The 40661-nt window shown below is 64.3% G+C and carries 37 protein-coding genes, 1 tRNA gene and 1 pseudogene (1 of these 39 running past the window's edge); 12 read left to right on the top strand and 27 right to left on the bottom strand.

The genetic code is table 11. From position 1 onward, the window contains the following. The 8 genes from nuoF to LU671_RS23345 all read right to left on the bottom strand — a co-directional run. Positions 1–629, bottom strand: partial view of an NADH-quinone oxidoreductase subunit NuoF gene (gene nuoF / locus LU671_RS23310; RefSeq protein ID WP_203652033.1) — the beginning only. The gene continues 739 nt to the left of window position 1, outside the view; 629 of the gene's 1368 nt are visible here — the first part of the coding sequence; its start codon is at positions 627–629; the stop codon falls past the left edge of the window. Next, entirely contained in the window at positions 626–1123 is a 498-nt protein-coding gene (gene nuoE, locus LU671_RS23315) for an NADH-quinone oxidoreductase subunit NuoE (protein WP_012313767.1), read from the bottom strand. Before nuoE ends, nuoF begins: the two co-directional genes overlap by 4 nt. Positions 1124–1125: 2 nt before the next feature. Beyond that, positions 1126–2907 (bottom strand): NADH-quinone oxidoreductase subunit C/D, encoded by a 1782-nt coding sequence (nuoC, locus tag LU671_RS23320; RefSeq protein WP_110733467.1) that lies wholly within the window; start codon positions 2905–2907, stop codon positions 1126–1128. A gap of 79 nt (positions 2908–2986) precedes the next feature. Further along, a complete protein-coding gene (locus tag LU671_RS23325; protein ID WP_008096180.1) occupies positions 2987–3664 on the bottom strand; it encodes a NuoB/complex I 20 kDa subunit family protein in 678 nt (225 codons plus the stop codon). Between the two features lie 9 nt (positions 3665–3673). Next, the gene (locus tag LU671_RS23330; protein WP_028692461.1) at positions 3674–4087 is read right to left on the bottom strand and encodes an NADH-quinone oxidoreductase subunit A; all 414 of its coding nucleotides are present in this window, start codon (positions 4085–4087) and stop codon (positions 3674–3676) included. 381 nt (positions 4088–4468) lie between these two features. Further along, positions 4469–5131 (bottom strand): lysoplasmalogenase, encoded by a 663-nt coding sequence (locus tag LU671_RS23335; protein WP_232857027.1) that lies wholly within the window; start codon positions 5129–5131, stop codon positions 4469–4471. A gap of 264 nt (positions 5132–5395) precedes the next feature. Beyond that, positions 5396–6721, bottom strand: a complete 1326-nt coding sequence (gene aceA / locus LU671_RS23340; protein ID WP_203652037.1) for an isocitrate lyase — start codon at positions 6719–6721, stop codon at positions 5396–5398. Between the two features lie 494 nt (positions 6722–7215). Further along, a complete protein-coding gene (locus tag LU671_RS23345; RefSeq protein WP_177330852.1) occupies positions 7216–7980 on the bottom strand; it encodes a secretin N-terminal domain-containing protein in 765 nt (254 codons plus the stop codon). A gap of 227 nt (positions 7981–8207) precedes the next feature. On the opposite strand from LU671_RS23345, the gene LU671_RS23350 reads away from it, so the two are divergent. Next, positions 8208–9650: a SulP family inorganic anion transporter gene (locus LU671_RS23350; RefSeq protein WP_232857028.1), complete on the top strand. Its 1443-nt coding sequence runs from the start codon at positions 8208–8210 to the stop codon at positions 9648–9650. A gap of 141 nt (positions 9651–9791) precedes the next feature. Here LU671_RS23350 and fusA read toward each other — a convergent pair whose 3' ends face one another. Together fusA and LU671_RS23360 are read right to left on the bottom strand one after the other, a co-directional pair. After that, positions 9792–11906, bottom strand: coding sequence for an elongation factor G (gene fusA, locus LU671_RS23355; RefSeq protein ID WP_232857029.1), 2115 nt, complete (start codon positions 11904–11906; stop codon positions 9792–9794). Between the two features lie 68 nt (positions 11907–11974). Further along, positions 11975–12403, bottom strand: a complete 429-nt coding sequence (locus LU671_RS23360) for a hypothetical protein (RefSeq protein WP_232857030.1) — start codon at positions 12401–12403, stop codon at positions 11975–11977. Positions 12404–12633: 230 nt separating this feature from the next. On the opposite strand from LU671_RS23360, the gene LU671_RS23365 reads away from it, so the two are divergent. Next, positions 12634–12936, top strand: a complete 303-nt coding sequence (locus tag LU671_RS23365; RefSeq protein ID WP_110738050.1) for a hypothetical protein — start codon at positions 12634–12636, stop codon at positions 12934–12936. A 3-nt stretch (positions 12937–12939) separates the two neighbouring features. Here LU671_RS23365 and LU671_RS23370 read toward each other — a convergent pair whose 3' ends face one another. Beyond that, the gene (locus LU671_RS23370) at positions 12940–14190 is read right to left on the bottom strand and encodes a 2-aminoadipate transaminase (protein WP_232857032.1); all 1251 of its coding nucleotides are present in this window, start codon (positions 14188–14190) and stop codon (positions 12940–12942) included. Between the two features lie 214 nt (positions 14191–14404). Here LU671_RS23370 and LU671_RS23375 point away from each other — a divergent pair, with 214 nt between their 5' ends. The 3 genes from LU671_RS23375 (at position 14405) to LU671_RS23385 (ending at position 16210) form a co-directional block, all read left to right on the top strand. Further along, positions 14405–14902: a PaaI family thioesterase gene (locus LU671_RS23375; RefSeq protein WP_203652045.1), complete on the top strand. Its 498-nt coding sequence runs from the start codon at positions 14405–14407 to the stop codon at positions 14900–14902. A gap of 66 nt (positions 14903–14968) precedes the next feature. Beyond that, positions 14969–15484, top strand: a complete 516-nt coding sequence (locus tag LU671_RS23380) for a GNAT family N-acetyltransferase (RefSeq protein ID WP_203652046.1) — start codon at positions 14969–14971, stop codon at positions 15482–15484. Between the two features lie 30 nt (positions 15485–15514). Further along, the gene (locus LU671_RS23385) at positions 15515–16210 is read left to right on the top strand and encodes a glutathione S-transferase N-terminal domain-containing protein (protein ID WP_232857033.1); all 696 of its coding nucleotides are present in this window, start codon (positions 15515–15517) and stop codon (positions 16208–16210) included. 122 nt (positions 16211–16332) lie between these two features. On the opposite strand, the gene LU671_RS23390 is transcribed toward LU671_RS23385, so the two are convergent. Beyond that, positions 16333–17949 carry an inorganic phosphate transporter gene (locus LU671_RS23390; protein ID WP_232857034.1) on the bottom strand — a complete coding sequence of 539 codons (1617 nt, stop codon included), beginning with the start codon at positions 17947–17949 and terminating at the stop codon, positions 16333–16335. 130 nt (positions 17950–18079) lie between these two features. Between LU671_RS23390 and LU671_RS23395 the strand changes: the two genes are divergently transcribed. Beyond that, complete coding sequence (locus tag LU671_RS23395) at positions 18080–18466, top strand: DUF488 domain-containing protein (RefSeq protein WP_186714710.1); 387 nt, start codon at positions 18080–18082, stop codon at positions 18464–18466. Further along, positions 18456–18887: a GNAT family N-acetyltransferase gene (locus LU671_RS23400; RefSeq protein ID WP_203652052.1), complete on the top strand. Its 432-nt coding sequence runs from the start codon at positions 18456–18458 to the stop codon at positions 18885–18887. Before LU671_RS23395 ends, LU671_RS23400 begins: the two co-directional genes overlap by 11 nt. A gap of 141 nt (positions 18888–19028) precedes the next feature. On the opposite strand, the gene LU671_RS23405 is transcribed toward LU671_RS23400, so the two are convergent. From LU671_RS23405 to LU671_RS23455, 11 genes are all read right to left on the bottom strand, one after another. Next, a complete protein-coding gene (locus tag LU671_RS23405) occupies positions 19029–20462 on the bottom strand; it encodes a right-handed parallel beta-helix repeat-containing protein (protein ID WP_232857035.1) in 1434 nt (477 codons plus the stop codon). Positions 20463–20476: 14 nt separating this feature from the next. Continuing rightward, positions 20477–21601, bottom strand: coding sequence for a polysaccharide lyase (locus LU671_RS23410; RefSeq protein ID WP_232857036.1), 1125 nt, complete (start codon positions 21599–21601; stop codon positions 20477–20479). A gap of 32 nt (positions 21602–21633) precedes the next feature. After that, entirely contained in the window at positions 21634–23028 is a 1395-nt protein-coding gene (locus LU671_RS23415) for an alginate O-acetyltransferase AlgX-related protein (protein WP_232857037.1), read from the bottom strand. 30 nt (positions 23029–23058) lie between these two features. Continuing rightward, positions 23059–23688 carry an alginate O-acetyltransferase AlgF gene (locus tag LU671_RS23420; RefSeq protein WP_203652062.1) on the bottom strand — a complete coding sequence of 210 codons (630 nt, stop codon included), beginning with the start codon at positions 23686–23688 and terminating at the stop codon, positions 23059–23061. Positions 23689–23706: 18 nt separating this feature from the next. Then, positions 23707–24801 carry an alginate O-acetyltransferase gene (locus tag LU671_RS23425; RefSeq protein WP_232857038.1) on the bottom strand — a complete coding sequence of 365 codons (1095 nt, stop codon included), beginning with the start codon at positions 24799–24801 and terminating at the stop codon, positions 23707–23709. 156 nt (positions 24802–24957) lie between these two features. Then, entirely contained in the window at positions 24958–26385 is a 1428-nt protein-coding gene (locus tag LU671_RS23430; RefSeq protein ID WP_232857039.1) for an MBOAT family O-acyltransferase, read from the bottom strand. A gap of 12 nt (positions 26386–26397) precedes the next feature. After that, positions 26398–27843, bottom strand: coding sequence for an alginate export family protein (locus LU671_RS23435; protein ID WP_232857040.1), 1446 nt, complete (start codon positions 27841–27843; stop codon positions 26398–26400). Then, complete coding sequence (locus LU671_RS23440; protein WP_232857042.1) at positions 27840–29288, bottom strand: SEL1-like repeat protein; 1449 nt, start codon at positions 29286–29288, stop codon at positions 27840–27842. The genes LU671_RS23435 and LU671_RS23440 overlap by 4 nt, the downstream gene beginning before the upstream one ends. Positions 29289–29297: 9 nt before the next feature. Beyond that, complete coding sequence (locus LU671_RS23445) at positions 29298–30461, bottom strand: PilZ domain-containing protein (RefSeq protein WP_203652072.1); 1164 nt, start codon at positions 30459–30461, stop codon at positions 29298–29300. Between the two features lie 16 nt (positions 30462–30477). Beyond that, on the bottom strand, positions 30478–31968 hold the full coding sequence (locus tag LU671_RS23450) for a glycosyltransferase (RefSeq protein WP_442964144.1): 1491 nt from the start codon (positions 31966–31968) through the stop codon (positions 30478–30480). A 96-nt stretch (positions 31969–32064) separates the two neighbouring features. Continuing rightward, positions 32065–33372, bottom strand: a complete 1308-nt coding sequence (locus tag LU671_RS23455; protein ID WP_203652077.1) for a nucleotide sugar dehydrogenase — start codon at positions 33370–33372, stop codon at positions 32065–32067. Positions 33373–33940: 568 nt separating this feature from the next. Here LU671_RS23455 and LU671_RS23460 point away from each other — a divergent pair. From LU671_RS23460 to LU671_RS23480, 5 genes are all read left to right on the top strand, one after another. Further along, complete coding sequence (locus LU671_RS23460) at positions 33941–34330, top strand: helix-turn-helix domain-containing protein (protein ID WP_028692527.1); 390 nt, start codon at positions 33941–33943, stop codon at positions 34328–34330. Between the two features lie 63 nt (positions 34331–34393). Then, a complete protein-coding gene (gacA, locus tag LU671_RS23465) occupies positions 34394–35032 on the top strand; it encodes a response regulator transcription factor GacA (protein WP_232857045.1) in 639 nt (212 codons plus the stop codon). 9 nt (positions 35033–35041) lie between these two features. Continuing rightward, positions 35042–36865 (top strand): excinuclease ABC subunit UvrC, encoded by a 1824-nt coding sequence (gene uvrC / locus LU671_RS23470; protein ID WP_198745421.1) that lies wholly within the window; start codon positions 35042–35044, stop codon positions 36863–36865. Between the two features lie 33 nt (positions 36866–36898). Then, a complete protein-coding gene (gene pgsA, locus LU671_RS23475; RefSeq protein ID WP_028692524.1) occupies positions 36899–37459 on the top strand; it encodes a CDP-diacylglycerol--glycerol-3-phosphate 3-phosphatidyltransferase in 561 nt (186 codons plus the stop codon). Between the two features lie 64 nt (positions 37460–37523). Next, positions 37524–37599 (top strand) — tRNA-Gly (locus LU671_RS23480). Positions 37600–37720: 121 nt separating this feature from the next. Here LU671_RS23480 and LU671_RS23485 read toward each other — a convergent pair. The 4 genes and pseudogenes from LU671_RS23485 to LU671_RS23500 all read right to left on the bottom strand — a co-directional run. After that, the gene (locus tag LU671_RS23485; RefSeq protein ID WP_186734712.1) at positions 37721–37978 is read right to left on the bottom strand and encodes a PAAR domain-containing protein; all 258 of its coding nucleotides are present in this window, start codon (positions 37976–37978) and stop codon (positions 37721–37723) included. Then, a complete protein-coding gene (locus LU671_RS23490; protein WP_232857046.1) occupies positions 37975–38790 on the bottom strand; it encodes a DUF6708 domain-containing protein in 816 nt (271 codons plus the stop codon). Before LU671_RS23490 ends, LU671_RS23485 begins: the two co-directional genes overlap by 4 nt. Positions 38791–38836: 46 nt before the next feature. Further along, positions 38837–39652, bottom strand: coding sequence for a DUF6708 domain-containing protein (locus LU671_RS29475; RefSeq protein ID WP_269806799.1), 816 nt, complete (start codon positions 39650–39652; stop codon positions 38837–38839). Then, positions 39649–40661: pseudogene (locus tag LU671_RS23500) on the bottom strand (hypothetical protein); the annotation flags it as partial. The pseudogene LU671_RS23500 and the gene LU671_RS29475, both read right to left, overlap by 4 nt.

The raw sequence follows: 40661 nt of genomic DNA on the forward strand, positions 1-40661 counted from the left end.
GGCGGCTTGGAGCGCGGGTTGGCGCGGCGGCCTTCGAGCGAGTTGATCAGCGCGGTTTCTTCACCGCAGATGTAGCGCCCGGCACCGGTGTGCACGAACAGCTCGAAATCAAAGCCCGAGCCGAGGATGTTCTTGCCCAGCAGGCCTGCGGCCTTGGCTTCGTCGATGGCGCGGTTGAGGTTCTTCGCCGCGGTGGTGTATTCGCCACGCAGGAAGATGTAGCCACGGTAGGCCTTCAGGGCGCGGGCGCTGATCAGCATGCCCTCGACCAGCAGATGGGGCTGTTGCTCCATCAGCATGCGGTCCTTCCAGGTGTTCGGCTCCATTTCATCCGCGTTGCACAGCAGGTAGCGGATGTTCATGGATTCGTCTTTGGGCATCAGGCCCCACTTCACGCCGGTGGGGAAGCCCGCGCCGCCACGGCCCTTGAGGCCGGAGTCCTTGACGGACTGGACGATATCGTCCTGGGACATCTCGGCCAGCGCCTTGCGGGCGGCGGCATAGCCGTTCTTGGCCTGGTACTCGGCCAGCCATACAGGCTCGCCGTCGTCGCGCAGGCGCCAGGTCAGCGGGTGGGTTTCGGCCGAACGCGCGATGCGGTTGGCCGGGCCGAAGGAAGTGATGGTCATACGTAACCCTCCAGCAGCTTGGAGACGCCGGCAGGCTGCACGTCGCCAAAGGTGTCGTCGTCGATCATCAGCGCCGGGGCTTTGTCGCAGTTGCCCAGGCAGCACACCGGCAGCAGGGTGAAACGCCCGTCCGCGGTGGTCTGGCCGAGACCGATGCCCAGCTCGCTCTGGATCTGGCTGACCACCGACTCGTGGCCGCCGATGTAGCAGACCATGCTGTCGCACACGCGGATGATGTGGCGGCCGACCGGCTGGCGGAAGATCTGGCTGTAGAAGGTGGCCACGCCCTCGACGTCGCTGGCGGGGATACCCAGCACTTCGCCGATGGCGTAGATGGCGCCGTCCGGCACCCAGCCGCGTTCCTTCTGGACGATCTTCAGGGCTTCGATGGACGCCGCGCGCGGGTCCTCGTAGTGGTGCATCTCGTGCTCGATGGCCGAGCGCTCGGTTTCGCTCAGGGCGAAACGGTCGGTTTGGATAAGCGTGCTGTTCATGCTTAGCGGTCCACGTCAGCCATAACGAAGTCGATACTGCCCAGGTACGCGATGAGGTCCGCGACCATGCTGCCTTTGATCACCGAAGGGATCTGCTGCAGGTGCGGGTAGCTCGGGGTACGGATCCGGGTGCGGTAGCTCATGGTGCCGCCATCGCTCGTCAGGTAGTAACTGTTGATGCCCTTGGTCGCCTCGATCATCTGGAACGACTCGTTGGCCGGCATGACCGGGCCCCACGAGACTTGCAGGAAGTGGGTGATCAGGGTCTCGATGTGCTGCAGGGTGCGCTCTTTCGGCGGCGGCGTGGTCAGCGGGTGATCCGCCTTGTACGGGCCTTCCGGCATGTTGCGCAGGCACTGGTCGATGATGCGGATACTCTGGCGCATCTCCTCGACGCGGACCATGCAGCGATCGTAGGCATCGCCGTTGTGGGCCAGCGGCACTTCGAACTCGAAGTTCTCGTAGCCGGAGTAAGGGCGGGCCTTACGCAGGTCGAAGTCGCAACCGGTGGAACGCAGGCCGGCACCGGTGGTGCCCCACTCCAGCGCTTCCTTGGTGTTGTAGGCAGCGACGCCGATGGTCCGGCCCTTGAGGATGCTGTTCTGCAGGGCGGCCTTGGTGTACTCGTCGAGGCGCTTGGGCAGCCATTCGACGAAGTCCTTGACCAGCTTGTCCCAGCCGCGCGGCAGGTCGTGGGCGACACCACCGATGCGGTACCAGGCCGGGTGCAGGCGGAAACCGGTGATCGCCTCGATCACGGTGTAGGCGCGCTGGCGGTCGGTGAAGGTGAAGAACACCGGGGTCATGGCGCCGACGTCCTGGATGTAGGTGCCCAGGAACAGCAGGTGGCTGGTGATGCGGAAGAACTCGGCGAGCATGATGCGAATCACGTCGACTTTCTGCGGCACCTGGATGCCGGCCAGCTTTTCCACCGCCAGTACGTACGGCAGGTTGTTCATCACCCCGCCGAGGTAGTCGATACGGTCGGTGTAGGGAATGAAGCTGTGCCAGGACTGACGCTCGGCCATCTTCTCGGCGCCACGGTGGTGGTAGCCGATGTCCGGGACGCAGTCGACGATCTCTTCACCGTCCAGCTGCAGGACGATACGGAAGGCACCGTGGGCGGACGGGTGGTTCGGGCCCAGGTTGAGGAACATGTAGTCCTCGTTGGCGCCCTGGCGCTTCATGCCCCAGGCTTCCGGGTTGAAGCGCGCCGATTCCTCTTCAAGCTGTTGCTTGGCCAGGGTCAGGCTGTAGGGATCGAACTCGGTGGCACGGGCGGGGTAGTCCTTGCGCAGCGGGTGCCCTTCCCAGGTCGGCGGCATCATGATACGGCTCAGGTGCGGGTGGCCGGCAAAGTCGATGCCGAACATGTCCCAGACTTCGCGCTCGTACCAGTTGGCGTTCGGCCAGATACCGGTCACCGTCGGCAGGTTCAGGTCGCCTTCGCTGAGCGACACCTTGATCATCACGTCGCTGTTACGCTCGACCGACAGCAGGTGGTAGAACACGCTGAAATCGGCGGCCGGCAGGCCGCGGCGCTGGGTGCGCAGGCGCTCGTCGACGCCGTGCAGGTCGTACAGCATGCTGTACGGTTTGGCGACGCCGCGCAGGAAACTGAGCACTTCCTTGAGCTGGGCACGTTTTACCCACAGTACCGGCATGCCGGTGCGGGTTTCCTGGGCGACGAATGCGTCGGCGCCAAAACGGTTGTGCAGTTCGACGACCACATCCTGGTCGTCAGCCTTGTAGGGCGGAATATAAATAGCGTTGTCCGCTGTCATGGTCTCGGTCGCTTTGGGTCAGCGTTAAGAATGAAGCCAGGCCGCCGGCTCCTTCGGGAGCGGGCGGCAGGTCGCTGGATCAGACTTCGTCGGGGCTGCGCAGGTTGGTTACCGCAATGCGCTGTTCGCGACGCAGGTCTTTCTGGGCGGGCATCTCGGCACGGTAGATGCCTTGATCACCAACCACCCAGGAAAGCGGGCGTCGTTCTTGGCCGATCGACTCCTGCAGCAGCATCAGGCCTTGCAGGAATGCCTCGGGGCGCGGCGGGCAGCCAGGCACATAGACGTCCACGGGGAGGAACTTGTCGACCCCCTGAACGACCGAGTAGATGTCGTACATGCCGCCGGAGTTGGCGCACGAACCCATGGAGATGACCCACTTGGGCTCGAGCATCTGCTCGTACAGGCGCTGGATGATCGGCGCCATCTTGACGAAGCAGGTACCGGCGATGACCATGAAGTCGGCCTGGCGCGGCGAGGCCCGGATGACTTCGGCGCCGAAGCGGGCGATGTCGTGGGGCGCCGTGAAGGCCGTGGTCATTTCCACGTAGCAGCAGGAAAGGCCGAAGTTGTACGGCCAGAGGGAGTTCTTGCGACCCCAGTTGACCGCGCCACGCAGCACATCTTCGAGTTTCCCCATGTAGATGTTCTTGTGGACCTGGTCTTCCAGCAGTTGATCGGTGACGGTTTCCCGCTCACCGACCGGATACTGCTCGTTGGGTGCGTCCGGATCGATTCTGGTGAGATTGTATTGCATGCCAAAGCCTCATTGTTTCAGCTTCGCTTGCCGCTTGCGGCGACCTTCGGGAGCCCAATCGAGCGCCCCGACGCGCCATAGGTAGACAAGACCTGCCAACAGAATTGCTATGAAAATGAGAGCTTCGACGAATCCGGTCCAGCCGCTTTCGCGGACGGACACAGACCATGCATACAGGAAGAGGGCTTCGATATCGAAGATCACGAACAGCATCGCGACCAGATAGAATTTGGCGGACAGGCGCAGGCGGGCACTGCCGACGGGCAGCATGCCGGATTCGAAGGGTTCGTTCTTGGCGCGACCCCAGGCCTTGCTACCGAGCAGGCTGGACAGGCCGAGCATGAAGGCACACAGGCCGACGACACCCAGGAGGAAGATGGCAAAGCCCCAGTTGTGGGCGATGAGTCCTGCCGAATCGGACATGCTAGAAATCCTTATACAGAGACCCAGCTCTGCAGTCTGAAATAAGTAGAGCGGCGACGTGGTGTCGCAGACGCAGTGACCAAATGTCGCAGCTGAATCAATCGCGCTGATTTTATGGGTAAACCCAGTGCAAGTAAAATTTCCGTTGCAAATTTATTCGTAGGTTTAAGAACAAAAATCTTTCGTAACTGGCTGAAAGCCTTGAGTTTCGGGCATTGCACGCGGATTTGTTAATTATGTTTCTTACCCCGCGTAACGACAGGCTAGTTGCGTAATGATAATTAATATCATTTAACCTGAGCTGTAATGTTTTAGCTGTTTTGGACCTTGCAAAGTTCATCTGCCGAGCGCCCCCTCTTGCAAATGCGAAAAACTCTCATTCTAGCAGCTTCTGGCATTGCTCGCACCGCTCTGGATCAATACTTTGTCGCTTGTGTCGCGGCTTACCGACGCGGCGATCAGCCACTGGCCGAGCCAGTAGAAGAGAATGATCAGGTACTCGGCGGCGGCGAACGGGCTGACGAAGCGGTCGATGCCGATCAGGCTGTCGGAGAATACAAATGCACAGGCGCCCAGCGCGGCCAGGCCACCACAGGCCAGGGCGCGCCAGAGCATGGCGCCGATGGTCAGGGCGTAGAGCGCCACTGGAATCAGCAGTGGGCCCAGGCCATGGCCGGCGAGCAGGCCGAACAGCGAACCGCCGATCAGCACGGCGCAGGCCAGGGCCGGGTAGGCCGGGCGTCGCGTGAGGCTGCAGTAGCCGCGCAGGTAGGCCAGGTGCGCGCAGAGGAATGCCCCAAGGCCGAACACGAACAGGTCTCGGGGGATCGCCAGGAGTATGTCGCCGAGCACCGAGAAGGCCAGGCCGAGGATGATCCAGCGGCGATAGGGTGTGGCGGGGGTGGTGCTCAGCCAGGCAATCAGTGCGAGCACCGGAATGGGTTTGACCAGCAGGCCGAGCAGGGCGTTGTCGCTGGCCAGCGCGTATAGATAGAAGGCGGCGGCTGCGACGGCGAGGGTAAGCAGGTGGCCAGGGCGGGGCATGGGCAGTCCTTGCTGTGGAGTAGCCACAAGCTTAGACCTGATCCTGGGTTTTGCTGGTAATGCGGTCCCTGTAGGAGCGGCCTTGTGCCGCGAAAGGGGCGCGAAGCGGCCCCGCGATCTCTACATCATGCAAAATCGCCGGGGCTGCTGCGCAGCCCTTTCGCGGCACAAGGCCGCTCCTACAGAGGAGCTGGGCTTGGCCTGAAAATGAACAAGGCCCGGGATCCTCGCGAATCCCGGGCCTTGCTCAACAGCTCACCGCACTCAGTGGAACTGCTCTTCCTCGGTCGAACCGGTCAGTGCGGTCACCGACGATGCGCCACCCTGGATCACGGTGGTCATGTCGTCGAAGTAGCCAGTGCCCACTTCCTGCTGGTGCGCGACGAAGGTGTAGCCTTTGCTCGCGTCGGCGAATTCCTGCTCCTGCAGCTTCACGTAGGCGGTCATGTCGTTGCGGGCGTAGTCGTGCGCCAGGTTGAACATGCCGTGCCACATGTTGTGGATGCCGGCCAGGGTGATGAACTGGTGCTTGTAGCCCATGGCCGACAGCTCGCGCTGGAACTTGGCGATGGTGGCGTCGTCCAGGTTCTTCTTCCAGTTGAAGGAAGGCGAGCAGTTGTACGACAGGATCTGGTCCGGGTACTCCTTCTTGATCGCCTCGGCGAAGCGGCGGGCTTCATCCAGGTCCGGCTTGGCGGTTTCGCACCAGATCAGGTCGGCATACGGCGCGTAGGCCAGGCCGCGGGAGATGGCCTGGTCGAGGCCGGCACGGACTTTGTAGAAGCCTTCACGGGTACGCTCGCCGATCACGAACGGCTGGTCGTACGGGTCGCAGTCGCTGGTCAGCAGGTCGGCGGCGTTGGCGTCGGTGCGGGCCAGGATGATGGTCGGTACACCGGCAACGTCAGCGGCCAGGCGGGCAGCCACCAGCTTCTGTACGGCTTCCTGGGTCGGTACCAGTACCTTGCCGCCCATGTGGCCGCATTTCTTGACCGAGGCCAGCTGGTCTTCGAAGTGCACGCCGGCGGCGCCTGCTTCGATCATGTTCTTCATCAGCTCGTAGGCGTTCAGCACACCGCCGAAACCGGCTTCGGCGTCAGCCACGATCGGTGCGAAGTAGTCGATGTAGCCTTCGTCGCCCGGGTTCTTGCCGGCTTTCCACTGGATCTGGTCGGCGCGACGGAACGAGTTGTTGATGCGCTTGACCACGGTCGGTACCGAGTCGACCGGGTACAGCGACTGGTCGGGGTACATCGACTCGGCCGAGTTGTTGTCGGCGGCAACCTGCCAGCCGGACAGGTAGATGGCCTGGATGCCGGCTTTTACCTGCTGCACTGCCTGGCCACCGGTCAGGGCACCCATGCAGTTGACGAAATCTTTTTCTGGGCGGAAGGACGGGTGGGCACCTTGGGTGACCAGCTTCCACAGTTTTTCTGCGCCTTGGCGAGCAAAGGTGTGCTCTGGCTGCAGCGAGCCACGCAGGCGAACGACATCAGCGGCGGTGTAGGTACGGGTCACGCCTTTCCAGCGCGGGTTTTCGGCCCAGTCTTTCTCGAGGGCTGCAATTTGCTGTTCGCGTGTCAGTGCCATGGAAATAAACCTCGTCGCATCGATCTTGAGTGTAATTGTGCTGATGCTCGGATACGCGGATCAGAAGCCAGGCGGCTGTCCTGTCCGGGGGAGTGCGGCGGCGAACGCAGGAGGCTCGAAGGGGAAGGGTTGTGCAGGCCAGGCGAAGGTGTGCCCTGCAGGTCGGCTCGTGGTTGCCTTGCTGCGGTGCGACGCGATTGCCAGAACTGCGGTGATGCGCTTCCGTCCCTCGGGACAACTTCTTCGTTGCAGTCGCAATCCCGTCGAACCGCCTTGTGGGCCGTATGGACACGAGGTGCCTCCACGGTGGGAGGAGCGCACCTCGAAGACCCTTGCCAGGGCCTCTGATTAGCGGGAGCGAGGCCATCATGCCCTTGCCGAAAAGAGCCTGTCAAATGTTTTGTAGTGCTTTTTCCGGCTTACTACATCTTTGGTCTAATGCGACTTGGTGGTCAGTTTCAAGGCCTTTGGTCGAGGCCTTGAATTGCCTGGGTTCAGTCGAGAAGGTCGACTTTCACCCGCAAAGTCATGTTTTCACCGCGCTGGGTGCTGTAACTGAGGCTTGACGCGCTGCGTTCGGATTGGCTCTGCTGGTTGAACCCGGCCAGGGTGATCCACTCGCCGAGCTTGCCGGTGACGGTCGTGTCGGTGCTCTGCACTTTCACTACATCGGCACGTTCCTGGCTCATTCGATCATTATTGGTGCTGATTTGCAGGCGAACCGTGTCGCCGCTCAGGCGCGGGGTGACGTAGAAACCCTGGGTGACATTGCGGTATTCGGTGTTGCTCTGGATGCGCCCGTAACCGTCGGTGGCGGTGCTGGTGACGGGGATGCTCTGGCCCACCTGGATCAGTGCCGGCTGGCCGTCGCTGGCCTGCACCTGCTGCATGCCGCCTTCGCGGTTGGCGGTGCCGTAGCGGATCACGCGGGCGTTGCCGCGGTTGTCCTGGAAGTTGCTGTCGTTGTTGTCGACGCTGATCAGCAGGCGTTTGGGCGCGGTGTCGAGCTGCTGCAGCAGGGCGCGCAGGTCGTCGATGCGTTCCTGGCTGGCGTTGACGATCAGCTTGTCCTCGAAGGTGCTGACGCTGCCGTCCTTGCCCAGGAACGACTGGGCGGCGGGCAGCAGCTCGGCGCTGCTGCGGTGTTGCAGGGGGATGACCTCGGTGGCGGCCTGGGCGGTAAGGCTGGCGGCCAGCAGCAGGGAGGCGAGCAGGGGGCGTAGCGGCATGTCCATGATCTCCGCGGGTGGAATGGACATGATGGCAAATTTGCGTGCAACTTGCCGTGCGGATTGACGGTGGCTGCTGTCAGACAAATTCCGTACCATCGCGCCCCTCGATTTCCAGTCTCGCCCCCAAAAGGCAACGCATGTCTTGTGGGAGCGGGTTTACCCGCGAATGCGTCAGGGAATGCACCATCGCATTCGCGGGTAAACCCGCTCCCACAGGTAATGTGTGCTGCCATTGCTGTCTGTACAGGACCTCCATGAAACCCGCCCGACTTCGCGCCGACCTGCTCGCCGGCCTCACCACTTCCTTCGCCCTGGTGCCGGAGTGCATCGCCTTCGCCCTGGTGGCGCACCTCAACCCGTTGATGGGGCTGTACGGCGCCTTCATCATCTGCACCCTGACGGCCTTGTTCGGTGGCCGTCCCGGCATGATCTCCGGCGCCGCTGGCTCCATGGCGGTGGTGATCGTCGCCCTGGTGGTGCAGCACGGCGCCCAGTACTTGCTGGCCACGGTGCTGCTCGGCGGGGTAGTGATGATCCTGTTCGGCGCGTTGCGCCTGGGCAAGCTGGTGCGCCTGGTGCCTTACCCGGTGATGCTCGGCTTCGTCAACGGCCTGGCCATCGTCATCGCCCTGGCCCAGCTGGAGCACTTCAAGGACGGCGAGCACTGGCTTGGCGGGACGCCCCTGTACCTGATGATCGGCCTGGTGGCGCTGACCATGCTGGTGGTCTACCTCCTGCCGAAGCTGACCCGGGCCGTGCCGCCGGCGCTGGTGGCGATCCTCGGCGTCGGCCTGCTGGTCTACCTGCTCGACCTGCCGACCCGCACCCTTGGCGACATGGCCCATATCGCCGGCGGCCTGCCGCACCTGGCCCTGCCGGAGGTGCCCTGGAACCTCGAGACCCTGAAGATCATCGCGCCTTACGCATTCCTGATGGCCATGGTCGGTCTGCTGGAAACCCTGCTGACCCTCAACCTCACCGACGAGATCACCGAGAGCCGCGGCTATCCGGACCGCGAATGCGTGGCCCTGGGCGCGGCCAACATGGTCTCGGGCCTGTGCGGCGGCATGGGCGGTTGCGCGATGATCGGCCAGACCGTGATCAACCTCAGCTCCAATGGCCGTGGACGTCTGTCGGGCGTTGTGGCCGGGGTTATGATCCTGCTGTTCATCCTGTTCCTGTCGCCGCTGATCGAGCGCATTCCGCTGGCCGCGCTGGTGGGGGTGATGTTCGTGGTGGCCCAGCAGACCTTCGCCTGGGCCTCGCTGCGGGTGCTGCACAAGGTGCCGGTCAGCGATGTGCTGGCGATCATCGCGGTGACCGTGGTCACAGTGTTCACCGACCTGGCCATGGCGGTGATGTTCGGTATCGTCATCGCGGCGATCAACTTCGCCTGGCAGCATGCTCGGGAGCTGTACGCCAACAGCCATGTGGATGCTGAGGGGGCCAAGCATTACCAGGTGCATGGCACGCTGTTCTTCGCCTCGACCACGCCGTTTCTCAACCAGTTCGATCCCGCTGGTGACCCGGTCAAGGTCACGCTGGATTGCCAGCACCTGAGCTTTGTCGATTATTCGGCGATCGCTGCGTTGCAGACCTTACGCGAGCGGTATGCCAAGGCCGGCAAGCAGTTGCGGGTGGTGCACCTGTCGGAGCGCTGCAAGAAGCTGCTCAAGCGGGCGGGTGAGCAACACTGAAGGCACGATACCTGTAGGAGCGGCCTTGCGCCGCGAAAGGGCCGCAAGGCGGCCCCGGCGATCTTTGCCCAACACTGAAATCCTGGGGCCGCTTCGCGACCCTTTCGCGGCGCAAGGCCGCTCCTACAGAGGGCGTGCTCCCTACGACTCGCCGCGATTCTTCTTCACGATGGCATCGGCAATGCTCGCAGGTGCTTCGGCATAGCGGGTGAACTCCATCGAGAAACTGGCCCGACCCTGGGTCATCGAGCGCATCGAGGTGGCGTAGCCGAACATCTCGCCCAGCGGCACCTCGGCACGGATCACCTTGCCGGCCGGAGTCTCGTCGCCGTCCTGGATCATCCCCCGGCGGCGGCTCAGGTCGCCGAGGATATCGCCCTGGTACTCCTCGGGCGTCACCACCTCGACCTTCATCACCGGCTCCAGCAGCACCGCGCCGCCTTTCTGCGACAACTGCTTGGTGGCCATCGAAGCGGCAATTTTGTAGGCCATCTCGCTGGAGTCAACGTCATGAGACGAGCCATCGAACACTGCGGCCTTAAGATTGAGTAGCGGATAGCCGGCGAGCACGCCGTTCTTCATCTGCTCTTCAATGCCTTTCTGGATGGCTGGAATGTACTCCTTCGGTACAACACCTCCGACTACTTCGTTGGCGAACTCCAACCCTTCCTTGCCATCGGTACCGGGTTCGAAACGGATCCAGCAATGCCCATACTGGCCGCGACCGCCGGACTGGCGAACAAACTTGCCCTCGATTTCGCACTTGTTGCGGATCTTTTCGCGGTAAGCCACCTGTGGCTTGCCAATATTTGCCTCGACGCCAAACTCCCGCTTCATACGGTCGACGATGATGTCCAGATGCAGCTCGCCCATGCCCGAAATGATAGTCTGGCCGGTCTCTTCGTCGGTCTTGACCCGGAACGACGGGTCCTCCTGGGCCAGCTTGCCCAGGGCGATGCCCATCTTCTCCTGGTCGCCCTTGGTCTTGGGCTCCACCGCCACCGAGATCACCGGGTCGGGGAAGTCCATGCGCTCGAGGATGATCGGCTTGTCCATGTCGCACAGGGTGTCGCCGGTGGTGACGTCCTTCATGCCGATCAGCGCGGCGATGTCGCCGGCGCACACATCCTTGATCTCGGCGCGCTGGTTGGCGTGCATCTGCACCATGCGGCCGATGCGTTCCTTCTTGCCCTTGACCGAATTGAGCACGGCGTTGCCGGAGCTGAGCACGCCGGAATACACCCGGGCGAAGGTCAGGGTGCCGACGAACGGGTCGGTGGCGATCTTGAAGGCCAGGGCCGAGAAGGGTTCCTTGTCGTCGGCGTGGCGTTCCAGGTGCTTCTCTTCGTCGTCCGGATCGGTGCCCTTGATCGCCGGGATCTCGCTGGGGGCGGGCAGGTAGTCGATCACCGCGTCGAGCATCAGCGGCACGCCCTTGTTCTTGAACGACGAGCCGAGGATGGTCGGCACAATCTCGTTGGCGATGGTGCGTTGGCGCAGGGCGGCCTTGATTTCCTCGATGGTGAACTCCTCGCCGTCGAGGAATTTCAGGGTCAGCTCTTCACTGGCATCGGCCGCAGCCTCGATCATATGGGCACGCCATTCGTCGGCCAGGGCCTGCAGCTCGGCGGGGATCGCTTCTTCACGGTAGCTGGTGCCCTGGTCGGCGTCGTTCCAGTAGATGGCCTTCATCTTCACCAGGTCGATCTGGCCGATGAAGTGTTCCTCGCTGCCGATGGCCAGCTGGATCGGCACCGGATGGTGGCCCAGGCGCTGGTCGATCTGCTTCACCACCCGCAGGAAGTCAGCGCCCTGGCGGTCCATCTTGTTGATGTAGGCCAGGCGCGGCACATGGTACTTGTTGGCCTGGCGCCATACGGTCTCGGACTGCGGCTCGACGCCGTCGGCGCCGCTGAACACCACCACCGCGCCATCGAGCACGCGCAGCGAGCGCTCGACCTCGATGGTGAAGTCGACGTGGCCGGGGGTGTCGATGATGTTGAAGCGGTACTTGTGCTCGAACTGCTTGGTCGAGCCTTGCCAGAAGGCCGTGGTGGCCGCCGAGGTGATGGTGATGCCGCGCTCCTGCTCCTGGGCCATCCAGTCCATGGTCGCGGCGCCGTCGTGCACCTCGCCCATCTTGTGGTTGACCCCGGTGTAGAACAGGATCCGCTCGGTGGTGGTGGTCTTGCCGGCATCCACGTGGGCAACGATACCGATGTTGCGGTACAGCTCGATGGGGGTCGTGCGGGCCATGGTCGGATCACCTGTGGGTGAGGATTCTCCCAAGGTAGCAGAGCGGGAGAATCCTGCCGGGGCGACCGTCAGTCGGCGAGCACCTGCAACTGCCACTGGCCATCGCTTTCGCGGGCCAGGCCGCTGGCCGGCAGCAGGGCCAGCAGGCGCTCGTGCAGGGCGGCCTCGGTGAACGACTTGAGGGTGGCCATGTCCAGGGTGCCGACGGTGATCAGCTCGGCCTTGGTATACGACAGCCAGGCCTTCTTCAGCGCCATCAGCACGTCGCTGCCGGCGGTGCTGGCGAAGCGCCGGTGCAGGGTGCGGCCTTCCAGTTCGAAGCTGTGACGGTGCTCGTAGCCGCTCTCGTCGCCATTGCCCTCGACGCAGCGGTGGCAGCGGCAGGGGCCGTCGCCGAAAGCGTTGCGCAGGTAGGCGTTGAAGTCCACGACGGGCTTGAGGGTCAGGCGTTTGTCGACCTCGAACAGGTCGGCGATCAGGGGTTGTTCGGCGCTCACTCGGTATCCTCGCGTGGTGTGGCGTGCATCGCCGGGCACCCTAACAGATCGGGCCCTTCAGATCACCTTTTGCAGGCCTGGCCTCTTCGCGGGTAAACCCGCTCCCACAGGCAATGTGAAAATCCCTGTGGGAGCGGGTTTACCCGCGAAGAGGCCATTAGAGACAACAAGGGCCGCCTGCCGTACTCTACGCGCCCATACGCCTAATACACCTGTTGAGGTAACCCCGCTTGAGCACCAAGTACCCGTACACCGCCACCGTGACCATCAGCGCCGAAGACCGTGGGGGCGATACCGAGGCCTCGGAGAACACCAACATGCGCGTGGGCCTTGAGGCGGTGACCGAGGTGCTGAAGAAAGTGCATTTCGTCGGCACGCTCGCGGCCCCCGAAAAAGGCGCCACGCACATCTGCGTCACCCTGGAGAACGGCCTGACCTACTACGGCCTGATCGTCAACGGCCACGCTGAGCTCGAAGGCGGCTGGATCGCCTTCGAATGCGACATGCCCACCCCTGAAGAGCTGGGCCTGTAACCCTCAGCCCAGCTCCATGAGGCACTGCTCGAGGATATCCAGGCCTTCCTCGAGCACCTCAGGCTCGATGGTCAGCGGTGCCAACAGGCGGATGATGTGCCGCGCCTTGCCGCTGGGCATCAGCAACAACCCCTTGCTGCGCGCTGCCTCCAGCAGTTTGGCCAGTTGCGCCGGTGCCGGGCTGCCGTCCGGGTTGACGAATTCCAGCCCGCGCATGGCCCCGGTGCCGGTCAGGCGCCCGAGCGCTGCGCACATTCCCGACGCTTTCCAGCGCGCATGGCGCGCCACGATGGCCTGTTCCTGCCGTTCGCCCCAGGTGGCGATACTGGCGTCGGTCATCTGCGCCAGGCTTGCCAGCGCCGCCGCGCAGGCGATCGGATTGCCCGAATAGGTCCCGCCCAGCCCGCCCTTGGGCAGCGCGCCCATGATCGCCTGCCGCCCGACTACCGCGCCCAGCGGCATGCCGCCGGCAATGCTCTTGGCCAGCAGCAACAGGTCCGGCTCGATGCCCAGCCGGGGGAAGGCGAAGCGCTGGCCGGTGCGGCCGAAACCGGACTGGATCTCGTCGATGATGATCAGGATCCCGTGCTCGTCGCAGAAGCGGCGCAGGGTCTGGGCGAAGGCGGGGTCGAGGGCGAGAAAGCCGCCTTCGCCCTGCACCGGCTCGAAGATGAACGCCGCCACGTCCTCCACCGCCAGTTCCACGCCGAACAGGCGCTCCATGGCCTTGAGCGCCTGCTCGCAGCTCACCCCGGTGTCCGCGCTGGGGTAGGGCAGGTGGTAGACCGGACCGGGCAGTTCACCGACCCGCTGCTTGTACGGGGCGACCTTGCCGTTGAGGTTGAGGGTGGCCAGGGTACGGCCGTGGAAACCGCCGTCGAAGGCGACGATGGCGCGCTTGCCGGTGGCGCCGCGGGCGACCTTGAGGGCGTTCTCCGCCGCTTCCGCGCCGCTGTTGGTGAGCATGCCCGCCAGCGGGTAGCTGAACGGGACGAACTGGCGCAGGCGCTCCATCAGCTCCAGGTAGGGGCCGTGGGGCGCTGCGTTGAAGGCGTAATGGGTCAGACGCGCGGCCTGCTGCTGGATGGCCTCGACCACCGCCGGGTTGCAGTGGCCCAGGTTGAGCACGCCGATACCGCCGACGAAGTCGATGTAGCGCTTGCCGGCGGTGTCCCAGACTTCGGCGTTGCGGCCGTGGGAAAGAGTGATCGGGTGAACGATGGCGATGGACTGGCTGATACTTTCCTGATTCATCTGCACGCGGCCTGTTGTTCGAGTCAGGTCGTATCCAAGCGTGGCGGGGATATATCCCGCAAACGAATTATTCGATTGCCGTCATTCGTTTTCTTCCTGAACTTGATGGGTTGTCTTTGACGTTATCCCGGGACACGCTCATTGGCGTGGAACGGGCAGGGCGCTACCATCGGCAGCCAGCCTCCTTCCCAAATCCAACAAGCCAAGGACGCGTATGACCGAGCAAGCCCTTTCCCTGCAGCAACTCGCCGCCCCTGATGGCACCTGCTATGGCTGCGGTTGTTCCCACCCCAGCGGCCTGCACGTGCAGAGTCACTGGGATGACGACGGCGTCCACCTGCTGTGCCGTCATTCCCCTGATCCGACCTTCATCGGCTGGCCCGGCCTGGTCTACGGCGGCCTGCTGGCCATGCTGGTCGATTGCCATTCCAACTGGACCGCGATGGCCCACCACTATCGGGCCGAAGGCCGCGAGCCCGGCAGCCTGCCGCGTATCGACTGCGTTACCGGCCAGCTCAGCCTGACCTACCTCAAGCCCACGCCGATGGGCGTCGAGCTGCAGCTCAAGGCGCGGGTCGAGGGTGAGGTAGGGCGCAAGAGCCGGGTGATCTGCGAGGTCTGGGCCGGTGATGTGCTGACCGTCACCGCTGACTCGGTGTTTGTCCGGGTCGATACCGAGAAGCTCAAGCGCCAGGCTCACGGCGACGCCTGAACCTTGCGCCGGTTGGGAGGGGCTGGCATTGTCGAGGGTGATCCGGATGCCCGACAGGATGTTGCCATGCCCTACCAGATCCGCCCGGCCCGCAGGGACGATTGCGCAGTCCTGAGCCATATCGGCCAGGCCACCTTCGCCCTGGCCAGCCCGCCCGACAGTGCCCCGGCGGCGCAGCAGCATTACATCACCCACAACCTGCAGCCCGAGCATTTCCAGGCGCACCTGTGCCACCCGCACAAGCGCCTGCTGGTGGTCGAGCAGGACGGCCAGGTGCTGGGCTACAGCATGCTCGACCTGGCACCCGGTGAACTGGGGATCGCCGCGGCCGATCAGCTGGTGGAGATTTCCCGCTGCTATGTGCTGCCCGTCGCCCACGGCACAGGCGCCGCGCAGTCGCTGCTCGAGTCTATCTTGTCCCACACCTGTGGCCCGGTTCGCCTGACCGTCAACGAACTCAACGCCAAGGCCATCCGTTTCTACGAGCGCAATGGCTTTCGCAAGGTGGGCGAGGCGATCTTTCCCTGCGGTGACGAGCGGCACCGAGACTGGGTGATGGTCAGGACGCCCGACAGTCTTTAAATTGAATCCCCCAACCTTCAGGGCGCGAACATGACCGATCTTTGTGCATTCCCCATCACCCGCAAATGGCCGGCCCGGCATCCCGAGCGCCTGCAACTGTATTCGCTGGCCACGCCCAACGGCGTCAAGGTCTCGATCATGCTCGAGGAGATCGGCCTGCCCTACGAGGTGCACAAGGTCAGCTTCGACAACGACGACCAGCTGAGCCCCGAGTTCATCTCCCTGAGCGCCAACAACAAGATTCCGGCAATCCTCGACCCCGATGGCCCTGGTGGCCAGCCGCTGCCGTTGTTCGAGTCGGGGGCGATTCTGCAGTACCTGGCCGAGAAGAGCGGGCAGTTGCTCAGCCAGGATCCTGCCCAGCGCTACCAGACCCTGCAGTGGCTGATGTTCCAGATGGGCGGCATCGGGCCGATGTTCGGCCAGGTGGGGTTCTTCCACTTCTTCGCCGGCAAGGAGTACGAGGACAAGCGGCCCCGGGATCGCTACGTCAATGAGTCCAAGCGCCTGCTGGGCGTGCTCGACCGCCATCTGCAAGGGCGCGAGTGGATGGTCGATGCGTACAGCATCGCCGATATCGCCATCTTCCCCTGGGTGCGCAACCTGGTGGAGCGCTACAACGCGCGCGAGTTGGTGGGGTTCGATAATTTCAGGGAAGTGCAGCGGGTGCTGGCCAAGTTCCTCGAGCGCCCGGCGGTCCAGCGCGGTTTGAAGATCCCGGCCTGACAGGGGATCCGTGGGAGCGGGCTTGCCCCGCGATAGCGTCGGAAAATTCAGTATCGCTATCGCGGGGCAAGCCCGCTCCCACGCTGGTAATCCTGCGCGATCGCCTGCAGATTCAGCGACATTCAGAGAATCTGGTTCAGCAACCAGTACAAGCACCCCGCCAGCAACATCGCCGCCGGCAAGGTCAACACCCAGGCCATCAACAGGTTGACCAGCGTCTTGCGTTGAATTCCCGAGCCATTGGCCACCATGCTCCCGGCCACGCCCGAGCTCAGCACGTGGGTGGTCGACACCGGCAGGCCGAACATGTCCGCCGCGCCGATGGTGCACATCGCCACCACCTCGGCCGAAGCGCCCTGGGCGTAGCTCAGGTGGGTCTTGCCGATTTTCTCGCCCACCGTCACCACGATGCGCCGCCAGCCGACCATGGTGCCCAGGCCCAGGGCGATGGCCACCGCCACCTTGACCCACAGCGGGATATAGCGGGTGGCGTCGTCCAGCTGGCGCTTGAACAGTTGCACATGGCGCGTGGTGTCGGCGTCGTAGTGGGCCAATCGGTGCTTGTCGATCAGGCGGATGGCCTCGCTGGTCAGGTACATGTCGTTACGCACGTTGGCCATGGCCTCGGCCGGCACGCGCTTGAGCGAACCATAGCCTTTGACTTCCTCGCCGATCATGCCGGTCAGCGCGGCCAGCGCCGGGACCAGCTCGGCGCTGGCCTTGGGCTCGGAGATGAACGCGGTCAGCACCTGGCGCGGATCGGCCGGTGCGGGGGCCGGCGCGGCGCGCACCAGGGCCTGGCGGGTGACCTCGGCGACCGCCGAGAACTGCAGGGCCTGCTCGTTGGGCATGGTCTTGTTCAGCGCATAGGCCATCGGCAGGGTGCCGACCAGGATCAGCATGATCAGGCCCATGCCTTTCTGGCCATCGTTGGAGCCATGGGCGAACGACACGCCGGTGCAGGTGAGGATCAGCACGCCACGGATCCACCAGGGCGGCGGTGTCTGGCCTTCTGGCGCCTGGTACAGCTCGCGGCGCTTGACCAGCGCGCGCAGGGCGAGCAGCAGCAGGGCGGCGCAGGCGAAGCCGATCAGGGGCGAGAACAGCAGGGCATAACCGACCTTGCTGGCCTGGGTCCAGTCCACGCCGCTGGTGCCGTCGCGCCCGTGCATCAGCGCGTTGGCCACGCCCACGCCGATGATCGAGCCGATCAGGGTATGCGAGGACGACGCCGGCAGGCCCAGCCACCAGGTGCCGAGGTTCCAGATGATCGCCGCCAGCAGCAGGGCGAAGACCATGGCGAAGCCGGTCGACGAGCCGACCTGCAGGATCAGCTCCACCGGCAGCAGGGCGATGATGCCGAAGGCCACCGCGCCGCTGGAGAGCAGCACGCCGAGGAAGTTGCACAACCCCGACCAGACCACCGCCACCGGCGCCGGCAACGAATGGGTGTAGATCACCGTGGCCACCGCGTTGGCGGTGTCGTGGAAGCCGTTGACGAACTCGAAGCCCAGGGCGATCAGCAGGGCCAGGCCCAGCAGCAGGAAGGGGGTGACGGTGGTGACCACGGTGCCGCTGGCGCTGACATCCTGCTTGAGGCTCCAGAAGGTGTAGGCCAGGCCGGCCAGCAGCAGGCCGAAGAACAGGGTGAGGGTGGCGCGTCCGGGACGGTGGGACAGGTGGGGGCGGGAGTCGAGCTTGGGCAGCGCGTCCTGGCTGACCAGCAAGGGAGTTGTCATGATGGCTCCGGGGGCTTCGACGGAGAGGGGAAGGTTTCCTATCCTAGAAACAATCTGTTACTCCCGCGTGACCTCGGTCAACGGAACCTCTAGTCTAGAAGGCACCACGCAATTGCCAAGCGAGTTTCCGATGATCTGTTGCAAGCGGGTGTACGATCCCGTCATGGCGAGCGATGGCCAACGTGTGCTGGTCGACCGCCTGTGGCCGCGCAACACGCGCAAGGAAGACCTGCACGGGCAGTGGCTGCGCGAAGTGGCGCCGTCCGACGCATTGCGCAAGGCGTTTCACGCCGGCGAGTTCGACTTTGCCGGTTTTACCCAGCGCTACCAGCAGGAACTGGCCGCTCACCCCGAGCACTGGTACCCGCTGCTGGACCTGGCTGGCAAAGGCGACCTGACCTTGCTGTACGCCGGCAAGGACACCGAGCACAACAACGCCCAGGTCCTGGCCCGGTGGCTGGAGGACGAACTGGAACGCCGTGGCCCGGCCAGTTCGCCGGTGTGCTATGCCCCTTGAACTGATTCCTGCCAGCGACGAACACCTGACGTTTGCCCGTGACCTCACGCGCCGCGCCATGCTGCCGTATTACCGTGAATTCGATCTGTTGTGGATCGAGGAAGCCTTCGACGAAGCCTGGGGCTGGCGCGAACAGTGGCTGGTGGTCGAGGACGACCGGGTGCTGGGCTTTTGCAGCCTGAGCCAGGACCGTCAGGCGCTGTACATCCGCGAGCTGCACCTGTTGCCCGAGCAGCGCGGCCGGGGCGTGGGAGGTTGGGTGCTGGAGCAGTTGGCCGGCTGGACCGCGCAGCGCGGGTTGCCCTGGCTGCGGTTGATGGTGTTCAGCAGCAATCCGGCGCGGCGCCTGTACCAGCGCCGAGGGTTCGTCGAGGTCGGGATGGACGAGTGCTTTGTGCGGATGCAGCGCCCGGCACCTTGACGCGATCCTGTGTAGGAGCGGCCTTGCGCCGCGAAAGGGCCGCAACGCGGCCCCGGCGATCTTTGCTTTAACGCTCAAATCCTGGGGCCGCTCCGCGCCCCTTTCGCGGCACAAGGCCGCTCCTACAAGGGGCGGTGTATTTCAGTCCTGGCGCACCCTGACCATCCGCCCCTGAACCAGCATCGCCTCCAGCACCGGCCCCTGCAACGCCAGCAGGTCGCCGGCCAGCAGGTTCTGCAGCAGCGCCTTGCCATCGAAGCGATTGCCTCCCAGTTCGACCTCGCGCACGCCCTCGACCCGCACCACCGCCTTGCCCACCTGCCCCAGGCGGTTGCCGCTGATCACCAGCGGCCCGGGCTGCGGCGTGGCGTTGCGCAGGCTGACGGCGTACTCCGGGGTGTTGCCGATACGGTTGCCCACCAAGGTCAGGGCCGTGACCTCGCTGGCATCCACGGCGCTGCCCTGGCTGCTGGCCAGCAGGTTGTCGTCGATCAGCAGCGGGGCTTCGGTCGTCGGCGCGAGGTTGCGCAGCTGGATGCCATGGCCACGGCTGTCGCCGATGCGGTTGCCGGCCAGCAGCACGGCGCCGCGCTGGTCGCTGATCTCGATGGCGGCCTTGGCGGCGCCGAGGATCAGGTTGTTTTCGACCAAAGCCCGGGTCTGGCCACGCAGGCGCACGCCGCTGTTATTGTCGACGCCGCGCAGCTGGTTGCCACGCAGGCTCAACTGGCTGTCGCGGGCGTCGATGGCGTACTGCTGCGAGCCTTCGAAGCGGTTGTCGATGATGGTCGCCTGGCTGTGCTGCAGCTCCACCGCGCTGGACAGCTCGCTGAAATGACTGGTCTCCACCAGCAGCGTGGCCGGACGCGTGCTGGACGGCTGCTGGGTGCTGAGCGCGGTGCTCAGGCCGCGGGACAGGTTGGTGTTGTAGCCCAGGCGTTTGAGCGTCGAGCCGATCACCTGGGTATGGCTGCCAGCCCAGGCCACCACGAAGGGCCGCCAGGCGCGGTTGGTGTTGCCGGGCTTGTCGCCAGCGACGCTCTCCAGCGTCGATTGGTTCAGCCCCAGCCAGCCCTGGTTGATCAGCGCGGTGCCGGAGTAGCTGTACAGGTAGAGGCTCGTGCCCTCCAGCAGCAGCCCGGCATCGGCGCCGATCATCAACGGGTAGCTGAGCAGGTAGCCGTCCTTGTAGCGCTTGAGGACCCGTGGGTCGTGCAGCGCATCGTGCAGCTGCGCCAGGGTGATGCTGCCACCGCGCAGCACCACGGCCTGCGGGTGATGCGCCTGGTAGCCGGCTATGGCGCGGAACAGGCCGTTGTGGACGAACGGCTCGAACGGCCAGCTGCCGGCCTGGGACGAGAACATCGGTTGCAGGCTGACACTGGCGCGGCCCGCGGGTGGCGGGCGGCGTGCCTGCTCGAAGGTCACCGCCTGGCGGGCCTGGTGGCGCAGTTGCTCCAGCTGCTGCTGATACTGCGCCTGGGGCAGGGTGTCCATCACCGTCGCGGCCTGGGCGGTCGTCGCCAGCAGCAGGGCGGCCAGGCAGGTGAGGGAAAAGCGGCTGAACGGTGCCATGGGAGCGTCCTTGATCAAGGCAGGTTGGGGTAGGCCGGCTTGAGCGGGCCGCCGATCTGGCTGTAGTTGTCCACCTCGCCGTCTTCACTGTCGTACAGCTGGCGGGCGAGGGCATGCCCGGGCCGGCGGGCCAGGAACGGTATCAGCCAGGCCAGCTTGTAGGGCGCGACGTCGGCCTGGCGCTGGCCCTTGAGCTGGGGCAGGGAGTCCGGGGCGAGCACGCTGCGGGCGGCGAAGGTGGCCAGCTGGTCGAGGGTACGCTGGTCGTCCTCGCTCCAGGCCAGGCCGTTGGCCCGGGCCGACTCGCCGAGCAGCACCAGCGGCACCAGGGCGTACTGGCTGTAGTTGGCGGCCAGCCTGCTGCGTGCCACTTCCAGCGGCAGGTAAGCCTGGTCGCCACTGCTCACGGCCTGGGCCAGGCCCCGGCGCAGGTTGCCGTCGGCCCAGCGGATGAAGTCGTCGCGGCCCACCAGCATGCCGGCGGCGGCCACCGCCCAGGCGGCCCAGTAGTCGTGGTTGTTGAAATAGACCGTGGTGGACTGGCGGCGCGGGTCGTATTCGCGGATCACCTGCTCGCCGAGCTGGGTGAACCAGTGACGTTGCGCGGGGCTGAGTTGCGCCTTGCCGTCGGCCGCGGCCTGGGTCAGCAGCACCGCGCCGGCCATGGCCGCCAGGGCCCACTTGCGCGCTGCCATGCCGGTGTTGCTGGCGTCCGGGTCGAGCAGGGCACCCGCTTGCGCCCAGTGTTCCAGCCACTGGTCCTGGCAGGCCAGGGCCATGTTGGCCTGCTGCGGCTTGCTGGCGTTCTGAAAGCGCTTGCCGGCCTGGATCAGGCCGCCGACGAATTGCTTGATCTGCCGGGCGACGCGCTCGCTGTCAGCGTCTGGGCTGGCGCGCAGGGTGGATTTGCTGGCGTCGCGTGGGTCGTATTTGCTCTGCAGGTGCAGGCTGGCGGTATAGGGCGGTGGCGACGCCTTGCTGCAGGTGAGGGTGCGGTAGTCGGCGATCATGGCCGATTGCGCGGTGGCGCGGGCGGGCCAGATGGTTTGCGCGGCGTGGGCCGTGGGGGTGAGCAAGGCCAGGGCTGCCAGGGTGAGCGTGAACCTGTGGGGGCGCTTTGCGCCTCTTTCGCGGCGCAAGGCCGCTCCTACAGGGATTGCGTGGGTGCGGTTCACAGGCACAGGCGGGTCTCCACATCGGTGGCGGCGGTGCCGGCCTTGGTCGGTTCGAGGAACACCGAGAGCAGGTTGGCGCCGGCGAACTCGGGGGCCTTGCTCAGTTCGAGGTAGTACTGGCCGCCGCTTACCGCAGCCTCACGCCGGAACCACACCTTGTCGCGGGCGCCATTGTCGTAATAGACGATGAGGTAGAAGTCCTTGACGCTCCTGTCGCTCAGGCGGATATCGAGAAAGCCCTTGGACACGGCCTGCCGGGCGCTGCCGGCATTGCTCAGCAGTTCGATGCGCTCGCCGACCTTGAGTGGCGGACGCTGCTGTTTCGTGCCAAGGATTTCCCTGGACGCCCTGCAGCCGCCGTGTATCGCCGGCACCAGCTGGCGGTACATCAACGGCGAATCCAGGCGGTAGTTGGCCGGCAGTTCCCAGACGATCAGCTTGGGCGGCGCCTCGGGCTTGTAGTCGGCGGACAGCAGGTACTCCAGCAGCGAGCCGTCCTCGCCCACGCCGGGCAGGGCGTAGTTGAGTACATCCGCTTCCAGGTACTGCTTCAGGTAGCCGTCGAAGTTGAACTGCTTGCTCTCGTCCTCGCGGGCCGCCGCGTTGCTGTCGCCGACCAGGATCACCTCGGGATCGGGGGCTTCGTCGAACAGGGCGTCGCTGCTGTCGGCCACCGGCACGGTCTGGTAACCGCGCACGTACTGGAAACCGTAGTTGTTGCCGCAGATGTAGCTCAGGGCCAGGTTCAGGGTGCCGTCCTTGGGCACCATCACGCCGGGCTCGGTGCTGTAGCGCTTTTTGGTCAGGCTGTTGTAGAACGGCTGGCGGCGGATCTCCTCGGCCATGAGCCTGGCCGTTGCCTCGGCGCCGGCCGGGGTCCAGTGGTGGTCGCGGCGGAAGAAGTATTCGCCCTGGGGCGGCTGGCGCACCAGCTGCATCATCGGCGCCACCACCGCGCCGGCCTGGCGCAGCTGCCCCAGGTAGCTGTCGAGGTTGCGGCTGGCGCGCGCGTAGTCGAACCCGTGCAGTTGCTCGGCGTAGAGCTTGTCGCGGTGCATAAGGCCGCGGGTCGGCTGGATCGCCATGGCCACCTGGATGCCCTGGCGGTGGAACGCGTCCATCAGCCGGGCGAACTCCGGGCGCATGGGCGCGGGAATGCCGAAGTCATTGGTCAGGTCGACCATCGAGCGGAACAGCCAGCGCTCCTTGCCGGGGACGATCTGGCGCATCAGCTTCATGCGCCCTTCGGCATAGTGCTGCGGTTCGGCCAGGGCCGGGCAGACCATGCACTGCAGGTTTTCGCAGCCGGGCCGGACGGGCTCGGCGGCCTTTGCCTGCGCGCCGAGCAGGGCCAGGGTGGCCGCGAGGCCGAGGGGGAGGAGGGTGTTCATGGGCCAGTCATCCTTGCGTGCGGCACGGCGTCACTCGGTCGGGTCGATGCTGTTGGCCAGGCTCAGGCTGCGGTTGCCTGGCAGCAGCACATAGCTGTACGAGCGGCCCTTCTTGAGGAACAGCTCATCGAAGCTGGCCACTTCCTGGCCACCGACGTAGGCGGCGAAGTCGATCTTGATCTCGTTGACCATGCGCGCGCCGGTCTGGCCGCTGGCCAGGGCCTTGACCACCTCGTGCTTGCCGTCGGCGGTGCGCAGCGTGGCCTGGGACGGGGTCAAGTTGTAGAAGGCCACCTGGGCCTTCTTCGGCTCGTTGACGTACTGGTCGGCGATCAACTGCAGCTGCTTGCCGTCGTAGACCACGGTGCTGGCGGCATTGGCCACCAGGGTCGGTTCGATGGCCTTGGCGCCGATACCGATCCTGTGCACGCCGGCCGGCACGAAGCGGTAGCCGCTGAGCTGGCCGGGGGCGACCTTCTGCGGGTTGAGCTTGCCGCTGAGGGCCACCTCGACGTTGCCGTCGGACAGGTTGAGCACACGCACGAACGCAGAATCGGCCGGGGCCACGGCGTCGTACAGGTCGGCATTGCCTTCGGCGGCCAGGGCGGCGTGGCTGGCACAGGTCAGGGCCAGGGCGGTGAACAGGGGCGAAAGCTTCATCAGGTTCTCCTAGGGACGTCAGAAATGTCCGGGCTGGGCGCTGCGGGCCAGCGCGCCGGGACGATGGGCCAACAGGGTGCGCAGGGGGAACTCCCAGACCACGGTGTCGATCTGCGGGTTCTGCAACTGGTCGCCGGCGAGAAACTGGTTCATCGCCTCGAACGGCCCGCGGGCCTCCACGGCGATGGACAACAGGTCGCGGTTGAGCGCCTCCTTGAGGAACCCGACGAAGTTCCAGTCGTCGATCTTGCTGTAGCTGGTACCCACCAGCAGCAGGCTTTGTGTCTGTTCGGCGAACAGCGCGTCGCTGTTCTGTTCGGCCTGGAGGGTCTCGTACAGCTCGATCGGGTTAGGGCCGAACTGCGGCGCCAGGCGGGCGTGGTCGAACTGCAGGTAGTTCATCAGGTCGCCCTTGACCGTCTTGTCGCCGGCCTTGCGCGACACGTACACCTGGTCGCCGAGCAACTGCGGGCGCTGGCGGGCCAGTTCATAGGCCGACAGGCGCGCGCCGTCCGGGCTCCAGTGGGTGTCGGACTTGAGGAACAGCCGTGGGCCGGCCAGGTTGCGCAGGTAGGCGTCGCGCAACGGCACCACGTCCAGCCGGCGTAGCTGCAGGTCGGCGACGAAGCGGTCGTAGAGGCTGTGCACCCGCGGATCGAAGGCGTGCTCGGCGTGGTTGGCGTAGATATCCAGCTTCATCGGCAGCGGCAGCAGCACCAGGTGCTTGCCGTGCTCGGCCAGTTGCCTCTGGACCTTGACGATCTGCTCCAGCTGGCTCGCCAGGCTGGCGTCCAGGTCGTTGGGCACGCGGTATTCCTGGTTGGTGTAGAGCCAACCGTCCTTGCCCAGCACCACGCCCTTGGTGCCCTCGCCGAACAGCTGGAACTGGGCGTCGGCCCACAGTCGTTGCGAGGGCTCGCGCAGGAACAGGCGCTTGTCGTAGACCTGTTCGAACTTGCGCAGCAGCTTGCCGTCGACGAACAGGTTCCAGCTGTCGGTCTGGGCGCGGGCAAAGCTCAGCACCGGCGGCAGCGAATAGACGAACATCGCCGCCAGCGCCAGGGCGAAGACCACACCGTTGGCCTTGCCGGCCGAATTCATCACTGGGTACATGGCATTTCCACGGAACAGTAAGTTGATTCATTGATCGACACGTCCCCCTGTAGGAACGGGCTTGCCCCGCGATCAAGGCGACGCGGTGCATGGCACCGGCTGCGCCGGTGTTCGCGGGGCAAGCCCGCTACTGCAGGGGGCATCTCAAGCCTTGCCCTAGAACTGGAAATACAGGAACGGCGAGAACGAACTGGCCGCCAGGCTGCTCAGCGCCAGCAGGAAGCCGCCCCACAGCAGCAGGCTGTGCAGCACACCGACGTGACGCATGAAGTAGCCTTCCTTGTTGCCGGCGTAGAAGCGCACGTTGTTGATCCCGGCCAGGATCAGCCAGGCGATTGCCACCAGGGCGAAGGCCATGGCCATCCTCGAGGCGCCAAGCACGTAGAGCTCCAGCGAACCGAAACCGTTGAAGCCCAGCAGCGCCTGGTAGATCTGCAGGCTGTGGCGCAGGTCCATGGTGAAGAACAGCGGCATGCTCAGGATGATCAGCAGCGCGGTGCGCAGGTTGCGGCCCAGGTGATAGGGCGTGGTGACCTTGGTCGCCAGGTTGAACCTGCGCTCCAGCACCATGCCGATGCCGAAGAACAGCCCCCAGCAGATGAAGGCGAAACTGGCGCCGTGCCACAGGCCCGACAGCAGCATGGTCCACACCAGCGCCGGCAGGGCGCCGGCCACGCGCTTGCGCACCAGCGGCAGGTACACGTAGTCGCGCAGGAAATGCGCCAGGGTCATGTGCCAGCGCGACCAGAACTCGGTGATGCTCTGCGACACATAGGGCTGGTTGAAGTTTTCCGGGAAGCGGAACCCCATCATCAAGGCCAGGCCCAGGGCCATGTGGCTGTAGCCGGCGAAGTCGAAGTACAGCTGCAGGGTCGAGACCACCAGGCCGAACCAGGCATCGCTGAACTGCAGGGTGCCTTCGCCGACGAACAGCACGTTGATCGGCGCCAGGCGGTCGGCGATCAGCACCTTCATGATGAAACCGAGCATGAAGCGGCACACCCCCAGCGAGAACAGCTCCAGCGAGTGGCTGCGCTGGCGCAGCTGCGGCGCGAGCTGGCTGTAGCGCAGGATCGGCCCCGCCACCAGGTGCGGGAACAGCGCGACGAAGGCGGCGAAGTCGATGAAGCTGCGGGTGGGCGTGGCGTCCTTGCGGTAGATGTCGACGATGTAGCTCAGGGCATGGAACACGTAGAACGAGATGCCCAGCGGCAGGAAGATGTTCTCCAGGGTCCAGGTGTTGATGCCCAGCGGCGCCAGCAGCAGGGCCAGCACCTCGGCGCCGAAGTTGGCGTACTTGAAGTAGCCGAGCGTGGCCAGGTTACCGGCCACGCCGAGCCACAGCAGGCGCAGGGCACGGCGTTTGTCGCCGGCGTCCAGGCGCGCCTTGATGAACAGGCCGAAGCCGTAGTTCCAGGCGGTGATGGCGACGAACAGCAGCAAAAAGTCCGGGCGCCACCAGGCGTAGAACACGTAGCTGGCGGCGACGATCACCAGCGAGCGCCACTGTGGCCGGGCCAGGTAGTAGATGGCCAGGAACAGCGGCAGGTAGAGGAACAGGAAGACGTTGGAGGCGAAGATCATGCTGGCCGGTCCTTAGTAGCTGATCACCACGCCGACACTCAGCTGGTAGTCGTCGCCGGTGTCCAGCGCGCTGCCTGCGTTGAGGTAGCTGGCGCTGACCAGGGTGTTGACGTCCAGGTGCTTGCCGTCGAGGGCTACCGGGAACATCTTCCAGTAGTAGTTGAGGTCGATCATCTGGCCGACGTTGTCGCCCTTGCCGTGCCGGCCGGCGTTCAGTTCGCTCTGGCGCCGGGCGCGGGCATCGGCGGTCATGCGGATCGGCAGGGCGCCGCCTTCGTCGCGCAGGTTGAGCTGGGTCACCCGCAGGTCCAGGGCGCTGCGCGCCGTGGGCCGGGTCTCCAGGGCGACGCCGTAGTAGCTCAGGTTGCGCAGGTCGAGGGCGACGAACGAGCTGGTCAGGCGCGTGCTGTACGAGCCCTGGCGGGTGATGCGGTCGGACTGGATCGGGTTGAGCCGGAAGCCGTCGTTGTCGTCGTCCGGCTTGTCGGTCAGGCCGCCGCGCAGGGCCAGGCGCGGGGTCCAGGGCAAGGTCTCGAAACGCTTGCCGACCTCGCCCAGCGCCGCCCAGCCGCGGCTGCCGTGGCCGGTGCTGGTGACACCGTTGCCGGCGGTGTTGTCCATCGTGCCGTCCAGCGCCGCCAGTTCCAGGTGGTAGTCGCTGGCCAGCGGCAGGTTGTCGCCCTTGAAGAACAGTCCGTAGCGCCAACCCTTGAAGTCGTAGCGGTCGTCGGCGTCGTGGCCGCTGCGGTCGTTCTCCTGCATCAGGCGCACGCCGACCTGGTTGTTCGGGCTCCAGCGATAGGCGTACTGGCCCATCAGGTACAGCGTGCGCGCTTCGCTGGCGGCCAGCGAATTGACGTCGGTGTTGTAGTTGCGAAATTTCTGCCCGACCGCGACGAAGGCATCGCTGAAGGTATCCTGGTAGTTGAATCGCAGCGACTCCAGGCTGTCGTCCCACCAGATGCCGTAGTCGTCGTAGAAGCGCTGACGACCGAACGACAGCGAGAAGCGCGGGTCGTCGCCGATCAGGTTGCGCTTGACGTACAGCTCGCGCAGCTCGGCGTACCAGCCCTCGGGTTGCTCGCGCTCATTGTTGTTGGTCGACTCGTTGGCCAGGTTGCTCGACTGGCTGGAGTCGTAGTTCAGCCACAGGCGACCATAGACCATCCATTTGGCCCAGCGTTTTTCCGGCGAGTACCAGGCGAACGACGGCTCGTAGCGCAGGCTGTAGAAGCTTTCGCGGTCGCGGCCGACCTGGGAGTCCTGCGGCCCGTAGCCGGTCTGCACGGTGAGCTTGTTGAAGAACTCCGAGGTGATCAGCGGCTCGCTGCCGTCAACGGCCGCGACGCGCACAGGCGCGTTGCTGTCGGCCTCGGGGCCGGTGACTTCCTCGGCCGCCAGCACCGTCAGGGGCGCCAGGGCGAGCAGGGCGCCGAGCAGGGGTGGGTGGGCTTTCACAGGGTGGCCTCCTTCAACAGATCGTTGCGCGCGGCCAGGGCGCGCTCGATGTCATCCTTGGGCAAGGTCTTGTCCAGCCGTTTGATCAGGCCGCGGGCGCGGGTCTCGCCCAGGTCGAGGGCGATGCGCGCATAGGTGTAGGCCTTGACCGGGTCGTGGCAGATGGCCCGGCCGCGCAGGTGCACGGTGGCCATGCGGTACCAGGCCGCGGTCGAGCCCTGCTCGGCCTGCCGCTGCCAGATGGCCAGGGCACGCTCCTGGTCGGGCTGGTCGAGGCCGCCCTTGCTGTACAGGTCGCCCAGCAGCAGCTGCGCGTCGGGATAACGGGCGGTGATCAGCTCGTCGATCAGCGCCTGGGACTTTTGCGGATCCAGGGTCAGCCAGTTGTTGACCATGTAGAACGCCGCATCCAGCGCCTTGGCCCGGGTCGGGTCCTTGGCCCGCACCTGGGCGATCAGCGCCTGGGTCTGCTCGGCGTTGTGCTCGGTGGGGTTGGAGATCATGAAGTTGGCCTTGGACACCTGCGCCGGCAGGTAGCCACGGGCGACGGCGTTGTCCAGCCAGCGCTGGGCCTCGGCGATGCCGTCGGCGCGCAACTGGTCGTTGGCCTTGTCGCGGGCCAGTTGCTCGGGCGTCGGCTCGACCTTGGGGCCCATGGCGCGGCTCAGGCGCTGTTCGCGCTCGGCGTCCAGCTCGGCGCGGGTGGTGCCGTGGATGCTGTCCAGCAGCGCGCCGATGCGCTGCACGACCTCCACCGGCAGGCTGGCCATCTCCGGCTCCAGGCTGCGGGCGAAGGCGAGGAAGGCCGGGTCCTGGCGCTCGCCGAGGAAGCGGTAGTAGCGCTCGATGCCGCGTGGGTCGATGCGCGCCGCCTGCTGGTACCAGCGCTCGGCTGCGGCGCTGTCGCCCTGGCGCTCGGCGACCACGGCGCGGTACAGCTCAGGGCGACAGTTGAGCAGGCAGCTCTGTTCGTACAGCGCCAGCAGTTCGGCGGCGCGCTCGCCGGGGAACAGCTGCGGATAGACCAGGAACACCTCCAGGCTGGTGCTGGTGCTGCGCGGATCACGGTCGTTGGGGTAGCGGGCCAGGGCCTGACGCACCCAGGCTTCGTGACTGCGCTGCAGGCGCGGGGTGCGGTCGAGCAGGCGCGCCAGCGAGGCCAGCGCCGGGATCTGGCCGTGGCCGTCGGCGAAGGCCTCCTGGTACAGGCTCACGATGTCCTGGCGGTTGGCACTGTCGCTGTTGGCCAGCACATCGCCGAGCAGCTGCTTGGAGGCCAGGTCGCCACGCTCGGCGAGGGCGCGCAGGTCGCTCGTGACATCGGCGCTCGGGTCCTTGTACAGCGCGTAGCGGATCTGCTCCAGGCTCTGCCCGGCCCAGCCGCTGCCGGCCCAGGCCAGGCCGAGGCCGGCCAGCAACAGGCGCGGGGCGTTCTTGGCGATCATGACCGGCCCTCAGTTGCCGCTGCCGAACGGCAGGCCCAGGTACAGGTCGACCGCCACGGCCTTCTGGTAGGCCGCTGCCGGCAGCGGGCTGTCCGGCTGGATGGTCAGGGCCAGGTTGTGGTTCAGCTCGTCGGAGCGGGCGTCGACCACCTTGCCGCTGAAGTGCTGGTCGAGGCCGAACACCTGCATGTCCACCGAGCGCACGCGGCCGACATCGGCGAGCTTGTCGAACGGCACGTTGGCGCGCACGAACAAGCCCTCGTGCTTCGGCAGCAGGTGCATCATCGGCGCCGCCTTGTAGCCATAGCCGTCCAGCGGCGGCGACGGGTACCAGACCTGGCAGTCGCACGGGCTGTTGATCACCGTCTCGACGCTGGCGCGCCCCAGCAGCGCCTGCAGGTCGCCCGGGGCGAGGTCGGCCAGGGCCTTCATGTCCGCCGGGCTGGTGAAGCTGGTGGCCAGCTGGGTGGAGATGTTCGCCAGCGGCTGGCCGGCCTGCACCTCGCTGGCGCCGGCCGGCAGCAGGTACTTCACGTAGCCGTTGTCCGGCATGCTGATGACCTGGGCATTGCCGGCCACCGTGGCCTGCAGCGCCGGGACGCGGAAGAACAGCAGGTAGCCCTTGTAGCCGACGAAGCCCAGCGCGGCCAGGCCGGCGGCGGCGTACAGCGCGGTGCCGGCCACGGCCTTGAGGCGCTCGGCCGGGGTGCGGGCGCTGGCCTGCTGGTGCTTGCGCGCCTTGATGTAGTTCTCGCGCTGCATCACGTTGAACAGGCCGTTTATGTCGGCGACTTCGCCCGACAGGTAGGCGCTGATCAGGTAGCGCAGGATGTCGCGCTTCTGCGCGTCGAGGTCGACGAACTGCGCGCCGACCTCCTTGCCGCGCTGGGAGACGATGCGCACCTTGCCGTCGATCGACAGGTCCACCTGGTTCAGGCGCAGCTGGATCGAGGCGTCGTACAGCGCGCCGACGGTCAGCGGCGCCTCGTGCAGCAGGCCGATGCCGCCCAGCGAGATGTCGGCCAGGTCGGCCTCGAACGGTTCGCGGCCGACACCGGACAGGCGCACCCGGGCGTGCATGCGGGTGCGCACGTACTGACGCTCGTCGATGGCTTCGTGGACGATGTTGGCCGTGGTCGTGCCCGGGGCCGCCGGGGTATTCGAAGTACTCATGTGCAGGCGCCTTTCCTTAACGTTGCGAGAGTTCCAGAAGAACGGTGATGACCCCGAAGAAGATGGCGATCGAGGAGCACAGCATCGCCTTCGAGGACCAGCGGTTGAGGCCGGCGTCGAAGTCGACGCTGCCGGTGGCCAGGGTGGTCTTCTGCCGCGTCCAGCGTTGCTGGTCCATGTGGAACATCGCGTAGACCTTCATCAGCGAACCGACGATCTGGTTGTAATAGAGAACGAACGGGTACATCGGGCTGACCGGGTGCCCGGCGAAGACGAACAGCACCGTCACCAGGCTGCGCGAGACCAGCACCCAGAACAGGTACACCAGCAGGTACTGGATGCCGAACACCAGGCCGGCGACCACCGAGCCGGTCAGGCCCATCAGGCAGGTCCACATCGACACCCGCTGGTCGAGCAGCACGTACAGGGTGAACAGCCCCAGGCGCGCGCGGCCGAGCAGGGCGGTGGCGCGGAAGTTCTGGCGCAGCGAGTTGCCGTACCAGCGGAACATCAGCTGGCGGGTGGCCACCCAGAAGCTGTCGCTGGGCGGGTGCTCGACGGTCAGGGTGTGGCTGTCGGGCACGTAGAAGGTGTCCCAGCCGGCGCGCATCAGGCTCAGCCAGCTCGACTTGTCGTCGCCGGTGAGGAACTGGAAGCGGCCCAGGCGCCAGTGTTCGAGAAAATCCGCCTCGACGTCGCGGATGAAATCCGGGTCGGTCATCACCCCGGCGCGGAAGAACGACAGCCGCCCGGTGAGGGTCAGCACCCGGTGCGACAGGGCCATCGAGCACATGTTGATATGCCGTTGGACGAAACGCATCGAGTGCCACTGGCGCATCCAGCGACTGCCCTCGACCTGGCAGAACTCGTTGGTGGTCAGGCCGCCGACGTCGGGCAGCACGGCGAACAGCTTGACCGCCCGCTCGACGCAGCCGGGCAGCATCATGGTGTCGCCGTCGACCACGCCGACCACCGCCTCGTCCAGCGGCATCTGCCGCGACAGCGCGCGGAAGGCGTGGGCCAGGCCATCGCGCTTGCCGGTGCCGCGGGCGCGGACGATCACCAGGCCGATATCGTCGCGGCCCCGCACCTCGTCGCGCATGATGTCCTTGATGAACTGCTCGTCGCCCTTCTCGACGATCGAGGCGATTACCGTGCACGGCACCTTCAGCCGCTGCACCTCCTGGAACACCGACTGGTACACCTTGAAGGTGGTGTGGGTGGGGATGCGAAAGCTGGTCACCACCATGAACATGTGCGACGGCAAGGCCGCGTCACCCAGGCGCTCGACCTGGCGGCGCAGGCGCGGGAAGCGCCAGTGCAGGAAGTACATGCCGCGCAGGTAGTGGACGATGGCGTTGCCGTAGCGCCACATGCCCAGGGTGCCAATGATGAAGATGAACAGGTGGTGGTTCGGGTCCAGGTACTGTGGCGCGACCACCTGCGCGGCCAGGGCGATCAGCCCGGCGAGCAGCGTCCAGGCGCAGAAGCTGGCCGCCGCGCGCATATACCCCGGGGCCGCGAAAGGCCGCTGTTGCTGTCGTTCCATGGCGTTGTAGCTCCTTGGGTCGGGGCCCGCCGTAACGGCGGGCGGCGGCGTGCCTTACCAGCAGATGCCGTGGCGTTGGGCGTCGCTGCTGCCGGCCATGAAGCCGACCAGGTCGATCACCTGCTTGCCGTTGCCGACGTCCAGGGCCTGGACGAAGCGCTCGTCGTTGTTGCCCAGCACGATCACCTCGGCCTCGTCGATCACCTGCTGCAGGTCGCTGCGCAGCAGGGCGCTGACGTGGGGGATCTGCTGCTCGATGTACTGGCGGTTGGCGCCGAACTGGCGGGCGTGGTCGACGTTGGCGTCGAAGATGCGCAGGTCGTAGCCCTTGCCGATCAGCTGCTCGGCCAGGGTTACCAGCGGGCTTTCGCGCAGGTCGTCGCTGTTGGCCTTGAAGGCCAGCCCGAGCAGGGCGATGCGGCGCTTGCCGGCCCGGGTCACCAGGTCGAAGGCGTTCTGTACCTGGTTGCGGTTGCTGTCCATGATCGAGGCCAGCAGCGGGTGCGCCACGTCCAGCTGGCTGGCGCGGTAGGTGAGGGCGCGCACGTCCTTGGGCAGGCACGAGCCGCCGAAGGCGAAGCCCGGGCGCAGGTAGTAGCGCGACAGGTTGAGCTTGTAGTCCTGGCAGACCACGTCCATCACTTCGCGGCCATCGACCCCCGAGGCCTTGGCTATGTTGCCGATCTCGTTGGCGAAGCTGACCTTGGTGGCGTGCCAGACATTGCAGGTGTACTTGATCAGCTCGGCGACCTCAATCGATTTGCGGATCACCGGGGCGTCGAGGCCTGTATACAGCGTGGCGAGCAGATCGCCGGACTGGCTGTCGAGTTCGCCGATCACGGTCATGGCCGGGAAGTCGTAGTCCTGGATCGCCGTGCTTTCACGCAGGAATTCCGGGTTGACCGCCACGCCGAAATCGCGGCCGGCCTGCTTGCCCGAGGCCTGCTCGAGGAGCGGGATGACCACGTTCTTCACCGTGCCCGGCAGCACCGTGCTGCGCACCACCACGGTGTGGCGGCTGGCCTTGTCGCGCAGGGCCGCGCCGATCTCCCGGCACACCGCTTCCATGTACACCAGGTCGAGGTCGCCGTTGGCCTTGCTCGGCGTGCCGACGCACAGCAGCGACAGCTCGGTGGCCAGGATCGCCGCCTGGACATCGGTGGTGCCGCGCAGGCGGCCCTGGCGCACGCCGTCGAGCAGCAGCTGTTCCAGGCCCGGCTCGACGATGGGCGAGCGGCCCTGGTTGATCATGTCGATCTTCGCCTGGGCGACGTCCACCCCCAGTACCTGGTGTCCGCGTGCCGACAGGCAGCCGGCGCAGACCGCTCCCACATAGCCAAGTCCGAAGATACTGATGTTCATAGATCCCTCTCCCCAGGCGCGGCGCAAGGCCGGCCGAGATACTCAGTTCAGAAGTTTTGAAAATGCCAGACGCGCAGGATCAGGCCGCGCTAGATATATAGCGATGCAGGCTGTTTCTTGGTGGTCTTTTTACATCCTAAGGAGTTTTCTGATAGTTCGGCAAGCTTTGTTGTGTTGTTGTTTTGATAAATTCTAAATTTCCTGTGAGAAAGTTTAAAATTACTTATAAAACAATGACTTAAAGTTAGATAAAAGTTGGGCGTCAAAAAATAGATGCGCTTGTTTGTGCCGATAAAATGACGCCAAAATGGCGCTTTTCGCCACTTTTTCTACCGTTTCAGTCGCGCTTCGATGTGCGCTTTTTTACTGATTTGGGTGATTTTTCTTATTCTTGGAAGTGCTATTTTCGTCTGTCGTCGGGCGCGTCCATGTCCCCCAGACGTCCGACTGTGGCGCAATGATGGCTTGCAAGGATTGGATCCAATTGGCATAGTGCCGGACGACTGCGCAGGCATTCACTCGGGTGCGGGATGCACCCTTCTTCCATTCATGCAAAGGAGGCAAGCAGATGAACGGATTCGGTCCGCGACTCAGAGAAGAGCGCGAACGCCTGGGGCTGACCCAGCGTATCTTTGGCGACATCGGTGGCGTCGAGCCCAACGCCCAGGGCAAATACGAGAGCGGCGAACGCACGCCGCGCATGGACTACCTCGCGGCGGTCGCCAGCAAGGGCGTCGATGCGCTCTATGTGCTGAGCGGCGTGCACACCCCCGCGCCGCTGGACAGCCTCACGTCCGACGAAAACCGTCTGCTCGACGCGTTCCGCCGCCTGCCCTCGGCCGACCAGGCCGCGGTCTGGCACTTGCTCAACCGCCTGGCAGGCGAGGAGGGCGGGGCGCAAGTGCTGCGTATTCGGCGGCCTGACCGGCAGGCATATTTCCATGACGCTTTGCGCTAGGTTCGTTGTGAAAAATTTTGTTAAGGTGGCGGGATCCAATCGCCCCACTGACGAGGTGTCTGCTTGATTAGGGTCCTGGTGGTCGACGATCACGATCTGGTGCGTACCGGCATCACACGCATGCTGGCCGACATCGACGGGCTGCAGGTGGTGGGGGAGGCGGACTCCGGCGAGTCCGCCCTCAAGCTGGCCCGTGAGCTCAAGCCGGACGTGGTCCTGATGGACGTGAAGATGCCAGGGATCGGTGGTCTGGAAGCCACGCGCAAGTTGTTGCGCAGCCATCCGGACATCAAGGTGGTCGCGGTGACCGTGTGCGAGGAATACCCGTTCCCCACCCGCCTGTTGCAGGCGGGTGCTGCGGGCTACCTCACCAAGGGTGCCGGGCTCGACGAAATGGTCCAGGCGATCCGCCTGGCCTTCGCCGGCCAGCGCTACATCAGCCCGCAGATTGCCCAGCAGCTGGCGCTCAAGTCGTTCCAGCCCCAGGGCTCGCCGTTCGATGCGCTGTCCGAGCGGGAAATCCAGATTGCGCTGATGATCGTCGGCTGCCAGAAAGTGCAGATCATCTCTGACAAGTTGTGTCTGTCCCCCAAGACCGTCAATACTTACCGTTATCGAATCTTCGAAAAACTCTCGGTCACCAGCGACGTCGAACTGACCTTGCTGGCCGTCCGCCACGGTATGGTCGACGCAAGTCTGTAAGCACACCTCATGTCACAACCTTTTGATGCAAGCGCGTTCCTGGCGACCTGCAGCGGTCGCCCGGGCGTGTACCGGATGTTCGACGCCGAGGCCCGGCTGCTGTACGTGGGCAAGGCCAAGAACCTCAAGAAGCGCCTGGCCAGCTATTTCCGCAAGACCGGGCTGGCGCCGAAGACGGCTGCCCTGGTGGGGCGCATCGCCCAGGTCGAAACCACCATCACCGCCAACGAGACCGAGGCGCTGCTGCTCGAGCAGACGCTGATCAAGGAATGGCGACCGCCCTACAACATCCTGCTGCGCGACGATAAGTCCTACCCGTACGTGTTCCTGTCCGACGGTGAGTTCCCGCGCCTGGGCATCCACCGCGGCGCGAAGAAGGCCAAGGGCCGCTATTTCGGCCCGTACCCCAGCGCCGGCGCCATCCGCGAGAGCCTGAGCCTGTTGCAGAAGGCGTTCTCGGTACGCCAGTGCGAGGACAGCTACTACGCCAACCGCACCCGCCCGTGCCTGCAGTACCAGATCAAGCGCTGCAAGGGACCGTGCGTGGGGCTGGTCGCCGCCGAGGAATACGCCGAGGACGTGCGCCACTCGGTGATGTTCCTCGAAGGCCGCAGCCAGCAGCTGGGCAACGAGCTCAGCGCCGAGATGGAAAAGGCCGCCATGGCCCTGAACTTCGAGAAGGCCGCCGAGCTGCGCGACCAGATCGCCCTGCTGCGCCGGGTCCAGGACCAGCAGTACATGGAGGGCGGCTCCGGCGACGTCGACGTGGTGGCGGCCTTCGTCAACCCGGGCGGCGCCTGCGTGCACCTGATCAGCGTGCGTGGCGGCCGGGTGCTGGGCAGCAAGAACTTCTTCCCCCAGGTGGGCATCGAGGAGGAGGTGGCCGAGGTCATGGCCGCGTTCCTCTCCCAGTACTACCTGGGCAACGCCGAGCGCGAGCTGCCGGGCGAGCTGATCGTCAACGTGGTGCACGACGACTTCGCCGCCATCAGCGAGGCGCTGCAGACCCTGCGCGGCCGCGAGATCAGCATCAGCCACCGGGTGCGCGGCACCCGCGCGCGCTGGCAGCAGTTGGCGGTGACCAACGCCGAGCAGGCCCTCAACGCCCGCCTGGCCAACCGCCAGCACATGGCCGCGCGCTTCGAGGCGCTGGCCCAGGTGCTCGACCTGGACGAGGTGCCGCAGCGCCTGGAGTGCTACGACATCAGCCACTCCAGCGGCGAGGCCACCGTGGCCAGCTGCGTAGTGTTCGGCCCCGAAGGCCCGCTCAAGTCCGACTACCGCCGCTTCAACATCGAAGGCGTCACCGCTGGCGACGACTACGCGGCCATGCACCAGGCCTTGCAGCGCCGCTATGGGCGGATCAAGGACGGCGAGGGCAAGCTGCCTGACGTGCTGCTGGTGGACGGCGGCAAGGGCCAGCTGAACATGGCCCGCGACGTGATGCAGGAACTGGGCTTTGCTGACCTGACACTGCTGGGGGTGGCCAAGGGCGTTACCCGCAAGGCCGGTTTCGAGACCCTGTACCTGAACGACGTGGCCCACGAGTTCACCCTCAAGGGCGACTCGCCGGCCTTGCACCTGATCCAGCAGATCCGCGACGAAGCCCACCGCTTTGCCATCACCGGCCACCGCGCCCGGCGCGGTAAGGCCCGGCGCACCTCGAGCCTGGAGGACGTCGCCGGGGTTGGGCCCAAGCGCCGTCGCGACCTGCTGAAACATTTCGGCGGCCTGCAGGAGCTCAACCGCGCCAGTATCGACGAAATCGCCAAAGCCCCCGGCATCAGTAAAAAGCTTGCCGAGTCGATTTATGCCAGCCTGCATAGCGAGTAGAATGCCGGGTTCAACTCGCAGCCAGTCGTACCGATGAATATTCCAAACCTGCTCACCGTTCTACGCGTCCTGCTCATCCCGATCTTCATCCTGCTGTTCTATGTGCCCTATCACTGGAGCTACATGGCCGCCAGCACGGTGTTCGCCATCGCCGCCGCCACCGACTGGCTCGACGGCTACCTGGCGCGTCGGTTGCAGCAGAGCACCCCGTTCGGCGCCTTCCTCGACCCGGTGGCCGACAAGCTGATGGTCGCCGTGGCCCTGGTCCTGCTGGTGCAGGTGCACGCCAACTTCTGGCTGACATTGCCGGCGGCGGTGATCATCGGCCGCGAGATCGTCGTCTCGGCGCTGCGCGAGTGGATGGCCGAACTCGGCGCCCGCGCCCACGTGGCGGTGTCGAACCTGGGCAAGTGGAAGACCGCCGCGCAGATGCTGGCGCTGGTGATCCTGCTGGCCAACCCGCCGCTGCTGACCTTCTGGGTGGTGCTGGGCTATGGGCTGCTGCTGGTGGCGGCGGGCCTGACCCTGATCTCGATGGTGCACTACCTGCTGGCCGCCTGGCCGCACCTGCGCGAAGGTTCGGAGCAGAAGTAAAAGTTTTTTTGAATCAAGGGGTTGACGCCGTTCTGGAAATCGCTAGAATGGCACCCATCACGACGCGGGAATAGCTCAGTTGGTAGAGCACGACCTTGCCAAGGTCGGGGTCGCGAGTTCGAGTCTCGTTTCCCGCTCCAGATTCGATCCACAGTGCGTCGCTGGGATCACAAAGAAGAGGCCGAAAGGCCTCTTTTTTTGTGCCTGGGATTTGGTGGTTGCAGGTTCATGGCGTCTCTTGCCCCAAGGCACAAGCACCTGTCAGTCGAGAAGCCACCCCGAGTCCCCCTCGACAAGCGTGCCACCATGACTGGTGCGATCGCCCTGGCGTGCAACGCACTTGCCATCGATGAGAAAGTGCGTGGCCCCCGTTTCGATCAGCGCCCCACAGCTGATACGGTCCCCGACCCGGGCAACGGGTTTGCCATTGAACTGATAGGTTTCACAGCCGGTTTCCACCACACCCGCGCCATGCAGCGGGCACTCGTGCAGGTGGCCTACAAGGACGACTGGTTTCATGTGGGTTCTCCTGCAGGGCCAGTACGGGATTCACGGTCTATCGCTTCCGGCCATTGCACCCTGGGGGCCAATCGGCGAATGGGGGTGAGTTCGAAGTCATTGTCCCAATCGCGGGGTGGGCGAACGAAGGTGGGAAGGGCGTTGGGGCCCTGTTGCATGAAGAGTCTGATGATCTCCCAGTATTGCTTGCCATCCTCAAGGTCATGACTGAAGAACAGGCGGTCGATTATTTCGTTGGTACCTGTCTTGCGTACGGCGATGACGATATTCTCAACGAGTCCGCCGTTGCCCATCGGCGCATAAAGGCTATAGACCTCGGCGATGAGGTCGCTCCAGTTATAAACGACAGGGCGTACCCCCCAGTGCTTTTTGCTGAATATTCGAACCTTGTCTTGCTTGTATTCGTAAAAGTAAACTTTTTGTCGTAGTCGGTTGAAGCGGATCGGCTCGTCGCGCGGTAGTTCAGCGTCTAAGCGTACGATAGGAATGGTCAACCAATATATAGCTGTCAGCGCGGTTAGGCTTATTATGGTGAAATCCAGTTCAATTCTCACCCTTTCGAATGCCGTTATGTATATTAAAGATAGTATTGGTAGTAGCCCTGTCAACAGAACTATGCTTCCGCCGATGAGGCCGATGCCTCTAACTCTTAGTGTGGATCTGGGTACTTCCATGTAGGTTTCATTTATTTTGTTTGGCGTTGGGGGGAGCACGACTGCGTTGAGATTTTGTGTGGGCTTTTCATTGGGTAGAGGTAGATTGTATTTCCACCCTAGGCCCCGGTGAGGTAGCGTATTGTTATTAATGGTCATTGACAGAGTTCCATGAATTCCTGATGGGCTGTACACGCAATCGATCTCACGTGGGGTCTCCTGTGGGACCGGTACGGGACTCTCGGTCTATCGCTTCCGGCCATTGCACCCTGGGGGCCAGTCGGCGAATGGGGGTGAGTTCGAAGTCATTGTCCCAATCGCGGGGTGGGCGAACAAAGGTGGGAAGGGCGTCTGGGCCCTGTTGCATGAACAGTCTGATGATCTCCCAGTATCGCGTTCCAACCTCGATATTATGGGTAAGGAAGAGACGGTCGATAATTTCGTCGGCACCTGGTTTGCGGACTGCGAAAAGAACTTTTTCGACGACTCCACCATTACCCATGGGGGCGTAGACACTACAGACTTCGGCGGTAAGATCTTTCCAGTCGTATGCCACAGGGTGGATCCCCCATTTTTTTCGGCTGAACACGCTGATGCGATCAAATCTATATTGATAGAAGTAGACTTTCTGGCGTGAACGGTTGAAACGTATTGGTTCGTCGCGCGGTAGTTCTAGGTCTATACGGATATAGGGTATAATTATCCAGCATAATGCAATTATAATTAGATATCCTAGAAGGATGAAGTCTGTGTTTATTTCGCTGCTATTTGTGATTGAGTCATAGATGAACGGTAAGTTTGCTAGAAGGATAAGTAGTAATGTTGCACTTCCGCCGATGCTGCCAAGGCCTCTGGTGCTCAAAGTTGCTCTGGATACTTCCATGTAAGTGTCATTTATTTGATTTGGTGTGGGCGGTAGCAGAGCCGGGTTGAATGATTGGGGTGGTTCTTCGGTGGGAAGAGGTAGGTCATACTTCCAGCCAATGGGGTGGCGAGGTAGATATTCATTGGTTTTGGTCATTCGTTGATCGCCTGGATTTCTAAGTGTGCATAGGCCTCTGGGGAATTACGATCTGGCCAGTAAGTGACGTTTAAAGTTGCAGTCTGTATGCTGTGCCTGCCAAGGCTTGGGGTGAGTTCTATATGTCCGTTTATGAACTCGGTGGTAGTGGAGCCCCCGGAGCGCAATACTGCAGATTTTTTACTGGTTTTTTGGCTGAGGGTATCTGCTCTGTAGTCTTTAACTTTGTGAGAGGGGCGCGACGACGGCTTTTTCTGTGAAGTTGGCAGTGGGTGTAAAACCTCATGGGACCCTGAGGCGATTGTTTCTCCGCTTGTGTAGTTGGACGGAACCCCATCGCCATGTCGATGAACGGTCAGGGACCAGTGATAGCTGTAGCTGGAGGCATTAATGTTGGGGAGGAGGATCTTGAATGTCAGCTTTTGTTCGGTGGCCGCTTGGGCAATCCATCCGATTTTAGCCGTGAGCGTGGGGTCGGCTCTTTGGGTTTCGAAATTCAGACCCGCTTCAACACCTAATGTGGCGGCGTTTAATGCTGCAAAAGCGATATCCGCATGTTCGGGGTATTCCCAATGAATGGCAGGGCTTTCATTGGCTTTGCCGAAATAACACCGCCTTGCCCAACGTTCTATTGGGCTCGATTCTCTGTTTGCTGCCCAATTGCTAGCACCGTACGCAGCCGTAGCAAGGATGATTGCTATGCCTAAAGGGCCTATCAGTACTGGACTAAATACTGCATAGACGGAATAAAATGCTCCGGCAATCGATAGTGCTACTGTAAATTTATAAGCGTACATGGCGCTTTCGTCCCCGTTCGCCCATGTTCGCTTTAAGGCAAAGACCGCTTGCGCCGTATCGTAAATACCGGCTACGGCCCCCATGACGGCACCTATCCTGACGGTTGCCCGCCCCATCTTGATGGTCGTGACCGCCCGTGCCGTCCCCGCAGGTGTCATGGGTATCCTGGTGTTGATCTGCGTGGCGCCGGTCCTGATGATCAAGCCCAGCG

The sequence above is a fragment of the Pseudomonas sp. NMI760_13 genome (genome assembly GCF_021283245.1).
Classification (GTDB): Bacteria; Pseudomonadota; Gammaproteobacteria; order Pseudomonadales; family Pseudomonadaceae; genus Aquipseudomonas; species Aquipseudomonas peradeniyensis.

Excerpts from the sequence above, each read along its gene's own strand:
- nuoE (WP_012313767.1), bottom strand. The coding sequence starts at position 1,123 with ATGAACAGCACGCTTATCCAAACCGACCGTTTCGCCCTGAGCGAAACC.
- nuoC (WP_110733467.1), bottom strand. The coding sequence starts at position 2,907 with ATGACAGCGGACAACGCTATTTATATTCCGCCCTACAAGGCTGACGAC.
- LU671_RS23325 (WP_008096180.1), bottom strand. The coding sequence starts at position 3,664 with ATGCAATACAATCTCACCAGAATCGATCCGGACGCACCCAACGAGCAG.
- LU671_RS23330 (WP_028692461.1), bottom strand. The coding sequence starts at position 4,087 with ATGTCCGATTCGGCAGGACTCATCGCCCACAACTGGGGCTTTGCCATC.
- LU671_RS23335 (WP_232857027.1), bottom strand. The coding sequence starts at position 5,131 with ATGCCCCGCCCTGGCCACCTGCTTACCCTCGCCGTCGCAGCCGCCGCC.
- aceA (WP_203652037.1), bottom strand. The coding sequence starts at position 6,721 with ATGGCACTGACACGCGAACAGCAAATTGCAGCCCTCGAGAAAGACTGG.
- LU671_RS23345 (WP_177330852.1), bottom strand. The coding sequence starts at position 7,980 with ATGTCCATTCCACCCGCGGAGATCATGGACATGCCGCTACGCCCCCTG.
- LU671_RS23350 (WP_232857028.1), top strand. The coding sequence starts at position 8,208 with ATGAAACCCGCCCGACTTCGCGCCGACCTGCTCGCCGGCCTCACCACT.
- fusA (WP_232857029.1), bottom strand. The coding sequence starts at position 11,906 with ATGGCCCGCACGACCCCCATCGAGCTGTACCGCAACATCGGTATCGTT.
- LU671_RS23370 (WP_232857032.1), bottom strand. The coding sequence starts at position 14,190 with ATGAATCAGGAAAGTATCAGCCAGTCCATCGCCATCGTTCACCCGATC.
- LU671_RS23375 (WP_203652045.1), top strand. The coding sequence starts at position 14,405 with ATGACCGAGCAAGCCCTTTCCCTGCAGCAACTCGCCGCCCCTGATGGC.
- LU671_RS23380 (WP_203652046.1), top strand. The coding sequence starts at position 14,969 with ATGCCCTACCAGATCCGCCCGGCCCGCAGGGACGATTGCGCAGTCCTG.
- LU671_RS23385 (WP_232857033.1), top strand. The coding sequence starts at position 15,515 with ATGACCGATCTTTGTGCATTCCCCATCACCCGCAAATGGCCGGCCCGG.
- LU671_RS23390 (WP_232857034.1), bottom strand. The coding sequence starts at position 17,949 with ATGACAACTCCCTTGCTGGTCAGCCAGGACGCGCTGCCCAAGCTCGAC.
- LU671_RS23395 (WP_186714710.1), top strand. The coding sequence starts at position 18,080 with ATGATCTGTTGCAAGCGGGTGTACGATCCCGTCATGGCGAGCGATGGC.
- LU671_RS23400 (WP_203652052.1), top strand. The coding sequence starts at position 18,456 with ATGCCCCTTGAACTGATTCCTGCCAGCGACGAACACCTGACGTTTGCC.
- LU671_RS23405 (WP_232857035.1), bottom strand. The coding sequence starts at position 20,462 with ATGGCACCGTTCAGCCGCTTTTCCCTCACCTGCCTGGCCGCCCTGCTG.
- LU671_RS23415 (WP_232857037.1), bottom strand. The coding sequence starts at position 23,028 with ATGAACACCCTCCTCCCCCTCGGCCTCGCGGCCACCCTGGCCCTGCTC.
- LU671_RS23420 (WP_203652062.1), bottom strand. The coding sequence starts at position 23,688 with ATGAAGCTTTCGCCCCTGTTCACCGCCCTGGCCCTGACCTGTGCCAGC.
- LU671_RS23425 (WP_232857038.1), bottom strand. The coding sequence starts at position 24,801 with ATGTACCCAGTGATGAATTCGGCCGGCAAGGCCAACGGTGTGGTCTTC.
- LU671_RS23430 (WP_232857039.1), bottom strand. The coding sequence starts at position 26,385 with ATGATCTTCGCCTCCAACGTCTTCCTGTTCCTCTACCTGCCGCTGTTC.
- LU671_RS23440 (WP_232857042.1), bottom strand. The coding sequence starts at position 29,288 with ATGATCGCCAAGAACGCCCCGCGCCTGTTGCTGGCCGGCCTCGGCCTG.
- LU671_RS23445 (WP_203652072.1), bottom strand. The coding sequence starts at position 30,461 with ATGAGTACTTCGAATACCCCGGCGGCCCCGGGCACGACCACGGCCAAC.
- LU671_RS23450 (WP_442964144.1), bottom strand. The coding sequence starts at position 31,968 with ATGCGCGCGGCGGCCAGCTTCTGCGCCTGGACGCTGCTCGCCGGGCTG.
- LU671_RS23455 (WP_203652077.1), bottom strand. The coding sequence starts at position 33,372 with ATGAACATCAGTATCTTCGGACTTGGCTATGTGGGAGCGGTCTGCGCC.
- LU671_RS23460 (WP_028692527.1), top strand. The coding sequence starts at position 33,941 with ATGAACGGATTCGGTCCGCGACTCAGAGAAGAGCGCGAACGCCTGGGG.
- uvrC (WP_198745421.1), top strand. The coding sequence starts at position 35,042 with ATGTCACAACCTTTTGATGCAAGCGCGTTCCTGGCGACCTGCAGCGGT.
- pgsA (WP_028692524.1), top strand. The coding sequence starts at position 36,899 with ATGAATATTCCAAACCTGCTCACCGTTCTACGCGTCCTGCTCATCCCG.
- LU671_RS23485 (WP_186734712.1), bottom strand. The coding sequence starts at position 37,978 with ATGAAACCAGTCGTCCTTGTAGGCCACCTGCACGAGTGCCCGCTGCAT.
- LU671_RS23490 (WP_232857046.1), bottom strand. The coding sequence starts at position 38,790 with ATGACCATTAATAACAATACGCTACCTCACCGGGGCCTAGGGTGGAAA.
- LU671_RS29475 (WP_269806799.1), bottom strand. The coding sequence starts at position 39,652 with ATGACCAAAACCAATGAATATCTACCTCGCCACCCCATTGGCTGGAAG.